The following is a 57,671-nucleotide window of genomic DNA, read 5'->3' as shown; positions in this document are numbered from 1 at the left end:
TGTTTGAATAGTTCCTTCGCCTCCATTTGGTACTCGTAATGAATTATCTTTAACATTTTTTGATTTTTCCCCAAAAATTGCTTGTAATAATTTATCTTCTGGTGATAATTGGGTTTGTCCCTTTGGTGTTATTTTCCCAACTAAAATATCCCCTGGTTTAACTTCGGTTCCGATAATAACTAAACCATCATCGTCCAAAAATTTCCGCGCATTCTCTGAAATATTCGGAATTTCACGTGTAATTTCCTCGGGCCCTTGTTTTGTTTGACGACGTTCAATTGTGTATTCTTCAATATGGATTGAAGTAAAAACATCTTCCAACACTAATCGTTCTGAAATAATAATAGCATCTTCATAGTTATACCCATTTCATGTTGTAAAAGCGACAACAACATTTTGTCCTAAAGCTAATTCTCCTTTATCAATTGATGGTCCATCCGCTAAAACTTGTCCTTTTTCAACTTTTTGACCACGTCTTACTAATGGCACGTGTGTTAATGATGTTCCTTGATTACTACGAACAAAAGTATCTAAATTATAATTTTTTAAGCCTTCTTTTGTTTTTAAAACAATTCTTGTTGCATCAACAAAATAAACTGTCCCACCATATTGTGAAACAACAGCTAACCCCGAGTCGCGAGCAGCGGCATATTCAACTCCTGTCCCAACATATGGTGAATTTGGAGAAATTAACGGGATTGCTTGACGTTGCATATTGGCCCCCATTAAAGCACGGTTAGCATCATCATTTTCTAAAAATGGAATACAACTTGTGGCAATTGAGACAATTTGTTTTGGTGAAACATCGACATAATCAACATCATTTCGTCCAGCAATAATATTCTCTCCTTGAAATCGAGCCACTACTTGTTCATCTAAAATTTGACCCTTTTCACTTAAACGAATATTAGCTTGCGCTACAACATAATTTTTTTCCTCATCCGCTGTCAAATAATCATTTTCCATCGTAACTTTACAATCATTGACACGACGATATGGTGTTTCAATAAAGCCATATGAATTAATTTTGGCATAGGTTGCTAAGTTATTAATTAACCCAATATTTGGTCCCTCTGGTGTTTCAATTGGACAAATACGACCATAATGTGAGTAGTGAACATCCCGCACTTCTAAACCAGCACGTTCTCTTGAAAGCCCCCCTGGTCCTAATGCTGTTAACCGACGTTTATTTGTTAATTCCGCTAAAGGATTTGTTTGATCCATAAATTGTGATAACTGTGATAAATTAAAAAATTCACCAATAATAGCTGACAATGGTTTATTATTAATAATATTTGATGGCTTCATTTTAAATAAATTTGAAGTTGACATTTTTTCTTTAACATTTTTTTCAATTCTTAATAATCCGATTCGAAATTGATTTTGTAATAATTCACCAATTGTTCGAACACGACGATTTCCTAAGTGATCAATATCATCAACTTCTCCAACTCCATCCGTTAGATTTAATAAATACGAAAAAGTTGCTAAAATATCTGGCACAGTAACATATTCATCCGTTGCATTAGGATCAATCCCGATCACACTGGCTACTCGTGAACGAACTTCATTATCAACATAAACTTTAATTTTTTGGATTTTATTAGAACAAATAATTTCATCACTAAATTTAACTTCTTCTAAACAAGCGCCATCTTTTAAAATTCCTTTTAACTTATTAATAGCTTTTTTATCCATTAAAGTTCCTTTGGAAAAAACGACTTTCCCTTGAACATCTTTAATGTCTTCTACTAATACTTTATTATAAATACGGTTCCCAACAGATAATTTTTGGATTAATTTAAAACGTCCGGCTTTTGTTAAATCATATTTACGTTTATCAAATAATAATCCATATAAATATTTTGTCGCTCCATCCGGAGTTGCTGTTTCACCTGAACGAATTTTTTTATAAATCTCTTGCACAGCAATACTTTGATCATATAAAATGTCCCCTGTGTGTGGATCTAACTCATAAGTACTTTTTACTAATTTATTATCATCAAAAATATCTAGTGCATCTCCTTTAATAATTCCTAACGCTGTTAATAAATTAGCAACTGATATTTTTCTAGATTTATCAATTTTGACATAAAAAACATTTTCAAATTTTTCTTCTTTACCAACTTTAATTTTTTTATGATCTGATTCAAATTCTAATCATGTTCCTCTTGATGGAATTAAATCAACATAATAAACATTTTCCCCGTTTTTACGATTTAAATCAATTTTATAATATGTTCCTGGTGAACGAACTAATTGTGAAACAACAACTTTTTCTGAACCATTAACAATAAAAGTTCCTTTTCCGGTCATTAATGGAAAATCACCAAAAAAGACTTCGCCTTCTTTTTCGATTGTAATATCAACAATTAGTTTATCATCTAATCTTTCTTTAATTGTTACGGTACATGTTGCTGTTTCATCACCCGAATGAATATCATAATAAATAACATCAGTTGATTTTTTTAAAATTGTGATCATATGTCCAACACGTTCTTCAATTCATGCTTTAATTAACTCTGGTTCACCTTTAACAACTGCTTTTTCAACTTCTAAATTTTTTGAATTAATTGTTAATTTTAAATTTGAATAAATTGGTGCTTCAAAAATCTTTGATTCATCTTTTGCTTGAGAAATAGTTCGTCGTGGTTCTCTAAATTCTCAATCTAACATCTCTAAAACTATATTACCTTCATACTCAATAATCGGGAATACCTCCCCAAATACTTCATTAATTCCTATTTTTTTAAATCAATCATATGTTTCAGTTTGGATTTCAATTAAGTTTGGTAAATCCAAATTCCCACTTACTTTTGTATAATCAATTCTTTTAGTGTAATGCCCAAATTCTTTTTCTTTAAATGTCATTAATTATTAACCTCACTTTTCACAATACACGCTTACAAATTTTATACTGGTTTAATATAAAAGTCAATTATTTTTACTATTTAATTTGTTAATTTTACCATTTTTTCATTTATGCAATAAGTAAAAAACAAAACCTGCTTTTTCTTCCTTTAATATTTATATTTACTTATGACGATCACAAATAAAAATTTCATCGTCAACAACGCCAACCATTGATGCTTTCATTTTGTCAAACAAAACACCGGAAGCACTGCCACCAACACCTTGTTTTCTTGTTCGGCAATACATTTAAAACACTTTGGATTAAAATTTGTAATTTTTTGATCCTCCTTATTTTATCTTTAATTTTAGTAAAAAATAACTAAGTTGTAAAATTGTATTATCTGTCAATTAAAATTCGTGCTCATCAGCCATAGTGAACACCAATCTTACCAGTATTTGAACCATATGCTGAATATAAAACTTAATTAAACTTATTTAAGCCAAAGGTAAATGCAAAATAAAATAAAGGTTTATTTTATAATTAAAAACAATTCGATTGTGAATGTTTTTATCGTTATTTTTGGTAGCAATTCATACCATTTTATCATTAACTAAATTACAAATACTAAATAGTTTCAAATCTGTTAATCTTTTTGCATCCTCTCCTTTTTAAACTTCGTTTATAATGTGTTAAAAATTGCATTAGCACTATTAACGTTATTTTTAAACTTTGTTAACAATTCATAGCCAACATGAAATACACTAGTATTTTTAAAACTAATACCATTATATTGTATTAATATTGTATTAAACCACTACGCTTTTTAATTTAAACTTGATAACACCTATGGAAAGCAACAATAATTTTTCAAAATTCATTAGCTCGGTATCTAAACCTTGCCGACTAATTAAAATGTTACTTTCAAAATTTTTCCCATCTATTTTTAATGTGCCCGATAATGGCAGTCCATGTAGTTGAGAAATAAAATTTAGATTAACACGTAGCTTAGCTGACGTCATCATATGTTTATGACTAACATTAAAGATTGGTAAACTTTTTTATACGTGGCAACAAAATTGACCATTGTTAACCTGACGAGATTAACACATTCACCAACTAAAAGAACTGGTTGATAATTAACAATATCCTCTTGTTTATGGGACTGTCCATAATTCTCTGTTCTGATGGTTCATAAAATTAACCGCATTAATGCTTCTTCCCAATTTAACCAAAGGTAATTGTTTCGCGGATTTCTTGACTAACCCGATCATTATACTTAACTTGCTGGTTTAATTGACTAACAAAAATATTATCTAGTGTCTTAACATTAATATTATAAATTAATTTCAAAATTATCATAAATTAATTTAAATTTCTTATTTTCATCAATAATAACATTTTTATATAAATCTTAATTGTAAATATATTTGGACACTTTATTAAATATTTTGTATTAAAGCCAATAAATTTTTATAATTGATGTCATGTACGATGAACTGGCAACCCTTTTTAAAATATTTAGTAATTATTCGATATCCAAATTGTTTTAAATTTTCTTCATAGACTTTTACAATATCATTTATTTTTTTATCTTTTTTCTACTGTCATAATTTTTATATTTATCTCAATAACTACGTTTTAACTCCGTTATTTCTAGTAATAATTTTATTGAATATTCACGACAATTTTGTTTAATAAAAGAGACGATTATTAATTTGTTTAATTGTAAAAGTCATAGAGCTTTTTAATAATTCATACCTTGTTTTATAATATTATAAATCTATTTTGGTAAAAGATATTTTAGATCATTTAGGAATATCTAATTTCCTTTTTTATGATTTACTCATTAAGATCTTGCTGTATTTTCATTTATATTACATTGTTTTACTGCTATTCAACAACTTTTTTGTTTAATTTCCTCAATGATTTTTGTCCTAAATTCTGATGTATATTTGTTATATTTTTGTTATTTTCTTGCCATATAAAATGCCCCCATATAAAAATTTAGCAAAATCTTTTTATTTTACTTACTTTTTGGGGTGCAGTATAATGTTAAAAAATTTATTATAACTTGATTCATTTAAAAAATGGTTAATTTAATTTATCTTAAATAGCAAAAATATTGCATAAAAGCCATTATACAATTAGGCGAGAAATAAAAAGATTAAAAAACAACAATTACGATTCTAAATTAGCAGATGATGGCTATTGAAAAAAAATGTATTAAACACATTATATTTTCAGATAAATAATTAAGATTATTAGATAAAAGATTTAATAAATACCATGATACACCATAACAAATTTGTAAAAACTATGAAAAAGAATTTGGTATTAAATTTCCTATATGTGTTAAAACTTTATATAATTATAATTATTATGATTTTTTAAATTTATCAAAAGAAAATTTATATTTTCATGGTAAAAGATTTAAAACAAAAAATAGAAAAGATAACCGTGGTAAAATTGCTAATTATAGAATTATTAAAGAAGCAAAACACAATAAATATAAATTTAGTTGATTTAAAATGGATACATTAGCTGGTAAAGATCTTCGGTTTAGTTGTTTAGTCTTAACATAATAATTAAGCAAAAAATTTTTTGTAAAAAATTAAAAGAAAACTCGAGATCAGAAGTTACGAAAGTAATTAAAAAAATTTTAAATAATAAGATTTTCAAAAACATAAATATTAAAGGAATTATTATAGATCAAGGCAAATAATTTAGTAACTAAAAATAAATAGAAAAAATTTCTTGTACTAATGTTTATTTTTGTGATGCTGGAAAACCTACTCAAAAACCGTTAGTTGAAATAATTAATAGAGATATTAGACATTGATTTCCTAAAGGAACAGATTGTAATAATATTACATAACAAGAAATAGATTGAATTATTAATGTTATTAACAATAAATCAAGGCCTTGTTTATAGTGATTAAATTAACAACAATTATTTTTAAATTTATCATAACATATTTAATAATTTTTTATTGAATTAATCAAATAATTTAATAAATTATTTTTAGTGTACCAAAATTTGTAAATTTAAAACAAAACTAATATAATTTTATTTTTAAAATTATATTAGATACTTATTTTATTGTGTTATAATGAAAATAAATAAAATGTGTCATTTTAATTTACAATTTACAAAACAAAAAAAGTAATATTTTTTATTACGTACTTTTTTATTTTTAGAAGGAGAAAAAATGAATATTAAAGATTTAACGAAAGAAGTTAATAATGTGGAATTAAATGTGATTGCTGATAAAGTAACACAAGGATCAGCTTCCAATGGAAGCACTTATTTATCAATAACATTAAAAGATCGCACAGGGACGATTGAAGCAAGATTATGAGATGCACGCCCAAGTGACCTTGAATGTTTAGTGAAAGGTAAATGTTATAAAGTAAATATTAATATTATTGAATATCGCAAAGTTTTACAAGCAAAAATTAATAGTTATGATGTCATTGACAATGAAAGTATTAATTTGGATGATTTTATTGAAGTGGCACCACTTTCACTAGATAAAATGTATGAAGAAATTATGACAACCGTAAAAAAAATGAAAACACCAGAATACCGTGAAATTATGACCTTAATTTTAGCCAAATACGGGGAACAATTTAAAATTTGACCAGCGGCAATTCGTAATCATCATGAAATAAAATCAGGTTTAATCTGACATAGTTTAACAATGCTACAAATGGCAAAAAATGTTGTTAATGTTTATCAAGATCGTTTAATTAATGCCGAATTATTATATTGTGGTGTTATTTTACATGATCTTGGTAAAGTTATTGAAATTACAAATGGAACAACAAATGAATTTTCGTTTAAAGGGAAATTGCTTGGACATATTTCAATTATGGCCAATGAATTAAATCATCTTGTTCAAAGTAATAAATTAAATTCAGAAAAGATTGTTTTGTTGGAACATATGATTTTAGCTAGTCATGGACGATTAGAATATGGTTCCCCAATTGAACCACACATATTAGAAGCCGAAATTTTATCATTTTTAGATAATTTAGATGCGCGAATTTACCGAATTGATAAAGAATTATCAAAAACGTTACTTAATGAACAAACACAACGGCTATTATCAGTTGAAGGACGCTGATTCTTAAAACATTTTGAAAAATAATGTTAAATTTAGTTGTGAAAAATATAAATTTTTTCTATTTTTCATTTTTTTCTTTTTTGTATGGGGTATATAATAGTAATACGGTATGATTTAATTTTACAGGAATAAGTGCCGTAGTAAAAATATAACTATGGGAAAATTTAGTTAGTTATATCGAAATAACTATTAATCTTACTAAGAATAGAAAAGGGAAATATAAAAATTAAAATTATTGTAGTCGGAACTAACCGTTCGGGTACGATTGCTGATAGAACCTTAAGAAGACTGGAACCAAGAACACAAATTGTTACTTATGATAAAAAAATAACAATATTTCGTTTTTGGGATGTGGAATTGCACTATTAATTTCACAGGATAGGTAAAAGATCAAAATGGTTTATTTTATGCTTATCAAAAGATACTAAAAAACTAAGGTATTAAAGCAAATATGGAGTATGAAGTATTATAAATTTACAATAAAAATCAAAAAATTCGGGTAAAAAATTTAAAAAATAGTAATTAATTTGATGATACTTATGATAGATTAATTTCAAATATTGGTTCTTGACTTATTATTCGGCCAATCGAAGGAATTAAACAAGAAGGGATCTGTATTGTTAAATGATACCAACATGATTAATTAATAAAGAAAGCAAATGATGATAAAAATATATTAAAAACGTTGTTTTATGTGAGGCGGGCTAAATTGGTATTTAATTAATTGATGCTTTTCACCAAAAATTGAAAAATATTACTTTATTTGATATTTCCGACCGCATTATGCCACATTATTACGATAAGCTTTTTTACTTGATAGATTTTGAAGTAGCCATGTGTAAAGCGGGTGTTAATTTATGTGGTAGTTAAAATTGTTGTTAAATTTAAAAGTAATAATAACAAAGTAACAAAAGCAGCAACAGGTAAAGGTACATATTATACTAATTTAGTAATTTGACCAGTTGTTTTAAAATCAGCAAATAAAATTTTATCCGACGTTATTGATTTGGATAAAAATAATGTCATCAAATTTGATAAATATATTAAAACATCAGACCATAATATTTTTGCGATTGGTGATTGTGTTGAGATTTATGATAGATAATGCCAAAAAAACAACCAACCTATATTGCTTTAGTAACAAATGTTTTGCGGACAGGAGTTATTGCTGATGTTAATGCACTAAAACCAACCGGATTAGCATAATCATGTTTCCAAGGTTTGAATGTGATTAATGTTTATAGTTTAGCATTATCGTTAACCATAATGATTGAAACTGTTGCAAAAGATTTAGAATTTGACTATAATAAAATTACATTTACAGGTAATGATCGCCCTAGAATTTATTGGATTATTATCAAGAAGTTTTTGGATTGGCAACATTTTTTAGGACACTTTTTATATGGACTGTTGTTTTTCTAAATTCAACAGGTATTAAATAATTTAAACTACCATGAATTCAAATATTGTTATATTAATGCACAAAGTTAAATAATTTGTATTTTAATTGGGTTAAATTTATAAATTTTTGCCTCTTGACAAATTATTTTTTAAAACTTTTGTAAATTGTTTCAGCCCCAGCATTATCATAAAGATAGCCTTTATTGCTTAATGATTGTTTGGTGTTAAAAATATTTAAGGTATTATCAATGATTTTATTTTTAAATTCATTACTCCAGTTATTATGAAATAACGTAATTTGTTTTAATGGTATTGTAATTGAATAAAAGGTTTCTTGCACTAGTTGTATTGTTTTATTTGTCTCGACACTATAGCCAATTATTTCACGATTAAACAAGTCAATCAACAAACAAAGGATAATGTCAAATGTCATTTAGCACCACCTTGAACATATGTTAAATCACTAACAACAAAACTTCATTGGTTTTTGTGGTTATTATTAATTATTAAATTCACGGTTTAAAACGTTGCTAATTTCGTCGTTATTAACCACCAACTTATGATTACAATATTTTAAATTTGGTGCATTTAGATACTAACTGATTTTTAATCATAATTTGGTGAATTTTTCTTCGCGATAAGATAATATCTTTTTAATTTAAAAATCTTTAACTTTACAATCTCTATAAATTTTACGATTAACATTAAATGCTCTGATAACTTTTTGTTCATAATTATTAACATCAACCATAGCCACATTTATTAATTTGATAGTAATATGTTGATTTTGCTATCTTTAATTTTGATCTATTTGACCAATTTTTCGCATGGAACATTTTTCTTTATTATTGTTAATAATTTCTATTTTTTGCCAATTATCAGCGACGCTTGCCTTAAAAGGTTGTTTTCCATTCGTAATTAGATTAATTATTTTTGCAAGGCAATCAAAGTTAATTTTCTTCAAAAGTGCGATTATCTTTTGCTTTAAAAGATCCAGAATTATGAAATTTTTCAATTAACTGATATATAGTTGATTTTGACACCTTATATTATTTAAAAATTTCAAGAATGGTTTTACCATTTTGATAAAGTAAAATAATTTGTTTTTTAAATTCATATACCGATGAATTTCTTCCCTATTTTTATATTCCTACTTTCTTCATAATTATATTTTATTTGAAAATTCACATAAATATGATCCAACTTATTGGAACTTATTAATGCATTTGTTTTACAATTTACATAATTAAAAAAAATAAAAATATTGTTGGTTAACAAATTTAGTTATAATAAGGTTGGTTTAAGAATCAACCGCTTTAATTTCCAATTATTTGGATAAAAACTAAAATTAAGGAAATTGAACATTTAGATTCACCATATTCGCCGCCTTTTGCAAAAAATGTTGATGTATTAAATATTGTATTGGTAAAAATTAATGAATAGTAATAATTAAAGGAGATAATAATAATTAAATGACAGTAAAAAATGCAATTAATTGACGAAAAACTATTAAAAAATATAATAGTGAAAAAAAATAACAATGGATACTTAACAGTAATTTTGGAAGCGGATTACTTAGCACCTTATTCAATAGGGATTGAAGTAATGAATGTTATTAACATTACAAATCATGAATTGAGAAAGCAATTTATTGATGAAGTAATGTTTGGATTAAACCAATAAAAAGTAAAAAATGCTAGTTGTGTAATGTTTATTACGGAACTACTTCTTCTTATTTAACTTTAACTGAATTTTTATCAAAACGTTTAGAACGAGTTATAATTGATTTTAATGAATTTGCAAAGATTATTTAATAATCTTTATTTTTAATTAAATATGTGTTACCATTAATTACGTGCAAATAATATGCGGTCATATTATTAAAAGTGAGGTGAGTTATATGGCAAGAGAAGGAATCCATCCAAAATATTTTGATACTAAAATCATGTGTACAACTTGTGGAACAGAGTACATAAGTGGTTCTACTAAAGGAGAAGAATTAAAAGTTGATACTTGTTCTTCGTGCCATCCTTTCTATACAGGTAGTCAACAGTTTACTAATTCAGCTGGCCGTGTTGAAAGATTTAAATCTAAATTTAATAAAAAAGAAGAGTTAGTAAAACAAACAGAAAAAGCATCAAAAGCACAAAAAGAACTTAACAAAAAAACAATGAAACCAAAATATGATAATCAAAAAACAGGATAATTGTTTAACCTTTATCTTGAAAAGATAAAGGTTTTTTTTGATATTTTTAATAAAGTTGCTATTTAAATAAAAACATAATTTCTCAACAATTAAAGTAAATAATAATTTAACTTAACAATAACTATTTTATTGGTCGCATGAAAAAAGGGTTTTGAAAAAAATTATAGATTAAATAAGAATAATAAACCTTTTATTAAAATTGTTTTTTTTATATTTGTAAAACCAAAATTATTAATTGATTCAGAGAAAGGACAGTATCTTAAATATTTACATAAAAACTATAATAACTTTTTGATACCATATTTAAGTTGTATTATACATTTATTAAATATCTTAAAAATCTTTACAAAGTTTACCTGTTTTTCTCCTAATTTAAGGTGTTGTTCTTTCTTTGTTTCAGTTAATTAATTTTGCTATGCCTAATTGTAAAGTTAAGTGCAACTAAATTATTTTTCTAACCAAATATTCGATTGGTGAAAGATAATTTAGTATTTTTCTTGGTCTATGGTTTAAAGACAATATAAATTTATGAACTGCATTTTTCGTGGTATTTGAAAAATTAAATTTTTTAGGAAATTTTTCTCTAATTAACCCATTAGTATTTTCATTAGTACCTCTTTGTCAGGGTGAATATGCATTAGCAAAATAAATTTTCACATTTAAATTTTTTTCAAGTCGTTGTCAATTAGCAAATTCTTTACCTCTATCAAATGTTATAGTTTTAACAAGATTATTTGGAAGAATTGATAAATAATGGCTAATGTTTTCGTTAATAACTTTAGTAGTTCTATTTTCAACTAACATTGCTAAAGTAAATCTTGATGTTCTTTCAACTAAAGTTATTAAACATGATTTACTTTTACCTCGCGATGATACTATATTATCACCCTCTCAATGGCCAACAGTTATGCGATTATTAACATTAACATTTCGTTCTTTAATTGATTTACCATTAAATTTACCGCGATTTTCTTGAGATTTTCGTTTCTTACCTTTTCTTCTTAAATTTTTATTAGTAACCTTTTCAAGTAATCCAGAATAAATTCAATTGTAAATTGTTTTAAAACTAATAATTCATTCTTTATGAAAATTTTTAATTCTTCCATAAATTTGTTCAGGCGATCAACCTAATAATAATTTTTGTTGTACATATTTTACTAATTCTCTATTTTTAAACTTATGAAAATAAACATATGATTGTTTTCTATTTTCTGCTTTATTTTGTGCAATTAATGAAAAATAATGATTATTATCTTTATTTCTATTAACTTCTCGAATAATAGTACTAATACTTCGATTAAGATTTTTAGCTATTTCACTAATTTTTAATTTAAATTTCAATTGATTCTCAATATAAATTCTTTCATCTATGCCAAGATGTTTATATCCCATATAAAAAACTCCTTGCTTTAATTTTTCTAAAATAAACTTAGCATCATGAAATTTTTATATGAAATTTTTTGCAATTTTATTTACTTGCACTTACAAGTATAATTTAACCTATAAAAAACTTAATATCAAGAAAAGAAGAAGATAATGAAAATTAATAAGCAAGAAACGATATGTGATATTGATTTGTAACAATTATCAATATCATTTATTGTAAAATAATTTTTATCAAATAAAGTTTTATTAACTTGTGAAAAACATAAAGATTTATTAAATCAGACAAAAGATAAAAAACAAAAGCTATTTTATCATAAACTAGAAAATTCAAAAATTATCTTTGATTGAGAAACTGGTTTTTTAAAACTTTGATTTTATAAAACAATTTAATGCATTGTGAGCAGTTATTTTAAATAATTAAGTGATTTTATCTTATCATAACATGAGTTTAATCTTATTCCCACAGCCAGCCGAGGCGAGTACTGAAATAGTTTATGAGGAAATATGTAAATCGACGCTAGTTTATTGGAACTAAGCGATAGTGGTGATAAGTACAAGATCAACATCAAACCACAATAAATATTGAGATGATAACTTTATAAATAAATTTGGCAATAGATATTACTTCTTAAAAGTGGTAGCGGTTTTAAAAATCACAAAGCTAGCATTAGGCTCTTCAAGGTGCAAGTTAATTTATTTTAAAAACTTAAAGATATAATGGTCTGAAATAGCGCGGATGAAGATAGAGAATTTTCTGGCGTAATCAATAAAAAACAACTTTCGACTATTGAATAATATACCGTCACAACTCACCTCCAGTAAAGCTGATGGCGTAGTAAATAAATAGATAAATATTTATATAACTAATTATCACTTTTATACTTTCACTTTAAGGTGAGTATCATCAAATTAAAAATAAGAGGAAATATAATGACATAATATAAAAGTTTGTATATTAATAAAAATTGAAATAAAATAACAACATCATTTGATTGAGTTAATTGTAAAGCTGTTGGTTGTCGTATTTCCCACCATAAAATCATTATGATTTACAATTTTATAATGATCAAAAATGTATTTAAATTTATTTTAAAATAAATAATGTTTTATTGTTTCTTATATGCGACATTACAAAATTAATGATATTTTAGATTTACCATTAGATGGTTAAAAAATATTACAAATTGATAAAAAAATCAATCAAATAATTTAGGATATTTATATGAAAAAGAAAATTTGTCTTAAACAAAAATACTGAGGTTATTGTTTTAAATGCAATATAGAAAATAAATTAAATTAATTAATGCTTAAAAGTTATCCAATATCACAAGAAGATATTACTGATGAACATTGAGCATTAAACAATAAAAATAATTAGGAGGAATAAGAAAATGTCATATTGTATTAGTGATTACTTAAATTAAAAATGAATTAATAATAACGCATTAAAAATTACAAATAAAGATATTATTTATGTACAAATTGATAGTGAATATGATTTATGTTGAGAATTAAATTTATATCTTAAATTTGGTAATTAAGAACAATATTTAGTAATATTTCATTGCCAACAGAATTTAACTTAAATTTAAAATGATATGAAATTGATGAGGTTAAAAGTTTAATTAGTGATTATTTAGAAGATGAAAAAGCAAATTACGAGGTGATAAATTATGAATAATATGCGAAAAGATGAAGATGGTAAAGTTTATACAGAAGAAAACTTATTTAATATAACATTATAAAAATGTTATTCATAAGAGAGTGTTTATTAATATGTTGATAATTTAATTATGGATATGAAATTAAAGAAATATAATAATTAATAAATTTATTTTAATTTGTAGAACAACAAAAGATATTGAAATTAAAAAACAAGTAATAGGAAAGAATATGCAGTATTTAATTTAGCAGTTACTCGCCCCATATTCAACACAAAAAAACTGATTTTATTCTTTGTCGAATTTTTAATAAACAAGCAATAGTTTTACAAAAATATTGTCAAAAAGAAAGTAAAATTGCTATTATTGGTGTTTTACAATTTTTTAAAAATAAAGATAATAAAAACGAAGGAATAGTATAAGTATCTAATTATTAATTATTACATACAAATAATGATTCAAAAAAAATATAATATTATCTGAAAAACCAAATGAAATTATTTTAGAAAAACAAATAAATTATAATTCAGAAGATATTAAAGAATTATTTGGTGATAATTATACAATTAAATTAGATTAAACCATTATATATTTATAATGATGAATTACATAAGTATAGTATTTCTATTCTCAGTGTTAGTGAAATTGTTAATATTTTAATACCAAAAGATTTTTCACATATTGATGATAATATTTTATAATTAGCAAAAACTCATGGAGTATGTTTACATAATATGATTGATTGTTGAATAAAAAATAATTTTGATGATAAATTAATTAAGTTTATTGATTGTGATATAAAATCATATAGTGAATTATTTAAAAATTTTACAAAACTATATCAATAAACTTTTAAAGAGGCTCTGTGTGATACAAAAGGCAAATTTATATCTTGTTATATTAACAATAAAATATTTTTAATAAATTGCAATCATTTTTTCAAAAAACATAAATTTTTGTAATTTCATCTTATTTTAAGCATATTTAAGCACGCTAAAAATAATTTATTAAATTTTAACTAATAAATTTATTAAATATTTTCCTGAATTGTAAATATATTTGGGACACTTTATTAAATATTTTGTATTAAATCCAATGAATTTTTACAATTCAGGAAAATAAGAGTAAATCCATTTGATTTCACACTTTATTTAAAGTTTCGTGTCATAAATGAGTTATCAATCTTTAAGCATCAAAATATTAAGTTTTAAGAGTTGCATTATTGATCGGATATTATCTTTAAATTAAAAACTTTTATCATAAAAACAGATTAAATTCTGTTTTCCATACAAAAAATAAAGGATATTTTTATAAATTTCTTTTCAAATAAGGGTATTATTCAATAAATAATGCAAATAAATTTATGTTTTTTAATATAAAAATAAAAAAATAATTTTATAATAATTGTTTTTTGCTGGTTCATCTTATATGACGCCTTTAAAACATAATTTATCAAGGGGCAAAAATTGAAGAAAATATAAAAATATATTGACAATAAAATTAAAAGTAATATAATTTAAGTGATTAGGTGTTATATTATTCCATAACTTCTAAGATATTAATCTTAGCCCTTAAATAATACATACAACCAACATAATTATTTGTTATTAAAATTTTGCAAAATTATCATAATGCAAGGCATATATATTTATTAATGCACTACCATGTATTAATTGTGGTCAAAAACCTTTTAATATGTTTGTCATCTTCTGATTTTCATTTATACATTTGTAATTAAATTCCATCCCGTAAGGTATGTTTATATTTTTTAAAATTTCATCTTTACCATCTCTTCAATTAATTGAAAAATAATTTCTTTTTTAACCCAATCACCTTATTTTTACAATACATAAATAAGTTATACAATAAATTTTTATAAAAATTTATTTAACTAAGTTTTTATTGATTAATATTACCAAAATGCAAAAATAGTAAATACTTTTTATTAGTACTTACTAAAATGGGTGCAGTCTTTATATTAACATTTTTTACTTTCCTTGGTGGCCAGCGCGATGCAAATCACGAAAAGGGCCATCAATCGCAATTAATTCATCATATGTTCCATTTTGAATAATTCCTTGCCCTTTTCCTAATACAAAAATTTGATCAACATTTTTAATTGTACTTAATCGGTGGGCAATTGAAATTGTTGTTTTGCCAACCATAATTTTTTCTAATTCCACTTGAATTTCTTTTTCAACAATATTATCCAAAGCACTTGTCGCTTCATCTAAGATTAGAATTTGGGGATTTTTTAAAATCATCCGAGCAATAACTAATCGTTGTTTTTGTCCCCCAGATAACATGAAACCACGTTCTCCTAAAATGGTATTATAACCGTCTTTTCAACCCATCACTAACTCATACAAATTAGCTTTTTTACAAGCTTCAATAACTTCTTCATCCGTAGCATTAAACATTCCATATTTAACATTATACACAACATCTCCAAATAAAATTTTTGGTTCTTGTTCCACATAACCAACATGCGTTAAATAACTTGATAAGTTTAATTCTTTTAAATTAGTATTATTAACAATAACTTCGCCACTTGTTGGGTCATAAAAACGTAATAATAATTTTGAAATTGTTGATTTACCACTTCCTGTTTCCCCAACAAAAGCATAACTTTTTCCTTTTTCAAAAGTAACTGTTGTTTTTGGTAAAATAATAACCCCGGGTTTTTCAGGATATTCAAAAACAATATCTTTTAAAATAATATCTCCTTTAACTTCTTTTACTGATGGGGCATTACGGTTTGGTTCAATTGTTGTATAAACACGAATTAATTGAATAATTCTTTTTGTTGAAGCGGTTGCCCGTGCTAATCCAGGAACTAACCCTGTCAGTGTTCAAATTGGAAAAGCTAATGTATTAACTCCAGTAATGAAGGCTGGTAAAATTTTCATAACACTGTTAGTATGTTCCGCTCCTTTATTGCCATATAAAATAATGCTTGCTAAAATAACAATAACCGTTAAACTCAAAGAACATAAAATAATGATTGTTGTCATACGAGCTTGAATCCGATTCAAACGACGATTAACACGGTAATATTCTTTATGAATTTGTTCAAAACGAACACGTTCATATTCTTCTGTTCCAGTTGATTTAATTAAAGCAATTGAAGCAATACGGTCTGTTACATCCCCATTAACATCGGTAATTTTAGCACGAACATTTTCTGTTTCTGCTGCTTGTGAACGGAAAGTTACGGCAACAGCAGTCATAAATAATGCTGTTGATCCTAAACAAATTAATGCTAATTTTCAATCAATATTTAACAAGGAAATAGCACTACCAATAAAAATAATTGGAATACTAATTAAGTTAGCTGGCGTTAACTGTGATTCATCACCAATTACTTGGGTATCATTAATTAATTTTGTCATTGTTTCTCCAATTTTTTTATCAGAATAATAGCCAATGTTTAAATTAACTAAATTATTTAACACCGCATTACGTACATCAATTTCAATATTCCGTCCTAACATCCCACCTACTCGTTCTCGAACATTAGTCGTTATTACGGCTACTAATAAATCAACCCCAATAATAATTAATCATATATATCATCTTAATCCGGTTGTTATTGCCGTTGGGTCATCATTAAATTCATATAAAATTTCACTCATTAACTTATTAATTAAAAAAGTCGTTATAACAATTGAAGTGGAACTCAATACCAATGTTAGTAAAATTGTCAACGAACGTAAAATATAACGACGATAATAAATAGCAACTAACTTAAAAAAACTAATGCGATGTGTCTTAATTCGCTTCATCATTTCTAATGGAGTTTCTTGATTATTAGTTTTGTTTTTTTCAGGTAACTCATTGTAATGTAAATTCTTCTCAATTTTATTAATATCAATTAACTCTTTGATTTTCCTCATAACCTCACCTCATTTCTTAAAAAATGCGATCATAATATTTTCTCTTGTATCAATGTATTATATCAAAAAAAAAAATAAAACTTTTTTAAAATTTTAAAAAAGTTTTAGACATATACTCCATAGCAATCAACCAGCTGTCTTTTTGTATTTCTAATAATAAAAATAAAGTAGTATTGACAATATATTTCCCGGTAAAAATTCCAAAGAAAATTCCGATAAAAATTAAAGTATGCTGTCATGATTCAAAAATCGAAGCCATTCCGTCAATATCATGGCCACGATATTGACCAACATCAGTATTACCTATATTTACTAAAATTTTTACAACAATTATTATAAATGAAATTGCTTCAATTAAAGCACATATTGGAATAATAATAATAAATAGTAAAAATTTTTTTACGCAATTAATGTTACTAATTTTATGATGATGATTATGAGCTTTTTTAACATGATGATACTCATGAATATTATGATCGGTCACATTTTCTGACACCGTAATTTTTGCGTAAGCATTGAATAAAATATAATAAACAAATCATGTTATAAGCACAACTAAAATATTAGAAATCATAAAAAACGCCATTTCAATTCAGGTATGATACCCATCAATTAAGTTATGAATTAATGTTAAGGATACTCTTTCTAGTAAATCAAATCCTAACCCAACAATTGAAATTGAATAAATAAATTACTAAAGTATCAAAAAACGTAACCCAAAAATTGTCCCCAAGGAGTTGACACATTAAAAAATTCTAATAAGTTTAATCCAACCGCCACTGTTAAAAAATAGCATAAGTAACAATTTTAAAAGTAATTGAACTTTGATTATATAATTATTTATAAAAAAATGATTTTTAAATTCGTGCTAAAATATTATTATTTTGTACTGTTAAATTACCGTTAGTATTTTTTTTTTTTATTATTTTTTTTTTTATTATTTATAAAAACTATAATTTATTTTTATAAAAATAAATTATAACTAATTTAAATAAAAATAAAAAAAGATTAATATCTATTTTTATTAACAAAGTTACAACATCATAACCAACATTATGTTTTTATTTTCTTAAAATAAAATACCAGTTATTTATCTATAAATCATTAAATTGATCATCTTGTTTCTTCTACTTAAAAACAAGAAATTCCCTTATCAAAATTTAGGTTTCTTGCTTATAGGGTTTACCCCTTCCATTTTTTAAATTTTTTTAAAAACTCGTTTCTTTGGCACTTTTATAAAAAACTCCATATTATTTAATAATAACGTAGGATTTTTTTTTATCCGTCATAAGTTACCTTTATTCCTAATTTTATTAATTAAATTAGCATAAACACTACAATCATAACAAACTGTACAAGCGTGGAGTTTCTTCTATTAACAAAATGTTAATAGCAACTATCTATATTATAACTCATAATTATTATAACTGTATATTCGCTCTTAATTAAACAAATCTAATCGTTATTTATTTTACCCTCTAAATTATGAATTCGTTTAATTAAATCCGCCTTTGAATATCCTTCTTCTTCTAAGCGCGCTTTTTGTACTTTTGTTTCATCAAGTTGAGCGCGTAACACATCATTTTTATCTTGCAACTCATTTAATTGTTGGCGCAAATACTTGATTTCTTTATTAAAATCATTTGTAATGTACTCAAAAATTCGATAATCAATGGCAATCATATCCAAAAACATATCAACATCATTTGGATCATAACCCTGATAATCAACTTTAAATTCTTTATTAATAATATCGGTTGCTCGTAATTTAATTGCTTTCATTTTTGCACCTCATTTGCAAGAAACAAATTACGTTATTTCATAATTAAATTATTGAAAGATAAAAAAACAATAATTCTATTAAATAATCGTGGAATATTTTTATAATCTTTACTTAATTATAATATTCAAAAATATTATGATAATAATATTGGTCTCTTTTTAAAACGACCAGTAACTGTTTTTTCAGTGAAAAAACAGCAATATTTAATCACAAAAAGTTATTTTAAATCAAAAGCTAGGTTGTGATTATTATGGAATTTATTAATACCATTATATTGAATTTTAAACAAAAGAAACCAACCAATAAAAATTTAATTTAAACAATATTAATAATCATTAATTACAACAATTAGCTTTGATTCACAACTATCATATAATTAGTTCTATTATTATTTATTTTCGTATCTATAATTTTTATTTTATTTCATCATATCATAAATTAACAGAATTAATAAAATTAATGCCAACAAAACAAATAACGCTTTCATATTTTGTTGAAAATGGTTATGAACTTTTTTTTGACTCTTCCTAATTTTCTTGATTTTGAACCAATACTTAATCAATTAATCAATTATATTTAGTTAATGATTTTGGTTTATTTTTAAGGTAATTATCAATAAATTTCAATAATTCTTTAAAAGTTATTTTTTTTTCTTGATGACTATTAATAATTAAGGTTAATTGAAAATTATAAATTTTATTTTCTAAATAAGTATTCAGGGTAGCTTTTTCTTGGTCATTAAGCGGTTGTTGTAAAATTTCATTTACTTGATCAAATAAAATATTTTTTTCAACGTTTAACTGTGAGTTTTCAAGTGAAATAATAATTTTATTAAAAATTGGTGATAAATCCATTTCCAAAACATCTTTTTTCATCTTAATTTCAATGAAACCATCTTGTTTCAATTGATCTAACATTTTTTTTGCTTGTGCTTCGGTAAAATTAGAATAATTTGCAATCTCTAACGGCACAATAAACCTTTTATCAGAAGAAGAACGGTTCATAATCAACATGATTAAAACTAACTGTTCTTCTGACAAATTTATTAATTTATAATAACTTAACAAAAAACGTCACTTATTAATGCTGCCTTTGTTAAATAAATTATTTAACATAACAATTAAATCTTTCCTAATTGTTAATTAGTTTTAATGCATCTTTTAATTGTTTAGCTGGTTTAAATTTAGCTGATTTAGAAGCTGAGATCTTGATTGTTTCCCCTGTTGCCGGATTTCTTCCATCTCTTGTTGCTCTTTTATTTACAACAAATTTACCAAATCCCGCAATTGATACTTCATCTTCTTTTATTAAAGTTTCTTTAATTTTATCAAAAATAAAATTTGTAATTTCTTCAGCACGTGATTTTGATAAATCAGTAAATTCTCCTGCAATTTGAGCTGCTAGTTCTTTTTTTGACATAATTACACCTCTTCTAATAAACCTTTTATAATTTTAGGTTTATATTATCTTACCCAATTTTCCAACAAATGTATATCTTTTTAACCAAAAACATTACTTTCGGGCAAGTTTTATAACTAAGAAAAATCGCTTTTGAAGTATTCAAAGCTACAATACTATAGTAATAATTACAGGAAATTAAAATTAATACAACACAACTAAAACAAGGAGACATAATTATAGTATTAATTTAAAAATTAAATTAGCTTGAAAGCAGATTTATAAGTTATTTTTTTGTAATTATTGGTTGGTATTGTTATCTTAAGGTGAAACACTTATCAATGCGTTTTTTAATCAAAATGATATTATAAACCATTATAATGAAAAATTATACCATATATACGCTAGATTTTTTACAACTTTCACACGTTTATCAAACTTAAGAATCATGTTTTGATTCTTAATTAGCGATATTCGCCATCACCAATAAAATAAAAACAAAAGTCAATAATATTCAGTTGCTTTAACATCAGCTTGTTATATTAATATTACATTTATTAATTATAAACAACTGTTTATATTACTACCAACATAACCTTTACCCGATAGTACTTTTGGATGAATTACAACAACTATTGACCATATGACAAATCAAACTGCATTTGTTATTTATGTTTTATTTTTTATGGAAAATAAACAAGAAATTAACTTAAAATAATTTTTTATAACAAACTTTTGAAAATATTTGTTTGTCTTATTAGACTATTGTGCACACACAATGATTGGGTTTTACATCCCTGTGTGTTTTTGTTGATCATTTTAACTTGATCAATAAGCACTCCTGGTGTTGTTAAAAATCGATTATATCCTTACTTCTTTTTGAATATCCACGCATCCCCTTTTAACTTACCCGGATATGTCTGATTTATCATTGCCTTTTTTGTTATTTTAGAAATTATAATTGGTGGTGTTTATTTATATAATTATTGTAATAATAAAATTATTAAAACAAAAATTTACCAAACATTGCGAAAAATATATATTAATAAAAAACCATCACAAAGACTGCACCCAAAAAAGTAAGTAAAATAAAAAAGATTTTGCTAAATTTTTATAGGGGGGCATTTATATGGCAAGAAAAGGCAAAAATATAACAAATATACATCAGAATTTAGAAAAAAGTAATTAAGGAAATTAAACAAAAAAGTTGTTGAATAGTAGCAAAACAATATAATATAAATGCAAATATAATAAAATCTTAATGAGAAAATAATAAAAAAAGGGGAATTAAACAACCCTAAAAAATATAAAATTTCTTTTGGTAAAAAAGATTTTTAATATTATAAAACAAGGTATGAATTATTAAAAAGCTCCATGACTTTTACAATTAAGCAAACCAATAATCGTCTCTTTTATTAAACAAAATTGTTGTGAGTATTCAATAAAATTATTATTAGAAGTAACGGAGTTAAAACATAGTTATTGAGGTAAATATAAAAATTATGACAGTAGCAAAAAAATAAAAAAAATAAAAAAGCAATAAATGATATTGTAAAAGTCTATGAAGAAAATTTAAAACAATTTGGATACCGAATAATTACTAAATATTTTAAGAAAGATTATTATATAAAATATAATTCAAAAAAATTTTTAAGGATTATGATTAATAATCAAATATAACCTGAATATGTAAGAAAAATGATAAGAAAAATGAAGTATGAACAGAATAAAGAAAAAAGTTTATTGCAATATCTTGATTTAATTAATTGTAAATTCAATGATATAAAAACAAGGTTTTTAGTACTATATACTGATGTAACATATTTAATTTGAAAAGGAGAAAGATATTATCAATCAACAATTATTGATTAATATACTAAATAAATAGTTGATGTAAAGTGATCTAAATATAATGACAATAAATTAGTAATAGATAATTTAAATTATGCAATTAATAAAATAAAATTAATAAAAAAAGATCTGAATGGCATAATAATTCACCTCAGATCACGGATATCAATACAAATTCGTTATTTATCACGATAAATATTTATCTAACGATATTATAATTTCAATGGGGAAAAATTATCACTATGCAGATAATATTGTTATAGAAAGTTTTTATTCATTACTTAAAAAAGCTACAATTTGGATATGTTTCAATAAGTTGAAACATATTTATGTGGATTTTCAAATAAAATATAATTATAAAGAAAATAGGAATATAAAAATGGAATTAAGTAATTACTAATTAATTACTTTACTTGTGTTAGCGGGTGCAGTAGGAATGGGTAGTATTGTTATTATTGGAATATCTTCTAAAAAAGTTAAAAAATATAAAGCAGAAATTAGAGAATTAAGAACGGCTGTTATTGCCCACGAAAAACACATTTACAAGGACCTGATTATGCAAAATAATTGGCCCTTAAAACAGGTCAAATTAAAAATGTTAAAAAACAAGTTAAAGTAAACGACAAAAAACAAAAAAAGATGTTATTAGACAACTAACAAATAGTGTTTAAAAAAAATAACCTTAATTGGTTATTTTTTATTTTTATTTGCTGTGACTTATATAAAAATTAATAAGATATTTTATTCGTTGCGAATAAGTATCAAAATTTAATTTATTTCAAGCTTTTTCTTCATTTTCATTTAAGTGAAAACATTAACATTTCGAATTTTGCAATAATAATATTTTCTTGTTTTTTGATTATATGAATGTTTCATAATATTAACCATCATAATTAGCAATAATAATGGCATCTCGTAAATGATTACTTATTTTATCATTATTATATTTTCAATCTTTACCATATTGATAAATTAAATTACTATCTTTATCAAATTATCATATACAACTATCATTGTATTTACTTAAATTTTCCATATTTTTAACAATTGATTTAGTATGTTTTGATGATACTCAATTAATATTGAGTACTTTTTTGTATTGTATTTAACTGTTCCAATTACTTTTTAATAAATCGGTCTCCATTTTTACTCGCATTATCAGATGTATATAAACAATCTTCAATATTAATAATTACATCTGATATTAACACATCTAAAATAATATCGGATTGTGTAATTCAATAACGATGTATATATTCGGATTTATCAATTAATTTATTATTTTTAAAAGCAACAATAGCGGTAGTGCCTGTTCCTGACTGGTAAATACCTATTTTTATCAAGTTACTCAATCCTCATCGTTGTTATTATTAACTACTGGTACTAAATTATAAATATCTTCTTCTTTAACTACATTATTGTTTGTGTCCGCTATTTCTTTTGTATAAGATTGTTGTGGAAAAAGGGGGGTTATTTAACAAGTGTTCATCACTCATCTGCCCCTTATTTTTGGCGACAGTAATATCATTAAAAGGTATATAATCAAAATTACCATCTTCTTTTATTTCTTTTTCATCTAAATCAATGTCAGTAATATATATAACTAATTCTTGGGCTAATTTACGATATAATTTTGCTTCAACCATTTCTTTTGGTCATTTATTTCAAGGTGAATATTCACTATTTCCACTTGAACTACTATTTTTTAAACGGTCAATATCGGCTTTTCTTAATAAAATTCCTTTTATTTCACCAGTTAAACGATTAACACCGAAATCATAAGCACCAATAATTTCATTATAATCACTGGTATTTGCATTAAAATTAATCTCATTAATTTTTAAGCAATAATTTATAGTATCACATTCAAATTTTTCATTTTTAAATATAATAGATTTTCTTGGACTATATCCTGCTTCTTCAATTATTTTACAATAAACTTTACTGTCAATAATAGTAGTTAATTTATTTTTAAATGGAATAATATTAAAATCTTTTCCAAAAATTAAACCTTTATTACTTAATTTAATAATTCCTAAGGCTGTAATTTTAACATTATCTGCATTATTAATTAATTGTAAATAACTTTGTCCTTTTTTCATTTTTAATTCTTCGAGTGCTAAAATATTTTCTTTTAAGAATTTCTCATTAACTTTTAATTCATATTTAATAATTGCACCTTTAATATACCGTTGTAATTAATTTGTCATTTTATTTTTCTCCTTTATTTATTTTAAATTTAATTCCGTTAACTCCAATATTATTAATATCTTTATTACTATCTCATTATTTTTTAATTTCGTTTTTAACAATTTGTTCATCAACAATTAAATAGTTTTTAATAAGATTAATAAGTTCTAATTTATCGGTTTTTTGCAAAAAAAAATTATTAATACCTAATATATCAATATCTTTAACTAATAATTTTTCTTTCCGAAATTTACTAATATTTTTTTCTAATTCTTACTCAATTTTTGTTACATCTTCCCATAACACAAACTTTCATCTTCAATTTGATCCATGTCTAAACCCATATCAGATTAAATGTTAAATTATTAACATATTCAACCCTATTTTCTTGTTTTTGTTTTTTAGTTTAAATAAACTGTTGTTGTTTTAAATATTGAATTTGTATTAAACTATTTTTAATTTCAATTTTATTATTTTTAAGTACTTTTTCTAAATTAATAATGTTAATTCTAATTAGATTTAATTCATTTTTAAAATTTTTTATTAGCTAAATTATACTTGTAAGTGCAAGTAAATAAAATTGCAAAAAATTTCATATAAAAATTTCATGATGCTAAGTTTATTTTAGAAAAATTAAAGCAAGGAGTTTTTTATATGGGATATAAACATCTTGGCATAGATGAAAGAATTTATATTGAGAATCAATTGAAATTTAAATTAAAAATTAGTGAAATAGCTAAAAATCTTAATCGAAGTATTATTACTATTATTCGAGAAGTTAATAGAAATAAAGATAATAATCATTATTTTTCATTAATTGCACAAAATAAAGCAGAAAATAGAAAACAATCACATGTTTATTTTCATAAGTTTAAAAATAGAGAATTAGTAAAATATGTACAACAAAAATTATTATTAGGTTGATCGCCTGAACAAATTTATGGAAGAATTAAAAATTTTCATAAAGAATGAATTATTAGTTTTAAAACAATTTACAATTGAATTTATTCTGGATTACTTGAAAAGGTTACTAATAAAAATTTAAGAAGAAAAGGTAAGAAACGAAAATCTCAAGAAAATCGCGGTAAATTTAATGGTAAATCAATTAAAGAACGAAATGTTAATGTTAATAATCGCATAACTGTTGGCCATTGAGAGGGTGATACTATAGCATCATCGCGAGGTAAAAGTAAATCATGTTTAATAACTTTAGTTGAAAGAACATCAAGATTTACTTTAGCAATGTTAGTTGAAAATAGAACTACTAAAGTTATTAACGAAAACATTAGCCATTATTTATCAATTCTTCCAAATAATCTTGTTAAAACTATAACATTTGATAGAGGTAAAGAATTTGCTAATTGACAACAACTTGAAAAAAATTTAAATGTGAAAATTTATTTTGCTAATGCATATTCACCCTGACAAAGAGGTACTAATGAAAATACTAATGGGTTAATTAGAGAAAAATTTCCTAAAAAATTTAATTTTTCAAATACCACGAAAAATGCAGTTCATAAATTTATATTGTCTTTAAACCATAGACCAAGAAAAATACTAAATTATCTTTCACCAATCGAATATTTGGTTAGAAAAATAATTTAGTTGCACTTAACTTTACAATTAGGCGTATAAAATAAAATTATGCTTTTAATAAAAAAATTAAAAATGATGCTTTAAACTATAATGGTTTGATAGGTTACAATAAGTTGGATCATATTTATGTGGACTTTCAAATAAAATATAATTATAAAGAAAGTAAGAATAACATATCAAAAATTTTATCAAAATAATAACAAATAAAAAACGAATCTAGTACGTATTAAAACCTTAAAAGATGGAATAAATGACTAAAAATTATTATTTTGTTTATTCACACTTATACTTAAATAATAATTTGTTAGCAAAAGTTAAAAGTGGTTTAAGATCAGTCGGAGGAGTTATAGTAACATTATTGAGTAAAATTCCAGAAATTGCAACTTTCGTTGGAATTGTTGCTTCATTATTAATTTCACAATGATGTGTTTGAAATATTCCATCATATGATCAAAGCGATGGTGTTGGTATTGATTTAATCAAAGTGGTTCATCAAATAATAACTTTTGTTTGAGTACAATAAATTATTAGTTTTTTATCAAAATAAGACAAGACCCAAATTTATTATTTACAATACTGCCAGGTTATTATATTAGTTTTTATATTTTTGATTAAAATAAACAAATAAAAACTCAAATGTTGTTGAGTTTTTATTTGTTTATTATTAAAAAGTTTTAACAATTTTTTTAATTTCTTCATCATATTGGTCAATTAATTCATCTGGCGTTAGAGAGTTTGTTGGGGCCACTTTTGTTCCTGCTACAAGGATTGGTTGATTAACGCTTGCGCCAACAAATTCTCATGTTCCTTTTAAATATTCAGTGTAATTTCCTCAAGGGTATCACCCAAAAGGTGCCCCTTGGGTTGTTAAAATTTGAACTTTTAAATGGGGTAATAACCCAATTGCACCCCATTTTTTCGAATATTTATAAGAAAATGTTTTATCAACAACTAACACGTGATCTAAATAATTTTTCATTAAGCCTGAAACATTAAAATTATTCATTGAACATACAACAATAACTTTTTGGACTTCTTTTAATTGGTTAATATAAACATCAGTATCCTCTGTATTAAAAAAAGTTCCAAAGTTATCTCGTGTAAGTGTTTTAACAGCCATTGGATCATCATTTAGATCTAAATTAATAATTTCATCTTTTGGATTGTCAACTTTATAATATTTAATAAAACGGGCTGCTAAAGTCCTTGAATATGATTTTTCATTTGGTATAACTGTTCCATAAATTACTAATACTTTATTTGCCATGATTATCTTCCCTTTCTTGTTTTATTTTATCATAATTTATAATATAATCTGTTTGATAATAACAATAATAATACATTAAGATGATAATTTTTAATAATTTGTAAATTTTGATAAATTTTTAAAAATAGCAAATGATTTTTAGTATTTTAATAAAAAAATTATAGCAATGAAAAAGAGAAAAAAATATTATGTATAATAAAAAAGCAAAGTTATTGTTAAAATAGCAAATATAACACCCTTTGGTACTTTTTGTGAAATAAAATATGCGGTAGATTTAATTCATATTAGTTAATTTTCCAATTTATTTATCAAAGACATCAGATTTTTTTGATGTTGATGATGAAATTGAAGTTTAAATACTAGATTTTGATTCAGTTAGTAAACATATTTAAATTAAGTTATAAAAATTGCCGTCCAAAATTATTGAAAAATGACAATAATTAAACAGAAGAAAAACAACCAAATTTTAAATTATTACCTAATAATCATGATTTATTATCAAATAAATAAACTAATAAAAATTAATAAAAAAATAAAAAGTAGTTTATAACAGTGCACCTTTTTATTAAATACTAATAAAAATTATTTACTATTTTTTAGTATATCTTTTTCTTTACGGTTTGAATATAAATTATTTCATTTCATAACATCTTTTATATATTATTCGTGTTAATTATATATTTTCTTATTGATTGTAGCTTTCTTAAATAATGAATGAAAACTTTCTATAACAATATTATCTTCATAGTGGTATTTTTTCCTTATTGAAATTATAATACCGTTAGATAAACATTTATCGTGATAAATGGCGAATTTATATTGATATCCGTGATCTTAGTTAATTATTATTCCATTCAGATCTTTTTTTATCAATTTTATTTTATTAATTGCATAATTTAAATTATCTATTACTAATTTATTGTTGTATATATTTAGATCACTTTACATCAACTATTTCTTTAGTATATTTATCAATAATTGTTGATTGATAATATCTTTCTCTTTTTCAAATTAAATATGTTACATCAGTATATAGTACTAAAAACCTTGTTTTTATATCGTTTAATTTACGATTAATTAAATCAAGATATTGCAATAAACTTTTTTCTTTATTCTGTTTATACTTCATTTTTCTTCTCATTTTTCTTATATATTCAGGTTATATTTGATTATGAATCATAATTATTAAAACTTTTTTTTGAATTATATTTTATGCCTAATTGTAAAGTTAAGTGCAACTAAATTATTTTTCTAACCAAATATTCGATTGGTGAAAGATAATTTAGTATTTTTCTTGGTCTATGGTTTAAAGACAATATAAATTTATGAACTGCATTTTTCGTGGTATTTGAAAAATTAAATTTTTTAGGAAATTTTTCTCTAATTAACCCATTAGTATTTTCATTAGTACCTCTTTGTCAGGGTGAATATGCATTAGCAAAATAAATTTTCACATTTAAATTTTTTTCAAGTTGTTGTCAATTAGCAAATTCTTTACCTCTATCAAATGTTATAGTTTTAACAAGATTATTTGGAAGAATTGATAAATAATGGCTAATGTTTTCGTTAATAACTTTAGTAGTTCTATTTTCAACTAACATTGCTAAAGTAAATCTTGATGTTCTTTCAACTAAAGTTATTAAACATGATTTACTTTTACCTCGCGATGATGCTATAGTATCACCCTCTCAATGGCCAACAGTTATGCGATTATTAACATTAACATTTCGTTCTTTAATTGATTTACCATTAAATTTACCGCGATTTTCTTGAGATTTTCGTTTCTTACCTTTTCTTCTTAAATTTTTATTAGTAACCTTTTCAAGTAATCCAGAATAAATTCAATTGTAAATTGTTTTAAAACTAATAATTCATTCTTTATGAAAATTTTTAATTCTTCCATAAATTTGTTCAGGCGATCAACCTAATAATAATTTTTGTTGTACATATTTTACTAATTCTCTATTTTTAAACTTATGAAAATAAACATGTGATTGTTTTCTATTTTCTGCTTTATTTTGTGCAATTAATGAAAAATAATGATTATTATCTTTATTTCTATTAACTTCTCGAATAATAGTACTAATACTTCGATTAAGATTTTTAGCTATTTCACTAATTTTTAATTTAAATTTCAATTGATTCTCAATATAAATTCTTTCATCTATGCCAAGATGTTTATATCCCATATAAAAAACTCCTTGCTTTAATTTTTCTAAAATAAACTTAGCATCATGAAATTTTTATATTAAATTTTTTGCAATTTTATTTACTTGCACTTACAAGTATAATTTAGCTTATATCATAATCTTCATTTAAATATTTAGTAATTCTTCGATATCCAAATTGTTTTAAATTTTATTCATAGACTTTTACAATATCATTTATTGCTTTTTTATTTTTTTTGCTACTGTCATAATTTTTATATTTACCTCAATAACTACGTTTTAACCCTGTTATTTCTAGTAATAATTTTATTTAATATTCACAACAATTTTGTTTAATAAAATAGACGATTATTAATTTGTTTAATTGTAAAAGTCATGGAGTTTTTTAATAATTAATACTCTTTTTTATTATATTAAAAAACTCTTTTGGTAAAAGATATTTTAGATCATTTATGGTTGTTTAATTTCCTTTTTTTATGATTTACTCATTAAGATCTTGCTGTATTTTCATTTAGATTACATTGTTTTGCTGCTATTCAACAACTTTTTTTGTTTAATTTCCTCAATGATTTTTGTTCTAAATTCTGATGTATATTTGTTATATTTTTGTTATTTTCTTGCCATATAAAATGCACCCTTTATAAAAATTTAATAAAATATTTTTTATTTTACTTACTTTTTTGGGTGCACTCTTAAGTATTTCTTTCTTCTTTTTTTTCAGCATGGATCATTTTATCAGTTCAAGCTGAGATAATACCACTGCCTTTACCAACTTTCCCCATAATTTTATTGCCATTCGCATATCCCGCAAAAGTAATGCGAATACCACTAGGAAAAACAATTTCACCACCCTCTTTAACATTTTTCGGTCAAAAATTAACCCCCGTTTCCATTATCAGGTTCGATATCAACCCCATATTTATCATATAGATAATTACAGACATTAATATGGTATCACCAAATGTCGTATCTTCGTGGTATTGGTGTATCTTCGTAAAATGATCAACGAAGCATCAGTAAAATTACAAGCAAAAAATAACTTTTCTGCTAAATGATTTCATGTTTTATTAGTACCACGCCCTGCTGAAACAAATTTAAAAAAACAGGGTGAAGTAAAATATCGAGCATAATTATCTCCCACAAAATATTTAAATACTTCTCAATCAAAACCAAAATTATAGTCACTAAAATTGCAATTATATTTTTTATTTAAATGTTTATAACTATTAACTCGTTTTTATTGTTAATATTGCTAAATTCTTGCATATTTATTAACCTCTTTATTTTACATATAATACATTATAAGAAAAAATGAAGAGAATTTGTATAAAAATGAAAAAATTTAAAAATTTAATATTTGATGAACGAGATTTTTTTAAGAATTTATTGTTATCTGATGCTTTTAAAAAGAAAAATGGTGCGATTAATTTATCAGAAATAGCAAGACAAATTGGTTGTGGAATTAACACTGTTAAAAGAGAAATTAAGCGATTTAAAAATATACAAGATTATAAACCATCAGATGCTCACAAAGATTATAAACAAAAGCGTAAAAAAATGTATTAAAAAAATACCTTAATTTACAAAAAAGCAGTTAGATTTTATTAAAACAATATTTAATAAATACCACGATAAACTCGAACAATTGATTTATCGTTATTTTATAAAATTTGGTGTCAAATTTTCTGCTTGTGTTAAAATTTTATATAAATTAATTCTCTTAGGAAAATTATAATTAATAAAAGAAAATTTGCCTCATCGTGGTAAAAAATATAAAACAAAACAAAAACCTGATAATAGTGGAAAATTAATTAATTTTAAATCAATTTGAGATATTGAAAATAAAATTTCTAATGTTGGTTTATTTAAAATGGATACTGTAGTTGATAAAGATCATCAATTTAGTAATTTAATTTTAGTTGAACAATTGAACACAATCAAGTAAAAATACTTTGTAATGAAATTTAAAAATCATACTGCTAATGAAGTTGTAGAAAAGTTTAAAGATATTGTTATAAGTAATAATTTAATTTGGAAAATTAAAGGAATAATAACCGATAGGGCAAAGAATTTAGTAAATGAAGAGAAATGGAAATATTTACTGAAACACAAGTTTATTTTTGTGATCCTGGTTAAACCACAACAAAAACAATTAATTGAACATATGAACAGCGAATTTAGATATTGACTTCCTAAGGGAACTGATTTTAATAATGTTAGTCAAAAAATGATAGATTGAATAGTTAATGTTATAAATGATAAACTTGAATCGTGTTTTACTTGAATAATTGCAAAAGCAATGTTTTTACAAAATATTAAATAAATTTATTAGTTTAAAATTAATAAATTATTTTTATCGTGCTTAAATGTACTTAAAATAAGATGAAATTACAAAAATTTATTTTTTTTTTTTGAAAAAATGGTTGCAATTTATTAAAAATATTTTATTATTAACTAAACAATATATAAATTTGCCGTTTGTATCTACACAATGCCTTTTATAAAATTATAAAAATTTTTTTCCGTTAATTCCTTTGGTCATAACCATCAGTAACCATACTAATACAACACCATTTTTACTAAATGTTTTTCAACGGCATAACATAGAGGATAATACTGACAAAAACTAAGTTTATTATGAAACAAAATATTATTTTTTCTTAGGATTTATTGCAAGCAACGGTCAGAAGGTATCTAGTGCTGATACATCATTATAATAATGAATGCTATGTATTAATAACTTGATAATTATGTTATTTAAAAGTTTTATTAATAAAATTGTAAATTGTAAATTCTTTTTCCCTTAAAATACAAAAATAAAACAAAAAAATAATAGAGCAAAATCAGCGCTGAGCAACCGTACTAATTCAATAAATTGTCATATTATTCCAACTACCAGCACCTCTTGTTATAGTCACCCATTACCATTCCTAAAGTAAAAAATAAAAATGTTAACAAAGCAGCAAATAAAATGTATAATAAGAAAAGATGATTAGTAACAAAGCGACAAAATCTTAATTTTGTAAAATAAATTAATCCCCTTAAGGAAAAAAATATAAATTAAAAAAATCAGTTTGGAAAATTCATCAACCAACAAAATATCATAAATAATTTAACCAATTAAATTGATAATAAAATAAACTATAAAAAATAATTTAACAGTAATTTAATTTTTTCAAAATTAAAGATAATCCTATAAAAAATTAAATGTTTAATGCATTCTGTTTGTGCAATCTTACTCCTTCTGCTGATGATACTTATTGTATAAAATATTTTTACTAATTTTATATTTATTGGCAACCAAATCAATTGCTTGTTTAACCCGATAATTTTGTTTGATAATTAATTGTTCAATTTCAGCAATTAAAATTTCATCTGCCACCACTGCTTGTACAGGGGCAATAAAACCATCAACAACAATCACATATTCTCCAAAAGCTAAATATTCTTCTTGTTGTAAAAAAACAATAACATCACTTAAAAGACCGCGATATCATTGTTCATTAATTTTGGTAATTTCTTTTCCCACCGCAATTTGGCGATCGTCAAAAACGTTTTTCATAAGAGCTAGCGTTACTAATAATCGGTGTGGTGCTTCATAAAAAATAACTGGATATGGAAATAATATTAATTCCTCTAACTCCTGAGCTTTTTTTGCTTTTGCTTTATTTAAAAAACCAAAGAACAAAAAATGTTGGGGGTTAAGACCTGAACTAACAATGGCATTTAGCGCCGCGTTCGCTCCACTAACCGGCACAACATCATAGGAGGAGGAATAATGTGTTATAATATGTTGAACAGCACAGTATCCCGGATCGCTAATCAATGGATAACCCGAATCACTAATAATTGCAATTGATAAATTTTGAGCTAAATCATCCAACATTTCGGTTAAACGATGCATTTCATTTTCTTTATTTAAAGAAACTAATTTCTTTTTACAATCAAAATAATTCAATAGTTTAAGAGTATTACGGGTGTCTTCACAATAAATTTTTTGAACATCATTTTTAATAACAGCAATTGCTCGCGGGGTCATTTCTTGTAAATTACCAATTGGCGTTGCAATTAAATACAGTTTTGGATTATTACTTTTAAAGCTATATTGTTTAATTTTGTTTATCATTTATTTACCATTATAAAGACTCATTAATTTATCAAAATTATCGCCTTTAATTAAATGCTGGACGATAATTATATAAACCCTTTCTAACAAATCATGCTCAATAACCGTTAATTGGTCAGTAGGAAACTTCCCTAAAACTCAGTTCCGGGTTGTAATTTGGAAATCTTTCCCAATTCCTAAGCGAATCCGGTAAAAATTATCACTACCTAATTTTTGAATTAAATTTTTAATTCCATTATGTCCGGCATTTGAACCATTCTTTTTTAACTTAATAGTATTAAAAGGAAGATCCTTATCATCATAAATCACAATAATATCCTCATAAGATAATTTATAAAATTGTTTAATTTGACTAACCGCAACCCCACTTAAATTCATAAATGTTTGTGGTTGACAAAAAATAACTTTTTCATTGTTAATGGTTGTCTCTCATAAAAAAGCATTAAAAGCATTTTTCTGTTTTACTAAATTAAATTTATGCACCAATTTATCAACTGCCAAAAAACCAATATTATGTCTTGTATAAGTATATTCCCTACTTTTATTACCCAAACCCACAATTAACTTCATAATTTCGCTACTTTTTACTTTAACACTCTTTGATAAATTTTTTCAACATTCCGCAAAAAATAATTGTTATCAAATAATTTCTCTAATTTTGACAATGGTAAATATTTTGCCACATTATTTTCAATTAAAACATCTTTAAAATCAGTTTGTTGTTGTTGTGTAATTAAAGTACATTTTTGAATAAAATCATAGACTTCTTCGCGAGAATAATTTGTTATTTGTAAAATATTTGTTAAAACAACCTGACTAAAATAAATTTTATTAGCTTGTTGTAAATGTTCAATAATTTTATCAGTAATAACAACTAAATCATTAATAACTCCAATCACCCGTTTCAAGAGATAAACCACCAAGTGATATGTATCAGGAATAATAATTCGTTCATTACTACTATGGGAAATATCACGTTCGTGTCATAACAAATTATTTTCAAAAGTAACATTCATATTACTACGAATCAAACGACCTAATCCAGCAATGTTTTCAGCACTAATAGGATTCTTTTTATGAGGCATTGATGATGACCCTTTTTGTTTTTTGCTAAATCCTTCGACAATTTCACTAACTTCTGAGCGTTGGAAATGCCGAAACTCAAGCGCCATTTTCTCTAGTAAACTTGCAATTTGTCCAAAACTAGTAAATAATGAAACATGGTAATCTCGTGATGTTACTTGCGTTGTAATTGAATCAATCTTTAAACCTAATTGTTTCGCAACGTATGCCTCTACTCCCACTTCAACATGGGCAAAATTACCAACAGATCCCGATATTTTCGCAACAGCAATTCCCGTGGAAGCTGCTTGAAACCTAATTATATTTCGTTCTAATTCCGCATACCAAAGTAAAAACTTCAATCCTAACGAGGTTGGTTCAGCAAACATTCCATGTGTACGCCCCATAATTAATTGATTTTTATAAGCCAAAGCTTTTTCTTTTAAAATCGCTTTTAATTCTAATAAATATTTTTCAACAATTTTGTTTGATTCTTTCATTAAATAATTTTGACTAGTATCAACAATATCAGTTGATGTTAAACCATAATGAATTCATTTTTTTTCTGGTCCTAATGTTTCAGATAACACTCGGGTAAAAGCAACAACATCATGCTTTGTTTCTGCTTCTAATTCCGCCATTCGGGGTAAATTTATTGTTAAATTAGCTTTAATTTTAGCAATATCATCGTGTGGAATTAATCCTACCTGCCCCCATCCCTCACAAACTAATAATTCTACTTTTGCTCAAATCTTATGTTTATTATCATCATTTCAAATTGCGCCAATCTCTGGAACAAAATAACGTTCAATCATTAGAAAATATCCTTATTCATTAAAATAGTTTGTTCACGATCAGGACCAACAGAAAATAAGCTAATCGGAACCCCAACAATTTCTTCTAGTTTCATTAAATACTGTTGCGCATTAGGAGGCAACTGTTCAAAGGTGATAACATTACTAATATCTTCTTCTCAACCAGGAATCGTAATTAAAATTGGTTTACACATTTCATATTCTTTAATCGTGCTTGGAACATAATCAATTTGTTTACCATTATATTCATAACCAACACAAATTTTTAATTCTTTAATTGTGCTTAAAACATCTAACAACATAATTGCTATGCTAGTATAGCCACTAATACGTAATGAATGTTTCATTAAAATCCCGTCAAACCAACCAATCCGACGAGCTCGTCCTGAGACAGTTCCATATTCATGTCCGTTTTCACGAATATATGTTTCAACTTCCCCGAAAATTTCCGATGGAAATGGTCCTGTTCCAACCCGAGTATTATATGCTTTAACAATTCCTAACACATTATTAATATAACAGGGGGCAATCCCAACTCCAACAGGAATTGAAGCCGCCGTTGGATTTGATGAAGTAACAAAAGGATAAGTTCCGTGGTCTAAATCAAGCATTACCCCTTGGGCTCCTTCAAATAGCACTTTTTGATGCATATTAATTGCCTTAGAAACTAAAATTGAAGTATCGATTACTAAAGTTTTAATTTGTTGAAATAAGGCTAAATATTCTTTTCAAATTACTTTTGGATCGAAACCCTCACTATTAAAAACTTTTATTAAAACTTCATTTTTAAATTTTAAATTATTTTCTAATTTGCGTAAAAATTCCTCCTCATCAAACAGCTCTCCTAATCTAATCCCAATTCGTTCGGCTTTATCTTGATAACACGGTCCGACACCTTTTTTAGTTGTCCCAATTGAATCTTTTTGCCGATATTCTTCTTGTAACTCATCAATTTTCATATGATATGGAAAAATTAAATGGGTCCTATCACTAATTCGTAAGTTTTTACAATCAAAACCATATTTTTGCAAATAATTAATTTCACCGACTAATTTTCGTAAGTTAATAACACAACCATTTCCAATAACATTAATTGATTTCTTATTGAAAACACCTGATGGCACAATACTTAATTTATATTTTGCACCTTTAATAACAATTGTATGGCCAGCATTGTCACCGCCAGTTCAACGAACAATCACATCAGCTTGTTGTGCAAAATAATCCGTAACTTTTCCTTTCCCTTCATCTCCTCATTGACAACCAACAACTGCTAGTGTTCGATAATTTATACCACTCATAACTTATCTCCAATCTTTCTACGGTTTAATCTTAATATAAATTAACCTAATTTTTCAAATTTTTCATTTTATTTATTTTTAATTACTGATTGCACAAAACCATTAAATAATGGGTTTGGTTTATTTGGACGGGAAGTAAATTCGGGATGATATTGCGTTGCCAAATAAAACGGATGGTGGGGAAGTTCAATTACTTCCACTAAGTTTTTCTCCTTATAAAAACCACTAAATACTAATCCTGCTGCTTCTAATTGCGCACGATAATAATTATTAAATTCATAACGATGACGATGGCGTTCTAACACATCATTCCCCTGATACAATTGCTGCGCTAAAGTATTTGCTATTAATGTTGTCTTATAATTCCCAAGGCGTAATGTGCCTCCTAATTCATCGGTTTTATCTTTTCACCGAATAATATCAATAATAGCATTTTTTGTTTCTGTTAATTCCGAAGAATTAGCATCTGCAATGCGACATACATTTCGTGCAAATTCAACAACAGCCGCTTGCATCCCAAAACAAATCCCAAAAAATGGAATGTTATTTTCACGGGCAAATTGACAAGCTAAGATTTTACCTTCAAAGCCACGTTCGCCAAAACCACCAGGAACTAAAATCCCTTGCGCATTTTTAAATAATTGTTGATAATTATTTTTATTTACTTTCTCTGCTTTAATTCAGTCAAATTTAATTTTAACTTTATTTTCATAACCAGCAATTCGTAATGACTCACTAACCGACAAATAAGCATCGGGAAGTTCGATATATTTCCCAACTATTTTAATTTCAATTTTCTGTTTTGACTGGTTAATTTTTTTAACAAAAAGGTTTCAGGCAGTCATATCCGTTTTGGTAATTTTTAAATTTAATAATTTAACAATTACTATTTGGGCATTTTGCTCATACATCTTTAATGGTATTTCATAAATACTAGCCACATCATTTGCAACTAAAACATTACTTTTTTCAATATTGCAAAATAAAGCAATCTTTTCGATTACATTTTCATCAAGAACTTGTTCTGCCCGGGCCACAACAATATCTGGTTGAATTCCCAATGACAATAATTCCCGTACAGAATGTTGGGTTGGTTTTGTTTTTGATTCTTTTGATGCCGCAATATAAGGAACCAATGAAACATGCATATAAATAACATTTTCACGTCCTTGTTCCATTCGAACTTGTCGAATTGCTTCAATAAAAGGTAATGATTCAATATCACCAACAGTACCACCAATCTCCGTAATAACAATATCAGCTTTTGATGTTGCTGCTGCATGATAAACTTTCTTTTTAATTTCATTCGTAACATGAGGCACTACTTGTACGGTTTCCCCATCATATTCACCACGACGTTCTTTTTCAATCACATTTTTATAAATTCGTCCCGAGGTAATATTTGATTCTTTTGTTAAATTTTCATCAATAAAACGTTCATAATGTCCTAAATCTAAATCTGTTTCAGCACCATCCGCTGTTACAAAAACTTCCCCATGTTGATAAGGACTCATTGTTCCGGGGTCAATATTTAAATATGGGTCAAATTTTTGCATAAAAACATTTAGACCACTTGCTTTTAATAAAACACCAATTGAAGACGCTGTAATGCCTTTCCCTAAACCACTTACAACTCCGCCAGTTACAAAAATATATTTTGCCATTGTTTTATCATCCTTTCGTCCCTAAATTAAAAAGAGTTTAGAAATTAACGTAATTGTCAGTTCTAACACTATTTAATATTTGGTATTAATTATTTTATTCCATTTCTTCTTCAAGATCTTTTCAATTAATTTCTTCTGTAATATCCAATTTAGATGCTACTGTTTCATCATCATCGTAAATCAAACAATCATTGGCAATTAAATCGTTTTCAACTTCTATTTCAACAAAATCATCTTCCTCATTATCTTCTTCGTCTAATATATCATCAAAATAAATAGCATCAATCAATGATTCTTCATTATCACTTTCCTCTTCATCTTCTTTGTTTAAATCAATATCTTCAAATTCTTCTGTTGTTTCAAATTTATCAGTATAATCATATTGCTTTTTAATTTCATCGTATTTTAAAAACTCACGCAATCCTCACATACCTTTACTTGTTAAAACAAATCGATTATCTAAAACTAAATCAGTATATAATTCAGCAATAACATCTTCCTTACTTGACCCATGAACTGTTACATAACTTTTTGATGCAATATCATTTCATATATTTTCAAAAGTATCACTTCTTTTTTTCTTCTTTAAATATAAAGACACTAATTTTAATAATTCTATACTATTGTTCATTAATTTAAACCTTTCCTATTAATCGTTTTCGTATTTTTCCCTAATTGAAAATCAAATTGTTGTTGTTGCCTTATTGCTATTATTTTTAAATGATAAGACTTCCGAAACATCCATAATGCATTTGATTCCTGATGATGTATCAATATAAATTTGTTTTGTATAACTATCATATAATTTAACTGGTTTTAAGTTATATTCAACCATAAAGTAATTATAATGGTTTTTATATTTTTTTATAAAATTATTTTTAATTTCTTCTAAATTTCTTTTCTCATGGTTTATTTTTTGGAAAAATGTCCGGTTGGTTAACATTTTAATTAAAGTACCTAAAATCGCATCATTTTCACTCTCTAACATTTTTAAATAGGTAAATAAAGTATAATCATCTAACAAACAATATTGTTTAGGACTCATCATCTTACCTTGCAAAAGCGGTGTTAACAAAGTAATAATTGCTTTGTTCTTAAACTGATGTTTACTGTGATACAAATCATATAACCGTTTAAACATCATTTCAAAAGTTAAATCAAACCCAATTCCTAATGGGTGTAAATAAATTTGTTTATACATATGATAACGACCAATTAAAAATGATTCAATGGCATATTGGACTTTTACTGGGAAAACAATTTTATTATCCTTAATAAACAAGTTACGAATAATTCATTGTGTATCAACACGACTATAGTCAACACCACTTATTTGCCCATCTCGTAATAAGTAGTCCATCCGATCAGCATCTAATTGGGAAGAAACTAAAGATGATAAAACACCATCAGGATGTTTTCCTTCAATAATCATACATAATTCATTAATTTCCTCTGGACTAAATTCATCTGCTAAAATTTGATTAAGTTTGGTTGTTGGACTTTTAATTAATAAGGATGAATAATTTTCATGACTAATGTGTTGTTTTGTTACTTTATTAATTATTTCAAAGGTATGAGAAAAAGGACCGTGGCCAACATCATGCAATAAGCCTGCTAATTTAACTAACAATTGTTCATGCTTATTATACATTTCTTGAAAACTTGCTGTTTCCAACATTTGACCAACAAGATGATAAACACCAATACAATGTGAAAAACGCGTATGAGAAGCACTTGGAAAAACAAATTGTCCTCCAGCCAATTGGCTAACACGTCGTAATCGTTGAAATTCGGGAGTGTTAATTAATTTAACTGTAATTTCTTCATTTATTTCAATATCGCCATGAACACTATCCCTAATTGTTAGTGGTAGTTTCGTTGTTGTATTATTGTAATTTAGTAATATTACTAATTACTTGTTCTTTCCCTAATAAATAAATAATCTTCGTTAGTTCTGGTCCGTGTTCTTGATGAGAAGTAAAAATTCGAATTGGCATAAATAAATTATTTCCTTTCACAACATATTGATCGCCCGTTTTTGTAATTAGTTCTTTAATATTAATTTCTGTTCAATCAGCAATATCCGTCAAACCTGTTTTAAAAGTTGTTATCATTGCTTCATAACCACTTAATTTAGTTAACATTGCTTGCGTCGCTGATGATAACTTTGTTATTGGTTCAAAAAATGGTTTTGCTAAAGCCACAATTTCGGTACCATATTGCAACTCTTTTTTATATATTAATAATAACATATTTATTCAGGCAGCTGTTTTTTTTGTTAAGTCATATTCCGCTGCTAAAAATGGTCGAACAAAAGCTAAATATTCTTCATCACTCATTTGTTTCAAATAATAATTATTTATTCAAGTTAATTTCTTAACATCAAACATACTTGGTGATTTACTAAAACGGGTTTCATCAAAGATTTTAATTAATTCATCGTGACTGAAAATTTCTGTTGTATCGATTGGTGATCAACCTAATAAACTAATAAAATTAAAGATTGCCGCTGGTAAATATCCAAATGTCCGATATTGACTAATAAATTGCATTAAATGACCATCACGTTTTGATAACTTCTTATGTTGTTCATTAACAATTAAAGTTAGGTGGGCAAAAACAGGTGGTTGGGCCTTAAATGCCTCATAAATCATTAATTGTTTTGGCGTATTTGAAATATGTTCCTCTCCCCGCACAACATGACTAATTTCCATTAACATATCGTCAATCACAACAGCAAAGTTATAAGTTGGAATTCTGTTTGATTTTAAAATAACCCAGTCCCCCAAATCTTTTCCTTTAAAATGAACAGCACCCCTTACTAAATCATTAAAATTATAGGTTGCTTCATCAGGAACAAAAAATCGTAAATTATATGGTATTTTCTGTGATAATTTCTCTACAATCACGGTTTGTGTTAATTTCCAACATTTCCGATTGTAGTGTGGTGAAAGATGCTCTTTTGATAATTGCGCTTCCCGATTTTTTTCAAGTTCTTCGGGCGTGCAAAAACAATAATATGCTTTTTTCATTGTTAATAACTCTTGTGCATATTTTTGATAAAGTTCTAACCGTTCTAACTGGCGATATGAGCCATAAGCCCCTGGTTTATCAATTGTTTCATCTGGCTCAATTCCTAATCATAGTAAATTATCTAATTGTGAAGCAACCGATCCTTCCACATTCCGTTTAAGATCGGTATCTTCAATTCGCACAACAAAAACACCATGATAATGCTTCGCAAATAAATAATTAAATAATGCTGTTCTCGCATTACCAATATGTAAAAACCCCGTTGGACTTGGGGCATAACGTAACCTAACTTTTTGATTCATTTTAATCCCTCATTCTACCTTTTTGTTTCGTTACTTTTAGGCAAAAATAATAATGTTGTATAATTTTGAATAATATTTGGAAAATTTTGTTCCGTTATCATTGTTTTTAAATTAATTTTGTCATGATCAATTTGCAATAATTTTTGTAAATTAACTTTAATTGCTTTTTTATTATCTTGTAAATAGGGTGGTTAATAAACAATTATTGTTGAATCAATATTGCCAATTTGATAATTTTATGATGTCATTAAGTCAAATGCTTTTCTAAAATTACTGACGAAGCAAGCTTTTGGTTTGATAGAACAAACCATTCCCTAAATCGCCTAATCCTAGGACGCAAATAATTGCCTCACTAATTGTATGAAACAAAATATCACCATCTAAAATAGCTCCCACTTGGTATTAAGGGATAATAAAAATTTCCCAAAAATAAAAACAAGTTTTCTCTGTTAAATTATGTAAATCATAAATATTACCAACTCACATTATTTTTATCCCTAAACATTAAATTTAAAAAAACAAACATCGCCATCTTGCATAACATAGGTTTTTCCTTCACTTCGTAAGCGGCCATTTTCTTTGACTACTTTTTCGCTGCCATATTTCACTAGATCAGCATATGAATAAACTTCTGCGCGAATAAACCCCTGTTCAAAATCTGAATGAATAATCCCGGCGCACATTGGCGCGGTTGCGCCTTTTTTAAAAGTTCATGCCCGTACTTCTTGCTTACCAGCTGTAAAAAATGTTTGTAATCCTAATAAAGCATACGATTTTTTGATTAGTTGACTTAAGCCAGCTTCTTTAATGCCATAATCAGCCATTAGTAACTCGCGATCTACCGATTCTTCTTCTAAAGCTGACAACTCCTCTTCAATTTTAGCGCAAATAACAACAACCTCAATTTGTTGTTGACTAGCATATTCTTTAACTGTTTTAACATACAAATTATCGATTTGATTAAGGTCAGCTTCATCAACATTCGCAACATAAATAAATGGCTTAATTGTTAATAAATTAAAATTATTGACTACTTTTAATTCATCATCCGATAATGTTATATCTTTTAATAATTTATTTTCAGCTAAGGTCGCTGCTAACCTTATCAATAATTCGTATTCAAAAACACCTTCTTTTTGTTTGAAACTTTGAGCTTTCTTGACAACATTATCAATTCGTTTTTTAATCTGTTCTTGATCAGAAATAATTAATTCTAAATTAATGATTTCAATATCGCGAATTGGATCAATTGTTCCTTCAACATGGGTAATATCTTTATTATCAAAACAACGAATAACCATACAAATGGCATCTGCTTCCCGAATATTTTGTAAAAAAACATTCCCCAGCCCGTCACCCTTGCTAGCACCAGCAATTAATCCGGCAATATCGTAAAATTCAAAAGTACTATGGTTTGCTTTGTGCGGTTCACATAAAGTAATTAAAGTATCCATTCGTTCGTCAGGTACTTCCACTGTTCCAATATTAGGATTAATTGTTGCAAACGGATAATTAGCAACTTTAACTTGTAAATTTGTAATTGCGTTAAATAAAGTTGATTTGCCAACATTTGGTAAACCAACTATTCCCATTTTTAATGCCATCGTTTTCTCCCTTAACTATTAATTAATCATCTATTAAACCTAATAATTCCAAAATTCGGTTTAAATCTTTAATTCCTGAGTACTTAATCATAATTTTATTCTTATCAATTACGACTTTTGTTCCTAATTTATGCATTACTTTATTTTCCAAAAACTCATTAATAGCTCGCTTTGAAATCTCTTTTTCATTATTTTCTAACAAAGGTTTTGACCCTTTTTGATTATATTCTTTAACTAAATATTCCACTTGTCGGGCATTTAAATTTAAACTAATAATTTTATTAATAATGTTTGTTAATTCACTGCGATCAACATTTAAACTAATTAATGGTTTAACTTGTCCCATTGTTAATTTATTTTCCGATAATAAAGTTTGAATTTCGGTTGGTAAATTTAATAATCGCATCGTATTTGTCACATGACTACGTGATTTCCCAATTCGTTGGGCTAACTCTTCTTGTGTTAAACTTAGTAATTCAATTAATTCTTTATAGGCGTTAGCCTCTTCAATTGAATTTAAATCAACTCGTTGAATGTTTTCAATTAAAGCAACTTCTTTCATTTGTTGGTCATTAAAATCAACCACAATTGCTTGAATTTTTGTTAAGCCTGCTATTTTTGCTGCACGACTACGACGTTCTCCTGCGACAAGATAATAACCATTATTAGTTTTTTTAACAATAATTGGTTGAATTAAACCATATTTTTTAATTGATTGTGCTAATTCTACCAACTCTTCTTCATTAAAATTTTTTCGGGGTTGGTGAGGGTTAGGGAAAATTTCAGTTAAAGTAATTTTATTTGCGGTTGCTTTTAATTCTTCATTACTTTCAATTCCCTTAATTACTTCATTAATTCCTTCACCAAATATTTTATCCAACCCTTTTGAACTTAATCGATTTTTACTGTAACTTGCCATTATTTGCCAACACCTCTCTAACTAATTCTTCATAAGCAACAGCGCCTGCGCCACCCTTATCATATTCAAAAATACTTAAACCATGAGATGGTGACTCACTAATTTTAACATTTCTTGGAATGTGTGTCCTATAAACTTTTTCATTAAAATATTTTTTAACCTCAGTCATTACTTCAAAAGATAACTTTGTCCGTGAATCAAACATTGTTAATACAATTCCCTCAATCGCTAAACTTTCATTAAACATTTTTTGAACAAAATGAATTGTTGTTAATAACTGCGCTAGCCCTTCTAGGGCATAGTACTCTGCTTGAATTGGAATTAAAACAGAATCAGCACAAGCTAATGCATTTCGATTAATTAAACCTAACGAAGGCGGACAATCAATTAAAATAAAATCATATTTATCACGAACCGGTTTAATACGATCTAATAAAATGCTTTGGTTGTCTTCTGTTCTTTCCATTAAGTAAATATCAGCCCCGGCTAATGAGGTTGTCGCTGGTGCTAAATCAACATTAGTTACAATATTATGGATAATAATATTTTTTAATGGAATTTGCCCAACTAAGACATCATACATACTCTCATGAATTTCTTCCTTATTATCTCCGGTCCCTGTTGTTGCATTTCCTTGGGGATCAATATCCACTAATAAAACTTTCCGTCCAGTACGAGCTAAGCCGACTGCTAAATTAATTGAAGTTGTTGTTTTACCAACACCCCCTTTTTGGTTGGTGATTGCAATAATTTTTCCCATAATTGTCCTTTCTGTTCTGTTACATCTAATAAATTTATACATTATATTATATAGCACTTTATCCAATTGGAAATTTTTTTATTTTATTAAAGCGTCGCGGGTAGGTTGCTGGTGTTGCGGCTGTCTTAGTGAAATAACAAATATTTCGTTTCCCAAGTTGATTAATCTTTTCCTCTTGAATTTTTGTTAATTTTAAATTTAAAGTTGGCAATGTTTTTTGCAAATATTGTAATTCTTCCTTAACATGTGGCCCTTTATAACAAATCAGCATTCCATTTACTTTAACCATCCGCACAACCAATTCTAATAACATTCCCGGATTCGCAACAGCACGCGAGACAACAACATCAAATGTCTCAGAATGATCACAGCTATATTCTTCAGCTCGTGCATGAACAATTTCAACATCTGTTAATTGTAATTTCGCCACTAGTCGTTGTAAAAATAAACATCGTTTCTCTAACGCTTCAATAATTATTAATTTAATTGTTGGACAAAAAATTTTTAAAATTAGTCCTGGAAACCCAGCGCCGCTGCCAACATCGCTAACTTTCATCGCTTCAGAAAAAGTAAATTCTTTCAATAACAATAACGAATCAAGAAAATGTTTAAAATAAACTTCTTCTTCGTTAGTGATTGTTGTTAAATTCATCACTTGATTTTGCGCTATCAAATATTGATAATATATTTGTAATTGTTTTGTTTGTTCTAGTGTAATTGCTAATTCTGGCAACGCTGTTGTAATTAATTTAATCATCGATATTCCTCATAACTTTTAATTTCGTTAACATTATAACAATATATTTGATAATATATAATTATAATATATAATATATGGATAGTTAATAAAAATAATTAAAGGGATTACAAAATGAATAAAAAAGCTTTAATTGTTGTTGATTACAAAAACGATTTTGTTGATCATAACGGAGCATTATATGTTTTAGGAACCGAAAAATTATATTCAAAAATAGTGGAATTAATAATAACATTTCATAATAATGACTACTTAGTTATTGCAACAAAAGATTTTAACCCAGATAATCATTGTTTATTTACGAAATGAAAACCATACTGTATTGCTAATACGGTTCGGTTGGCAGTGGAATTTTATAAGTTAACTGTTGATCGGTTTGATCACATTATTTTAAAAGTAACAAAACAAGAGGTTCATAGTTATAGTGGTTTTTTAGTGATGATAAAACCTCCAATAGGTTACATGAGTTTTTACAAAAGCATCATGCTACTAATCTTGTTATTGTTGGTGTTGCTCTTAATATTTATGTTTCATCAACCTTTGTTGATAAAATTAAATTAAAATATCACGGAATTGTTGAATTAACAGCTACTGTTGGATTGTAATCACAACTTACTTTTTAAAAAAACTATTGTGAATAAACAATAATAGCTTTTTAAAAAGTCATCATTATCAACGTCATAATTAATATTTTTAACAAGCATAATTGTTTAACCATTAGGTAACTGGCCAATCATCCCTTTCGTGCTTTCTTTTCATTTAACTTGATAATAAATAATTCCTTTCGCATGAAGTAATTTTAAAATTTCAATTAAATTATATAATTCACCCCGATACAGTCATAGTTTTTAACTATGGGATTCAACTAAATCGTAGTTATAAAAACTATGTGGATGCGACCACATTCAAATTTGGCGAATTGTTTTTTCTTGTTTTGAAACAATTTATAAATTTTCAATTATGTTATCGCGATGATTACCATTAATATGGTCAATTGTCATATTTGGGGGAACGGAACCAATAAATAATTCCACCAACAACTTATGTGATGGTCTTTGTTTTGCCTTCTTCACGGCAAATAATTAAATAATAATTATTATTTTTTGGTTTTTTTAACTCTTTAACTTTCTTTGTTACAATATTCCGAACTCGGCTCATATTACTAATTTCAAGATAAGGAAACTATGGGTGAACTTTTCAAATTTCTACATTTTTTGCTTTATTCATTATAACCTATTATCTTTTGGAAACCGCCTTATGATTTGTAATATAAAAGCGGTATGGTTTTAACTTAAAATTTGTTGCATAATCAATGTTAACCCGTGGCGTTGTTGTAATTTCCAATTCACCTGGGATGGTATCTTGAGCAAGATATAAGGTTGCACTTTTATAAAGAGCAAGACCATCATCAGCTTTTGTAATTTGCAAATATCGGGATAACTTTCCTGGCCCATTTGCTAAACTGGGTATACTAACAAAATTAGGAACTGTTTCATCCGTAACAATTTTACCTGCCCGTAATAAAACTGCGCTTGGATAATCTTCTTGATCAGTGACAATATTAAAACAATAATACATTCCATAAATCATAAAAATATGAGCAAACCCCCCTTTTCAAAAGAGCGTTTCATTGCGTAAACTACGTTTGTTGTTAAAACCATGATTAGCATCATCGTCAGGACCATTATAAGCTTCAGTTTCGATAATTCTACAAATAATATTTTTTCCATTAATAACTCGGACTAAATATTTTCCTATTAATTCACGGGCAACAAGTACCGCATTTTGCGTAAAAAAGGTCTCATCTTCTAAACGAATTAAATTTATTATTTTAAAAAGCATAACAAAAATTAATATTAATTTGTTATGCTAACCTATTTTTTCGCATTGGTCAAATTCAACTTCAGTTGGTGTTAAACGACCAAACATTTCTAAATTTACTGTTACAATCCCTTTTGAAGCGTCAATTTTTGTTACTTGTCCTTCCATTTCGATAAAAGTTCCGGATATAATCCGGACATAATCGTTAACTTTAAAGTTTGTCACAAATACTTTTTTGACTTTTTTCTTTTGTTGCGATGCCACTTTTTTTGTAGCGATTGATTTTGAAAACATTGTTTTTGCTTCTTGGTTAGTTAAAGGAAATGGTTTTGTTCCTCGTCCTGATGAACCAATAAATCCAGTAACGCCTGTTGTATTCCGAACAATATATCAAGCTTCATCATTCATAATAATATTAATAAAAATATATCCTGAATAAACATTCTTTTCGGTTGGTTTTCCTTTTTTTGCTGGAACCATTTCTTTGACAACTCTAATATCAAAAACAACATCTTTCATATTTAATGATTCTACCCGTTGGATTAAGTCATCACGAACGCGATCTTCATGACCAGAATAACAATTAATTACATATCATTTCCCAGGATATTTTGTCACATCCTCTAAATTACCACTGCTATCTAATTTATCATTCGTTTTATCATTATAAATGACTTCATCTGTTATTGTATTTTTCCCTAACATTACTTTACTCCCTTAAATCTTATTTATTAATTATTATATAATGCGAGCAAAAGTTAGTAAATGATGTAAAAATAAATCTAATACTAAATAAAACACCACGAAAGCAATAATAAATAAAATTGTGATTAAAAACTTGCGCCTCAAACTACCCTTACTTGTTCAACGAATTCTTGTAACTTCTTTTGCCATTTTAACAGGAAATTCACGGAAAGCTAATTTTCAATTAGTTTTTTTATTTTTAATTAAATTTTTGCGTTTGAAAAAACCTTTTTTTATTGGGTCACCATTTTCGTCAACTGCTGGGGCTATGATTTCTTTTTTCGTTCCAACTTGAATTGGTGCTACCCTATTTGCTTTTTTTTGAAAAATTAAAACTGTTTTTTCATTTTTCTTTTTAATTTTTAAAAATCTTTTTTCTTCTTTTGTTAAAGCAATTTTAATTTCCTTTTTTGGTTTTTCCTTTTTTGCCATTCCGAACACTTACCTCGTTTCTTTATGTTTAGTATGTTTATTACATGTTTTACAAAATTTATTTACTTCTAAACGTTCTTTTTGTGTCATTTTGTTTTTAAACGTTGTATAATTTCTATTTAAACATTCGGAACACACTAATATGATCTTTTCACGCATAATACTCTCACCATAATTGATTATATTATATTAATAATAATATTGATATAATTAATTAATTATTTTTGTAAAAATATTTGGTTTTTTGCATAATTCTTTGCATTGCACTATCAACTTGCCGATAATTTAGTCCTAACAAACGCTGAATATTGTAAATATTTTCACCAGCAAATCATAAGCGAAAAACTTTTTCTAATGGTGATAAGGATTTATAAAATATTTTAATAATTTGTTTTTGTTCATCAAAACAAGTAATTTTATTGAAAAAATATAGAAACCACATACATTTTGTATTTTTAGTATTTACATTTTTACAAAATAAATTTTATTAATATTTTAAATAGGGGATTGAAATTTATGCAAACAAAACAATATTTAATTTTGCGGTTGTTAGTGAAAAAGTATGGTAAAGATCTTGTTATTTTGATAGGTTCCAATAAGTTGGACCATATTTATGTTGATTTTCAAATAAAATATAATTAAAAAAATAGTAAATACTTTTTATTAGTACTTACTAAAATGGGTGCAGTCTTAAGTATTATTTTTATTTTGATAATAATTTTTATTTATTCCTTATATAATACAATCCCTGTACCAATTCACAATCACACTCCTCACTGTTAGAAAAAATAGTTTACAATTTTAAAGAATTTATATCTAAAAAATGTTAAACTATTTTCATATTTTTGGCGCTGTGTAGATACAAACGGCAAATTTATATATCGATTAGATTAATAATAAAATAAAATATTTTTAATAAATTACAACCATTTTTTCAAAAAAATATTTTTTTGTTATTTCATTTTATTTTAAGTACATTTAAGAATGCTAAAAATAATTTATTAAATTTTAACTAATAAATTTATTTAATATTTTGTAAAAACATTGCTTTTGAACTTATTCAATTAAAACAAAGTCGAAGTTTATCATTTATAACATTAACTAATGAATCTATTATTTTTTGACTAACATTATTAAAATCAGTTCCCTTAGGAAGTCAATATCTAAATTCGTCGTTCATATGTTCAATTAATGGTTTTTGTTGTGGTTTACTGGAGTAACAAAAATAAACTTGTGTTTCAGTAAATATTTCCATTTCTCTTCATTTACTAAATTATTTGCCTTGATCTGTAATAATTCCTTTAATTTTACCTATTAAATTATTATTTATAACAATATCTTTAAATTTGGTGTCCTGTAAGATTAACCAGCAAACCTGAGTAAACTTTACAATTAATAAAATATATAAAAAATATAAAAATAGAACTAAAGTTCTATTTTTATATTAGGTTATTATCTTGTAAAATAGCAGCTAAACCATGAAAAATTAAATCCTTATCATAATGATAATCAACTAATTTTTTAATATAGTCAGCATTGCCACCTGTTAAAATGACTTGTGGTTTTCTTACTTCGCTGGCAAGTTGATTAACAAATCCGGTTATTGCTAACAAATGACCATTGACTAACCCAATATTGATTGCTTGTTTAGTATTTTTTCCTAAAATAACATTCTCATAATAAAAATCAAATTTTTGTAATAATTGAGCCCGTTCAAATAAAGCTTCAGATGATGTTTCTAAACCAGGCATAATAATTGTTCCTAATAATATGCCTTTTTTTAATAAGGAAATCGTTGTTGCAGTTCCCATATTAACTAAAATAACATCTTGTTTTGAAAATAAATTTAATGTTGCATAAGAGCAAACAATTAAATCCGCCCCAAGATTACGAGGATTAGGAATATCTGTTATTAACCGATCGGTTAATAAATTTTTTTTAACTTGATAAAAAGGAATCTTTAAATCTAACGCTAATTTGTAAATTAAATTATCTAACATTGGTCGAACTGATAACAATGCCAATAAAGTAAGATCAGTTAAATTACAGTTTATTTTGCTTAAAGCAGTATTTATTTTTTGGTGAAAATTTTTTTCCGCCGCTAATTTACAACTAGACATTGTTAAAAAAACAATAATTTTTTTTTGCCGATTAAGAATAGCAAATTTAATTGCGGTGTTACCAATATCAATTAATAATTTCATCTTGTTGTTCATGCCCCTTTACAATTACAATTTACAATTTTTAATTAAAAACTTGCCTAGGTATCCCTTGATAAATAGTTCTTTTATCTTTTGATTATCATTTCCAATAATATAATCATCATTATATAATCATCATTATATAATCATCATTTTTAAAATTATCAACATAAATCATAATTGCTTGTAAGCGCATATGGTAATTTGACAATGAAATAATTGGATATTTTTTATCAAAATAAACCTTAATTATAGGTTAATTATAAGTTAATTTTTCACAATAGGTTGTTAATCATTTATGGGCAATTAAATTTAATTCTTACATAATTTCACATTGATTAACACTTATCGTATCTTTTCGCTTCGCTGGATCTAATTTTTTAAATAAATTTGTTACTTTTTGTTTAAAATTAATCGCATAATCAATAAAATCAACTGTCTCTAAAATTTTAACTGGTGTTACATAAATTCCTAAGTAATGATTACCACAATAATCATATTGAATTCGCGAAAAATTAGCATTTTTAAACTATGATTTAACATAATTTAAATCATTAAATTCCTTAATATTATAAATTTTAAAATCAATATAATAATCATACGGTGTTAAAAAACAATTAATTATTAGTATAACAAATATAAACAAGAAATTGATTCAAAAATTTCTTCTTAAATAAATTAAAATTTACAGAAATAATATGTTTCGTTTTTTCAGAACCTTTTTAAAATATAAAAAATTAATTCTTCCATAACAATATTATTTAAAAACAATTTTTTTGAAAATTAATATCACAATATTTAATTAAATCCTGGTTTTCAATTAGTTTACTTTCATCAATTTTTTGTAAATAATTATCATATTTTTTCGTAAAATATTTATAAAACCACCGTAAATTTAAATTATATAAAATATAATAATATGTAAAATCAACTTTAAGAATATATTTAATCACCTTGATTAATGACCTTAATAAATTATTCGAAATTTTATTTGCTTTATTAAAAGCTTGCATAATTTGCATAACATTATCATTTTTTCAATGCCATTTCATCAAAAAATATATACTACTTCACATTCATAATTTTTATTATAATAAAAAGGAATGATCCGAACAATAAAATTAATTTCATCATTAACTTTATATTCCAAATAACCCTCATTTTGACTATATTTAATTATTGTTCTTTTTTTAAAATTATTTTTGATTTCATTTAAAATTGTTTGAAACATTCGTTCTTGTAATCCAGTTTTATTTTTAGGGCGGATATTAAATGATTGTTATTTATAGTTCTAACTTGTCATATTTTGTTAATGTTTTAAAACCACATTCATCTAATACAACTGTTTGATAATATAATTTTTGAAAACTTTTTTGATAAATATTAAAAACTTCTTGCATTTTTTTTCGAATATTAGTTGCTAAATTAAGTTGCCTACTAACAATATTATTAAATTCTAAAAACTTTAATTTCTTTTGCATCAAGTTCACTCCTATTTTCTAGTTGATACCATTATAACAAAAATTACTTAATATTTATAATCTGATTATTCACGACATCTGATTATCCATGACATAAATGCCAATTGCATTTGAAATTTTATTTAAACCAAGCATTGTAATAATATCTGCTAAATAAGCAATAAAATATTACGCGCCATAATTAATTTTTAATTCGCAAATAATAATTTTGTTATCATTAGCATTTTTATTACCAAAAATTGTTTGATGATTTTTACCATACAAATTGGTCAATCCTTATATTTATCATTTTGCTGATAAAAGGCAATTTGTTTGTGCTAATGGACTAAAAGTAATTTCTTATGTTTGATAAATTTTTGCACAAATAATTTTAATTTTATCAGAAAAAGAAGTTATTGTTGGATTAAACAATAATTGATATTGCTGAGGTTTTGCTGTTTGTTCAATAATAGTTTTAAGTAACAATAGATCACCTTTAATTCCCAAATGATAAGTATTATTAATTACAAACGGAATTTTTTGTTTCTTTAACCATGTTATTAGCAAAGCAATTTATTCCGCTGTATCGGTTGAAAATTCGTTAAAACAAAAGCGTCATGTAAGATTAATCGGCAAAAAATTCTTGTAATATTGTTTTTTATTTTTATTTTTCCTGAATTGTAAATATATTTGAGACAATTTATTAAATATTTTGTATTAAATCTAATTAATTTTTATAATTTAATGATTTTCTTGGCATTGGATTTATTTTCAATACTATTTTATTTAAGTCATCTTGAGAAAATATTGATAAATATATTCCTTTTGGTAAATTTTTTTTCAAAATTTAATTATTATTTTCGTTTAATCCTCTTTGACCAAGACAACCGTTATCAGCAAAATAAACTTTTATTTTAAAAATATTTTTAAGTTTTTCACTTATTAAATTCTTTACCACGATCAAATGTAATTGTTTTTATTGTACCAAGTAGTTTGTTTAAAATAAATTTTATTATACTTTCTATGACATCTTTGCTTTTGATACTATTAGTTACTAGCTATATTGATTTTTTAGATCATATATCAGCTAAGGTTATAATTGTTGTTTTATGGTTTTTACCAACTATAGTATTTCTTTCTAGATGACCAAAGACATTTATGCATTAATATTTGGAAATTCAATATTACGTTCAATAATTGTTCGACAATTATTGACTTTTCTGTGGTTTTCTGTTTTATTATTTGGTTTATTTTTACCTTTTATTAATAAATTTTTTATTAAAATTATAACGAGAAAAGGTAAAAATAAATAAAGTCTTTGAACAGATAAAATTTTTGTCAATATTTCTTATTATATTTGTAATAATATCTGGTGAAGTAGTGTTAATAATTAACTAAATAATTAATAATTTCGAGGTAAATTTTATTTAATGTTTTTTGTTTGCAACCGGCTTTTTTGTTTTTATTACTATTTTCATAAATTTCAATTGGGTTTCAACCATCAGCTAACATTTTATAAATTATATGGACAGTTTTTTTACTTTGATTTATTTCATAAGCTGTTTTTCTAATTTAATAATTAAAATTTTGATATTGTTGGATTGAAATTAATTTTTTATTGTGATTTTTGATACACTTTGTTATTTATCCTTTTTTAAATTTAGATTTAAAAACAATATTTTTGTTTATTTAAATATCCCATTTAGTTTTACAATTCAGGTTTATATTGAAAAACATAAATTTATTTGTATTATTGATCGGATATTATCTTTAAATTTAAAAACTTTTATCATAAAAACAGATGTTATTCTGTTTCCTTACACAAAATAAACGATATTTTTATAAAATCCTTTCAAATAAGGTTATTATTCGATCAATAATACAGCTCTTAAAATTTAATATTTTGATACTGAAAGATGAAAAACTCATCTATGAAACTAAGCTTTAAAAAAGTTTGAAAGCGAATGAAGTTTACTCCTATTTATTTCTTTAATTCTCAGAAAGATTAATCCCTCGCGAAATGTCATATCGCGGGGTTTTTTGGTTTGTTTTCATAAAAAGAGTGTTGTTAAACCAAAAAAAAACAATATCGGACACTAAAAAAACAAGAGGGTTGGAACTTTCAAAAGGTTATTTTCTTTATATAAAGTTGTCTAGGGATGGATGAAGCGTAATTAATAATTGGGTAAAATGTTTTTGTTTGTGTCATTTTTATTAACTTAACAAAGGTTTAAAAATAACAAATCAATTATTTACTCCTAAATTAATTGGTGGTGTAAAAGTTTTATACAAATATCGATTTAATTTAAAATATGTTTTACAATCACCAGTTGTTAAGAAAAATTATAGCTATAAAGGAAATGTTAAAATAACAGAACATGAACACGATGCTTGAAAACATTTACAATATTTTTTAGCAAAGGGAGTTGAAAAAAATGGTACAAACAAAAAGTAATTTACCAAAAAAATAATAAAAAGACAGAAATAAAATTCTGTCTTTTTTAATTATGTTAAAATTATTGTTAACTTTGTTTAGTTTAATAAAATAACAGCAGAATAAACCTAACAAAACTTTCCTACTTGTAATGTTACAAAACCAAGCAACAAGTGAGGATAAATAATATAGAGGGGCCGTACTGCTATGACCAATAAAAGCAATTCTTTTAGGCAATATAAAAGAGTTATCGTGGTTTTGGGATAAATATTTAACCCGTAATGGTTAAAATGTTAGTTAGTGTTCCAAAATAAAAAAATTTTAGAAATATTACTATTTATAAGTAGGTTTTGAAAGTGTCTTTTAAATAACTCTGTTGAAAAGAGTTAAAAATTAAATTATAAAATAAAACAATATTGATTAACAAATGTTAGTGTTATATTAATGAATACTTTTTAAAATTAACCAAAAACATAAAGGGTGGTTGATATTATAAAAAATATGTTTGTAATTGTTTAGCAATTTTATAATTTATTAATAAACAAAAAATAAATGCTAAACTTTGATTTTTAAATTTGCAATGCCAAAATAATCATCAAATTATTAAAAAATTAATTTTTAAGAAAAATAAATGATGAATTATTAATATCAAAAATTAGGAAAAATAAGTATATATAGATGTAAAAAAATTTCACAAAGTGATCAAGCTGGAACACTAAAAAATAAACGAAGTGAAAGGGCTATCTGATAAGGTTAATCAACTAATTAAATTAGTACTACGCGGGGGGGCAGAAGAGTAGTCGCAAGTGGTTAATCAAACCAATGCCTAAAAGAAACTCTGTCTAAAAATAGGAAAAACAATAAAGTTATTTAATAAATAACTAGTTAAAAATAAAAAGAAAAAAAGGGAAAAAAGATTGTTTAATTGCTCTTTTTCTATCAATAAAAAATATGATTATGACTGCTGACAAATTATTTGAAGCAGTATAAAATACTTACTATCATGCAATGATGATTTATAAGAGAAATTTATATGTTTTTAAATAGTTTGATAAAAGATATAAACTTTGTTGAAGAAGTAAATATTAATGTTAATTTCATAGAAAAACAAAAATTAAAATAAAAATATGAAAACCTTGATCAATAATTAAAAAAGACAAAATCGTAATGGCAAAAACAGTTATATTTTGTGAGGAAAAAAGAATAAAACAACGAAAACCCCTTTTAATAAAATTACAATTAAAGCTTCCATATTTCGTTATTATGATAAAAAAAGAAATTTAAACAACAACATTATTAAATAAATAAATTGGTTTAAAAAATAATCAAACAATTATTTTAATTGTTAAAATATCAATTTGAAAAGAAATGAATAGTGCTAAAAGACAAAAAGATATTAATTATATATATTTTTCCAAAGTTAAGCATATCTCTAATATGTCAATTACAAATATTAATAAAGAGGTTGATCTTGCTAAATTATTTAAAAAAATTAAAAACAAATACAGAAAAAATCAATGTTCAAACATTATATTTATATACCGGTGTTGATGATTATTTTAGTAATTTAACAAAATATAAAAAATTAAAAAAAACATGTTTATAGTAACATATTTCCATACTGGATATTTTAAAGTATACAAATTTTTAGTTTTTTTCCATAAGTATCTTGTGGTTGTTTTTCATAATAATCAAAAATTTAAATATTTTCTTGGCAAATATTTAAGTTAATTTTAAAATGTTGACGATATAATTTTAGATATTAATTTAATACATTAATAATGCGATTATGAATAAATTTAGTGCTCTAACTAATTACCCATATAATTTGATAAATTATCCCCTAATGTTGTTGTAATTTAATTTGTTTTATATTAAATGTTTTTACAATTTACAAAGTATATAATCAATTTTTTGTATCACTAATTTTTTCAAAATTAGTGATTAAAGTTACTTAATACATTAACTTATTGTAATATTCTGTAAAATTCTTATTCAATACAACCATTCATTTCGTACTATAAAAAATGTTAATAAAATCTCTAAAATAATTGTTTCGTAGTTTCATTTTTTAAATTGTACTTTGTACTTTATCTTATTTATTTTAAAAATTCAATTAACATAGTTCTAATTATAATTAGAATTAATATTTCTTATCATTTGCAAGTTTCTTGGTTTAAAAATGTTATTTCAAGTTATTTTGTTAAAATTATGTATAATTAATAGGAATAAATAAGTAACTTTTTAAATAGAAAGGGTTTTAATTTTAATATGGATAAAAAAATAATTCGTAATTTTTCAATTATTGCTCATATTGATCATGGGAAGTCAACCTTAGCAGATCGGATTTTAGAGTTAACAGGAACAGTCAAAAAACATGAAATGCAAGAACAATTATTAGATTCAATGTACTTAGAACGTGAGCGCGGGATTACGATTAAATTAAATTCAG

General features: G+C 25.3%; 55 protein-coding genes, 1 other RNA gene and 2 pseudogenes (2 of these 58 running past the window's edge). 14 read left to right on the top strand and 44 right to left on the bottom strand.

Going from position 1 to position 57,671, the window contains the following annotated elements:
* The 3 genes from ACE38S_RS01210 to ACE38S_RS01200 form a co-directional block, all read right to left on the bottom strand.
* Window positions 1-2,871 carry the 5' portion of a DNA-directed RNA polymerase subunit beta gene (locus ACE38S_RS01210; RefSeq protein WP_374696011.1) on the bottom strand. 1,038 nt of this gene lie to the left of the window's left edge, so the window shows 2,871 of its 3,909 coding nt (coding positions 1-2,871); its start codon is at window positions 2,869-2,871; its stop codon lies beyond the left edge, outside the window.
* Between the two features lie 162 nt (window positions 2,872-3,033).
* A complete protein-coding gene (locus tag ACE38S_RS01205) occupies window positions 3,034-3,159 on the bottom strand; it encodes a hypothetical protein (protein ID WP_374696010.1) in 126 nt (41 codons plus the stop codon).
* Between the two features lie 919 nt (window positions 3,160-4,078).
* Window positions 4,079-4,204 (bottom strand): hypothetical protein, encoded by a 126-nt coding sequence (locus tag ACE38S_RS01200; RefSeq protein ID WP_374696009.1) that lies wholly within the window; start codon window positions 4,202-4,204, stop codon window positions 4,079-4,081.
* Window positions 4,205-6,063: 1,859 nt separating this feature from the next.
* On the opposite strand from ACE38S_RS01200, the gene ACE38S_RS01195 reads away from it, so the two are divergent.
* The gene (locus ACE38S_RS01195) at window positions 6,064-7,005 is read left to right on the top strand and encodes a 3'-5' exoribonuclease YhaM family protein (RefSeq protein ID WP_374696008.1); all 942 of its coding nucleotides are present in this window, start codon (window positions 6,064-6,066) and stop codon (window positions 7,003-7,005) included.
* Between the two features lie 835 nt (window positions 7,006-7,840).
* On the top strand, window positions 7,841-8,086 hold the full coding sequence (locus tag ACE38S_RS01190; RefSeq protein ID WP_374696007.1) for an FAD-dependent oxidoreductase: 246 nt from the start codon (window positions 7,841-7,843) through the stop codon (window positions 8,084-8,086).
* A 438-nt stretch (window positions 8,087-8,524) separates the two neighbouring features.
* On the opposite strand, the gene ACE38S_RS01185 is transcribed toward ACE38S_RS01190, so the two are convergent.
* Window positions 8,525-8,815, bottom strand: a complete 291-nt coding sequence (locus ACE38S_RS01185; protein ID WP_374696006.1) for a hypothetical protein — start codon at window positions 8,813-8,815, stop codon at window positions 8,525-8,527.
* Between the two features lie 363 nt (window positions 8,816-9,178).
* Window positions 9,179-9,346, bottom strand: a complete 168-nt coding sequence (locus ACE38S_RS01180; protein ID WP_374696005.1) for a hypothetical protein — start codon at window positions 9,344-9,346, stop codon at window positions 9,179-9,181.
* Between the two features lie 560 nt (window positions 9,347-9,906).
* On the opposite strand from ACE38S_RS01180, the gene ACE38S_RS01175 reads away from it, so the two are divergent.
* Together ACE38S_RS01175 and rpmE are read left to right on the top strand one after the other, a co-directional pair.
* Window positions 9,907-10,065 carry a hypothetical protein gene (locus tag ACE38S_RS01175; protein ID WP_374696004.1) on the top strand — a complete coding sequence of 53 codons (159 nt, stop codon included), beginning with the start codon at window positions 9,907-9,909 and terminating at the stop codon, window positions 10,063-10,065.
* Between the two features lie 217 nt (window positions 10,066-10,282).
* Window positions 10,283-10,588 (top strand): 50S ribosomal protein L31, encoded by a 306-nt coding sequence (rpmE, locus tag ACE38S_RS01170; protein ID WP_374696003.1) that lies wholly within the window; start codon window positions 10,283-10,285, stop codon window positions 10,586-10,588.
* A gap of 441 nt (window positions 10,589-11,029) precedes the next feature.
* Here the strand turns inward: rpmE and ACE38S_RS01165 are convergent, their stop codons facing one another.
* The gene (locus ACE38S_RS01165) at window positions 11,030-11,980 is read right to left on the bottom strand and encodes an IS30 family transposase (RefSeq protein WP_374696002.1); all 951 of its coding nucleotides are present in this window, start codon (window positions 11,978-11,980) and stop codon (window positions 11,030-11,032) included.
* A 1,921-nt stretch (window positions 11,981-13,901) separates the two neighbouring features.
* Here ACE38S_RS01165 and ACE38S_RS01160 point away from each other — a divergent pair.
* The gene (locus ACE38S_RS01160) at window positions 13,902-14,057 is read left to right on the top strand and encodes a single-stranded DNA-binding protein (protein WP_374697105.1); all 156 of its coding nucleotides are present in this window, start codon (window positions 13,902-13,904) and stop codon (window positions 14,055-14,057) included.
* Window positions 14,058-15,623: 1,566 nt separating this feature from the next.
* Here ACE38S_RS01160 and ACE38S_RS01155 read toward each other — a convergent pair.
* From ACE38S_RS01155 to ACE38S_RS01130, 6 genes are all read right to left on the bottom strand, one after another.
* A complete protein-coding gene (locus tag ACE38S_RS01155; protein ID WP_374696001.1) occupies window positions 15,624-17,531 on the bottom strand; it encodes an ABC transporter ATP-binding protein in 1,908 nt (635 codons plus the stop codon).
* Between the two features lie 85 nt (window positions 17,532-17,616).
* On the bottom strand, window positions 17,617-18,105 hold the full coding sequence (locus tag ACE38S_RS01150; RefSeq protein ID WP_374696000.1) for a hypothetical protein: 489 nt from the start codon (window positions 18,103-18,105) through the stop codon (window positions 17,617-17,619).
* A gap of 465 nt (window positions 18,106-18,570) precedes the next feature.
* Window positions 18,571-18,939, bottom strand: an RNA gene (rnpB, locus tag ACE38S_RS01145) — RNase P RNA component class B.
* A 47-nt stretch (window positions 18,940-18,986) separates the two neighbouring features.
* The gene (locus tag ACE38S_RS01140; RefSeq protein WP_374695999.1) at window positions 18,987-19,313 is read right to left on the bottom strand and encodes a DivIVA domain-containing protein; all 327 of its coding nucleotides are present in this window, start codon (window positions 19,311-19,313) and stop codon (window positions 18,987-18,989) included.
* A gap of 555 nt (window positions 19,314-19,868) precedes the next feature.
* Window positions 19,869-20,429: a DnaD family protein gene (locus ACE38S_RS01135; protein WP_374695998.1), complete on the bottom strand. Its 561-nt coding sequence runs from the start codon at window positions 20,427-20,429 to the stop codon at window positions 19,869-19,871.
* Between the two features lie 16 nt (window positions 20,430-20,445).
* A complete protein-coding gene (locus ACE38S_RS01130) occupies window positions 20,446-20,733 on the bottom strand; it encodes an HU family DNA-binding protein (RefSeq protein WP_374695997.1) in 288 nt (95 codons plus the stop codon).
* 858 nt (window positions 20,734-21,591) lie between these two features.
* On the opposite strand from ACE38S_RS01130, the gene ACE38S_RS01125 reads away from it, so the two are divergent.
* The 3 genes from ACE38S_RS01125 to ACE38S_RS01115 all read left to right on the top strand — a co-directional run bounded on the left by ACE38S_RS01125 (window position 21,592) and on the right by ACE38S_RS01115 (window position 23,182).
* Complete coding sequence (locus tag ACE38S_RS01125) at window positions 21,592-21,795, top strand: hypothetical protein (protein WP_374695996.1); 204 nt, start codon at window positions 21,592-21,594, stop codon at window positions 21,793-21,795.
* Between the two features lie 627 nt (window positions 21,796-22,422).
* Window positions 22,423-22,584, top strand: coding sequence for a hypothetical protein (locus ACE38S_RS01120; RefSeq protein ID WP_374695995.1), 162 nt, complete (start codon window positions 22,423-22,425; stop codon window positions 22,582-22,584).
* Window positions 22,585-22,978: 394 nt separating this feature from the next.
* A complete protein-coding gene (locus ACE38S_RS01115; RefSeq protein WP_374695994.1) occupies window positions 22,979-23,182 on the top strand; it encodes a hypothetical protein in 204 nt (67 codons plus the stop codon).
* Window positions 23,183-23,681: 499 nt separating this feature from the next.
* Here the strand turns inward: ACE38S_RS01115 and ACE38S_RS01110 are convergent, their stop codons facing one another.
* A complete protein-coding gene (locus tag ACE38S_RS01110) occupies window positions 23,682-23,906 on the bottom strand; it encodes a hypothetical protein (protein WP_374695993.1) in 225 nt (74 codons plus the stop codon).
* Window positions 23,907-23,978: 72 nt separating this feature from the next.
* Window positions 23,979-24,665, bottom strand: a complete 687-nt coding sequence (locus tag ACE38S_RS01105) for a recombinase RecT (RefSeq protein ID WP_374695992.1) — start codon at window positions 24,663-24,665, stop codon at window positions 23,979-23,981.
* A gap of 742 nt (window positions 24,666-25,407) precedes the next feature.
* Here ACE38S_RS01105 and ACE38S_RS01100 point away from each other — a divergent pair.
* Both ACE38S_RS01100 and ACE38S_RS01095 read left to right on the top strand, forming a co-directional pair.
* Window positions 25,408-26,358, top strand: a complete 951-nt coding sequence (locus ACE38S_RS01100; protein ID WP_374695991.1) for an IS30 family transposase — start codon at window positions 25,408-25,410, stop codon at window positions 26,356-26,358.
* A gap of 241 nt (window positions 26,359-26,599) precedes the next feature.
* On the top strand, window positions 26,600-26,872 hold the full coding sequence (locus tag ACE38S_RS01095) for a hypothetical protein (protein WP_374695990.1): 273 nt from the start codon (window positions 26,600-26,602) through the stop codon (window positions 26,870-26,872).
* A gap of 141 nt (window positions 26,873-27,013) precedes the next feature.
* On the opposite strand, the gene ACE38S_RS01090 is transcribed toward ACE38S_RS01095, so the two are convergent.
* The 5 genes from ACE38S_RS01090 to ACE38S_RS01070 form a co-directional block, all read right to left on the bottom strand.
* The gene (locus tag ACE38S_RS01090) at window positions 27,014-27,616 is read right to left on the bottom strand and encodes an FMN-dependent NADH-azoreductase (RefSeq protein WP_374695989.1); all 603 of its coding nucleotides are present in this window, start codon (window positions 27,614-27,616) and stop codon (window positions 27,014-27,016) included.
* A 916-nt stretch (window positions 27,617-28,532) separates the two neighbouring features.
* Window positions 28,533-28,745: a hypothetical protein gene (locus tag ACE38S_RS01085; RefSeq protein ID WP_374695988.1), complete on the bottom strand. Its 213-nt coding sequence runs from the start codon at window positions 28,743-28,745 to the stop codon at window positions 28,533-28,535.
* 109 nt (window positions 28,746-28,854) lie between these two features.
* Window positions 28,855-29,805, bottom strand: a complete 951-nt coding sequence (locus tag ACE38S_RS01080; protein ID WP_374695987.1) for an IS30 family transposase — start codon at window positions 29,803-29,805, stop codon at window positions 28,855-28,857.
* 671 nt (window positions 29,806-30,476) lie between these two features.
* Complete coding sequence (locus ACE38S_RS01075; RefSeq protein WP_374695986.1) at window positions 30,477-30,677, bottom strand: hypothetical protein; 201 nt, start codon at window positions 30,675-30,677, stop codon at window positions 30,477-30,479.
* A gap of 50 nt (window positions 30,678-30,727) precedes the next feature.
* A complete protein-coding gene (locus ACE38S_RS01070) occupies window positions 30,728-30,925 on the bottom strand; it encodes a hypothetical protein (protein WP_374695985.1) in 198 nt (65 codons plus the stop codon).
* A 191-nt stretch (window positions 30,926-31,116) separates the two neighbouring features.
* On the opposite strand from ACE38S_RS01070, the pseudogene ACE38S_RS01065 reads away from it, so the two are divergent.
* A pseudogene (locus tag ACE38S_RS01065) lies at window positions 31,117-32,107 on the top strand (IS30 family transposase).
* Between the two features lie 912 nt (window positions 32,108-33,019).
* On the opposite strand, the gene rsmI reads toward ACE38S_RS01065, so the two are convergent.
* From rsmI to rsmG, 12 genes are all read right to left on the bottom strand, one after another.
* Window positions 33,020-33,910, bottom strand: coding sequence for a 16S rRNA (cytidine(1402)-2'-O)-methyltransferase (rsmI, locus tag ACE38S_RS01060; protein ID WP_374695984.1), 891 nt, complete (start codon window positions 33,908-33,910; stop codon window positions 33,020-33,022).
* Entirely contained in the window at window positions 33,911-34,480 is a 570-nt protein-coding gene (pth, locus tag ACE38S_RS01055; protein WP_374695983.1) for an aminoacyl-tRNA hydrolase, read from the bottom strand. It abuts the gene before it with no gap.
* A 14-nt stretch (window positions 34,481-34,494) separates the two neighbouring features.
* A complete protein-coding gene (gene purB, locus ACE38S_RS01050; RefSeq protein WP_374695982.1) occupies window positions 34,495-35,787 on the bottom strand; it encodes an adenylosuccinate lyase in 1,293 nt (430 codons plus the stop codon).
* Window positions 35,787-37,088, bottom strand: coding sequence for an adenylosuccinate synthase (locus ACE38S_RS01045; RefSeq protein ID WP_374695981.1), 1,302 nt, complete (start codon window positions 37,086-37,088; stop codon window positions 35,787-35,789). Before ACE38S_RS01045 ends, purB begins: the two co-directional genes overlap by 1 nt.
* A 68-nt stretch (window positions 37,089-37,156) precedes the next feature.
* Window positions 37,157-38,752: a CTP synthase gene (locus tag ACE38S_RS01040; RefSeq protein ID WP_374695980.1), complete on the bottom strand. Its 1,596-nt coding sequence runs from the start codon at window positions 38,750-38,752 to the stop codon at window positions 37,157-37,159.
* A gap of 94 nt (window positions 38,753-38,846) precedes the next feature.
* On the bottom strand, window positions 38,847-39,383 hold the full coding sequence (rpoE, locus tag ACE38S_RS01035; protein WP_374695979.1) for a DNA-directed RNA polymerase subunit delta: 537 nt from the start codon (window positions 39,381-39,383) through the stop codon (window positions 38,847-38,849).
* Window positions 39,384-39,401: 18 nt separating this feature from the next.
* Window positions 39,402-40,514, bottom strand: coding sequence for an HD domain-containing protein (locus ACE38S_RS01030; RefSeq protein WP_374695978.1), 1,113 nt, complete (start codon window positions 40,512-40,514; stop codon window positions 39,402-39,404).
* Window positions 40,515-40,638: 124 nt separating this feature from the next.
* A complete protein-coding gene (gltX, locus tag ACE38S_RS01025; RefSeq protein ID WP_374695977.1) occupies window positions 40,639-42,087 on the bottom strand; it encodes a glutamate--tRNA ligase in 1,449 nt (482 codons plus the stop codon).
* 497 nt (window positions 42,088-42,584) lie between these two features.
* Complete coding sequence (ychF, locus tag ACE38S_RS01020) at window positions 42,585-43,691, bottom strand: redox-regulated ATPase YchF (protein ID WP_374695976.1); 1,107 nt, start codon at window positions 43,689-43,691, stop codon at window positions 42,585-42,587.
* A 22-nt stretch (window positions 43,692-43,713) separates the two neighbouring features.
* A complete protein-coding gene (locus ACE38S_RS01015) occupies window positions 43,714-44,610 on the bottom strand; it encodes a ParB/RepB/Spo0J family partition protein (RefSeq protein WP_374695975.1) in 897 nt (298 codons plus the stop codon).
* Window positions 44,594-45,370 carry a ParA family protein gene (locus tag ACE38S_RS01010; protein ID WP_374695974.1) on the bottom strand — a complete coding sequence of 259 codons (777 nt, stop codon included), beginning with the start codon at window positions 45,368-45,370 and terminating at the stop codon, window positions 44,594-44,596. Before ACE38S_RS01010 ends, ACE38S_RS01015 begins: the two co-directional genes overlap by 17 nt.
* Before the next feature lie 58 nt (window positions 45,371-45,428).
* Entirely contained in the window at window positions 45,429-46,127 is a 699-nt protein-coding gene (rsmG, locus tag ACE38S_RS01005; RefSeq protein WP_374695973.1) for a 16S rRNA (guanine(527)-N(7))-methyltransferase RsmG, read from the bottom strand.
* Between the two features lie 114 nt (window positions 46,128-46,241).
* Here rsmG and ACE38S_RS01000 point away from each other — a divergent pair, with 114 nt between their 5' ends.
* Window positions 46,242-46,688, top strand: coding sequence for an isochorismatase (locus ACE38S_RS01000; protein ID WP_374695972.1), 447 nt, complete (start codon window positions 46,242-46,244; stop codon window positions 46,686-46,688).
* 383 nt (window positions 46,689-47,071) lie between these two features.
* On the opposite strand, the gene ACE38S_RS00995 is transcribed toward ACE38S_RS01000, so the two are convergent.
* From ACE38S_RS00995 to ACE38S_RS00935, 13 genes and pseudogenes are all read right to left on the bottom strand, one after another.
* Window positions 47,072-47,200: an HNH endonuclease gene (locus ACE38S_RS00995; RefSeq protein ID WP_374695971.1), complete on the bottom strand. Its 129-nt coding sequence runs from the start codon at window positions 47,198-47,200 to the stop codon at window positions 47,072-47,074.
* A 163-nt stretch (window positions 47,201-47,363) separates the two neighbouring features.
* On the bottom strand, window positions 47,364-47,969 hold the full coding sequence (locus ACE38S_RS00990; RefSeq protein WP_374695970.1) for a DNA-3-methyladenine glycosylase: 606 nt from the start codon (window positions 47,967-47,969) through the stop codon (window positions 47,364-47,366).
* 27 nt (window positions 47,970-47,996) lie between these two features.
* Window positions 47,997-48,653: a transcription termination/antitermination protein NusG gene (gene nusG / locus ACE38S_RS00985; RefSeq protein ID WP_374695969.1), complete on the bottom strand. Its 657-nt coding sequence runs from the start codon at window positions 48,651-48,653 to the stop codon at window positions 47,997-47,999.
* Window positions 48,654-48,686: 33 nt separating this feature from the next.
* The gene (gene secE / locus ACE38S_RS00980) at window positions 48,687-49,124 is read right to left on the bottom strand and encodes a preprotein translocase subunit SecE (RefSeq protein WP_374695968.1); all 438 of its coding nucleotides are present in this window, start codon (window positions 49,122-49,124) and stop codon (window positions 48,687-48,689) included.
* Window positions 49,125-49,133: 9 nt separating this feature from the next.
* Window positions 49,134-49,283, bottom strand: coding sequence for a 50S ribosomal protein L33 (rpmG, locus tag ACE38S_RS00975; RefSeq protein WP_338956037.1), 150 nt, complete (start codon window positions 49,281-49,283; stop codon window positions 49,134-49,136).
* Between the two features lie 55 nt (window positions 49,284-49,338).
* Window positions 49,339-49,566 (bottom strand): hypothetical protein, encoded by a 228-nt coding sequence (locus ACE38S_RS00970; protein ID WP_374695967.1) that lies wholly within the window; start codon window positions 49,564-49,566, stop codon window positions 49,339-49,341.
* A gap of 579 nt (window positions 49,567-50,145) precedes the next feature.
* Window positions 50,146-50,478: pseudogene (locus ACE38S_RS00965) on the bottom strand (IS30 family transposase); the annotation flags it as partial.
* 85 nt (window positions 50,479-50,563) lie between these two features.
* Window positions 50,564-51,328 (bottom strand): type III pantothenate kinase, encoded by a 765-nt coding sequence (locus tag ACE38S_RS00960; protein WP_374695966.1) that lies wholly within the window; start codon window positions 51,326-51,328, stop codon window positions 50,564-50,566.
* Window positions 51,329-52,086: 758 nt separating this feature from the next.
* On the bottom strand, window positions 52,087-52,380 hold the full coding sequence (locus ACE38S_RS00955) for a hypothetical protein (RefSeq protein ID WP_374695965.1): 294 nt from the start codon (window positions 52,378-52,380) through the stop codon (window positions 52,087-52,089).
* Window positions 52,381-52,608: 228 nt separating this feature from the next.
* A complete protein-coding gene (locus tag ACE38S_RS00950) occupies window positions 52,609-52,806 on the bottom strand; it encodes a hypothetical protein (protein WP_374695964.1) in 198 nt (65 codons plus the stop codon).
* Between the two features lie 339 nt (window positions 52,807-53,145).
* A complete protein-coding gene (locus ACE38S_RS00945; RefSeq protein ID WP_374695963.1) occupies window positions 53,146-53,352 on the bottom strand; it encodes a hypothetical protein in 207 nt (68 codons plus the stop codon).
* 589 nt (window positions 53,353-53,941) lie between these two features.
* Complete coding sequence (locus ACE38S_RS00940) at window positions 53,942-54,127, bottom strand: hypothetical protein (protein WP_374695962.1); 186 nt, start codon at window positions 54,125-54,127, stop codon at window positions 53,942-53,944.
* A gap of 41 nt (window positions 54,128-54,168) precedes the next feature.
* Complete coding sequence (locus ACE38S_RS00935; RefSeq protein ID WP_374695961.1) at window positions 54,169-54,297, bottom strand: hypothetical protein; 129 nt, start codon at window positions 54,295-54,297, stop codon at window positions 54,169-54,171.
* Window positions 54,298-56,690: 2,393 nt separating this feature from the next.
* Here ACE38S_RS00935 and ACE38S_RS00930 point away from each other — a divergent pair.
* Both ACE38S_RS00930 and lepA read left to right on the top strand, forming a co-directional pair.
* The gene (locus ACE38S_RS00930; protein WP_374695960.1) at window positions 56,691-56,825 is read left to right on the top strand and encodes a hypothetical protein; all 135 of its coding nucleotides are present in this window, start codon (window positions 56,691-56,693) and stop codon (window positions 56,823-56,825) included.
* Between the two features lie 665 nt (window positions 56,826-57,490).
* On the top strand, window positions 57,491-57,671 hold the 5' portion of the coding sequence (gene lepA, locus ACE38S_RS00925) for a translation elongation factor 4 (protein WP_374695959.1). Its footprint extends 1,622 nt past the window's final position; only the first 181 of its 1,803 coding nucleotides appear in the window; its start codon is at window positions 57,491-57,493; the stop codon falls past the right edge of the window.

Origin of the sequence: Spiroplasma endosymbiont of Polydrusus formosus, assembly GCF_964263245.1 — a bacterium.
Classification (GTDB): domain Bacteria; phylum Bacillota_I; class Bacilli_A; order Mycoplasmatales; family Mycoplasmataceae; genus Spiroplasma.
The sequence above is the reverse complement of the archived record's forward strand: the minus strand, read 5'-3'. Positions and strand labels throughout refer to the sequence as shown.